The sequence below is a fragment of the Trinickia sp. genome, from assembly GCF_051953405.1.
Lineage (GTDB): Bacteria > Pseudomonadota > Gammaproteobacteria > Burkholderiales > Burkholderiaceae > Trinickia.
The window spans coordinates 1-45,177 of the sequence record NZ_JBQCIV010000004.1 but is presented as its reverse complement, the minus strand read 5'-3'; the positions used below and the strand labels follow the sequence as shown (position 1 = coordinate 45,177).

Sequence of the window (45,177 nt, the reverse complement as noted above, 5' to 3'; positions counted from 1 at the left end):
GACAAGATCGACAAGATCGACAAGATCGACAAGATCGACAAGATCGACAAGATCGACAAGCTAGATTCGATCGATACGATCGAGAGGACAGCGCCATGAAAACGGGCGAAATGAAAACGAGCGAATCGTCCACCGGGTTTTCCGTGCTGGAACTGGTCGTCGCGCTGGCGATAGCGGCCATACTTGCGGCCTATGCCGTACCGTCATACCAGGCATACGTCGCCCGCGGCCATCGCATCGATGCGGTCATCGCGCTGCACCGTGCGGCGCAAGCGATCGCGGCGGCCGGCGTCGCAGGCCCGGCCGCGCGCGGCGCGGCGTACACGTTACCGCCCGGCCTTGGCCGAGTGCCCGACCATGGCCGGATCGTTTATCGATTGGAATGGTCGCCGGCAGGCGACGCGCAGGGCGGCTACGAACTGCGCGCGATCCCCGCCGCCGATGGACCCATGCGTACCGACGCATGCGGAACGTTCGTCCTCGATGCGCTCGGCGTGCGCTCGAATCTAGGCCCGATAGCCGGCGAGGCGAGGATCGAACGATGCTGGTCGGGGCGCGCAACCTAGCCTGGCTGTAGGGGCCATCCGGCTACTCCTTGCTCGCTTCGTCCTGCTCGCTCGGCGTGGGTTCGTTGCGCTTGCGCGCGAGATGGCTCCACAGGCGCAGTCCGGCCCACGCGGCGCTCCCGAGGGCCCCCCACTTCAGGAGCGGTTTCGCGCCGGCGGCGATGGTTGCTCGCAGCGGCTTGCCCAAGGCGAGCGACGCCACCGAACTGGCGAGCGGATGATTGAGTACCCAGTCCATGATCGTCGCGTTCACGCCGCGTCCGCTCCCCTTGGGCCGGACGCTGCCGAGGCCCGGTACTAGCAGCTTGAGCCAGCCGAGGTTCGAGAACTTTTGGCGAAGCTCCGCGCGCGCTTGCACGAACTCCGCACGCTCGACTTCGGCGCGCAACAAGAGCAGTTCCTTGCGGACCGCGCGCATGTGCGGGGTACTCGAATCGCGCACCGGGGAGCTGCGGCGCGCCGAATGGGGCGAGGTGGTCGAGTTCATGGGGGCGAGGGTTCGGTCAAGCAAAGGGCCGGGAAGCCGCGGCGATGCGCACCGCGCCGCGCGCGGGCGCACTTGCGCTCACGGTTCGCGGAACATGTCGCGGTCCTTCTCGAATTCGTGCAGCGTGGCTTCGAAAACGATCGGCGCCGCTCGCAAACCGCTACGGGCACGCAGTGCGCAGATCACTGCACCGAGCCCATAAACGGCCGTAATCCCGGCGAGCACCTGCCAGCGGTAGGTGTCCCAGAAGGCGACGGCGATCAGTGCCGTCAAACTGATGAGCGCCATCATCGCGAACATCACGGCGACGAGCCCGAGGAAGATCACGGCGACGAGCCGCTCGCGCTCCTCGGCCAACTCGATGCCGATTAATTCGAGCCGCGCGTGAAGCAAGGCGACCACCGATGCGATCATGCGGCGCAGCGGCCCATGGCCGGCATGCTGCGAATGCGTATCGTTTGGCATGGATTGGCGAAAAAGCATGCAATGCGACGGCCGGCGATGGCGACGGCGCCGAGGCGAAGGTTCTCCGCTCGGCGCCGGCCATGCCCGGCAACAGCCCGCGATGAAGAAGGACGGGGGCCGCCCTTCGCGCGAGCGCGGGTTACTTGCGGTTGATGAGCAGACCGACGAGCACGCCGACGCCGGCCGCGATACCGATGGCCGTCCACGGACGTTCGTGCACGTAGTCGTCGGTGGCGCGCACCGCCTTCTTGCCTTTCTCGACGACGACGACTTGCACGTCCGCCGCCTTTTCCTTCGCTTGCTTCAAGCGGCCCAGCGCGGTTTCTCGCAGCTCGGAAGCGCGTTCGCCTGTCGCGCTCGCGGCTTGTTTCAACAGATCCTCGGCGTCCGCGAGAACGGTTCTGATATCGGACATCAGTCTCTCCTTGTTGACTTCTGACATTAGAGCCCCCTTATTTCGTTCATGCGTGCATCGTACCAAAGATAGGCTGACCGGCGGCGCACTGCAGCATGGTTTGCGTCTCGCACGAACCGTTCCCGATTGGCGCACTCGTAGTATGCGAGCGTGTCGGCACGCGAATTCGACTTGGGTCAAAGAATCGAAGCGCCGCGCGAGCGAGGCGAAATTACAACGCGGCGAGCAACGGGAAGTTCGGCGCAATCGGATGGACGCGCGCCGGCAAAAGTCTTGCGGCGTACGGGGTGGCGGGAGGAAGGGTTCGGCCGTATGCGGACCGGACGCAATGCGGGCCGCTGCCGAAACGGCGAGCGGCCCGCATGAAATCTTGTCGACTTCGATGCTTGGAAAATCAGAAGAATGCTTGGATGCCCGTTTGCGCGCGGCCAAGAATCAGCGCGTGGATATCGTGCGTGCCTTCGTACGTATTGACGACTTCTAGATTAACGAGATGACGGGCGACCCCGAACTCGTCCGAGATGCCGTTCCCGCCGAGCATGTCGCGGGCGAGCCGTGCGATCTCGAGGGCCTTGCCGCACGAATTGCGCTTCATGATCGACGTGATCTCGGTTGCGGCCGTGCCTTCGTCCTTCATCCGGCCCAGACGCAAGACGCCCTGCAACCCGAGCGTGATCTCGGTTTGCATGTCGGCCAGCTTCTTTTGGATCAATTGATTGGCGGCAAGAGGGCGCCCGAACTGCTTGCGGTCGAGCACGTATTGCCTTGCCGTGTGCCAGCACGACTCGGCCGCGCCCAGTGCGCCCCAGGCGATGCCGTAACGCGCCGAATTCAAACAGGTGAACGGACCGCGCAGGCCGCTCACATTCGGCAGCCGGTTTTCTTCGGGCACGAGCACCTCGTCCAGCACGATCTCGCCCGTGATCGACGCGCGCAGGCCGACCTTTCCATGAATCGCCGGGGCGCTGAGGCCTTTCCAGCCTTTTTCCAAAATGAAGCCGTGGATTGCGTCCTTGCCGTCTTCTTGGAGTTTCGCCCAGACGACGAAGACATCGGCGATCGGCGAATTCGTGATCCACATTTTCGCGCCCGAGAGCGAGTAGCCGCCGTCGACCTTGCGTGCCCGCGTCACCATGCTGCCCGGATCGGAACCGTGATTCGGCTCGGTCAAGCCGAAGCAGCCGATCCATTCGCCCGTCGCCAGTTTCGGCAGGTACTTCGCTTTCTGCGCATCGGAACCGAATTCGAAGATCGGCACCATGACGAGCGACGATTGCACCGACATCATCGACCGATATCCCGAATCCACGCGCTCCACCTCGCGCGCGATCAAGCCGTAGCCGACGTAGTTCAAGCCCGGCCCGCCGTATTGCTCGGGAATCGTCGGACCGAGCAGCCCGAGTTCGCCCATCTCCCGAAAAATCTCGATGTCGGTACGCTCGTGGCGGAACGCCTCCGTTACGCGCGGCAACAGCTTGTCTTGCGCGTAGGCATGCGCCGCGTCGCGCACCATCCGTTCGTCTTCGGTCAGCTGCAGATCGAGCAGCAGCGGGTCGTCCCATTGGAACCGGGCGGCGTCGGCCATCGTCATCTCCTTTCCATGCTTGACTAAAGTTCCGCTATGCGGAACACTGTTTTGCAAACCATGATCGAGTTTAACACCCGCCGATGCGCGTATCCACTTTTCGTTCCTCGCCCGTTCCGGGCGCCCGGCCGCAGGGCTTGCCCGAGGGCGTCGACGAGCGCAAGTTCGTCGTCGCGTTGGCCCGCGGGCTGGAGTTATTGCGCGCGTTCCGTCCCGGCGACACGCTGCTCGGCAACCGCGACTTCGTTGCGCGCACGGGTTTGCCCAAAGCCACGGTCAATCGGCTTGCGTACACGTTGACGGCGCTCGGTTACTTGCGGTTCGACGAAACGCTCGGCAAGTACGCGCTCGATGCGGGCGTGCTGTCGCTCGGCTTCGGTTTGTTGGCCGGGACCGATACGCTCGAACTTGCGCGCCCGCACATGCGGGCGCTCGCGCGCGAGGTGGGGGCAGCCGTCTCGCTCGGCTGCCGCGACGGGCAGGACATGATCTACTTGGAGACGATCCGCAGCGAGACCGCACTCACGCTCGGGCTCGCGTCCGGCTCGCGGCTGTCGATGCTGACGAGTTCGATGGGGCGCGCCTATCTGGCTGTCATCGGCGACGAGGAGCGCGAAGCGTTGCTCTCGGAACTGGGCGGGATCGGGAACGAGGGCGGCACGGAGGCGGTGGGCGAGGCGCCGGCCGCTGCGAATTCGGTCGCGGCGGCGCAGGCCGTGCAGGCGGCGCGACGCGAGATCGCCGCGTTTGCTCGCGACGGGTGCTGCTTTTCGTTTCGCGATTGGCACAAGGACGTGAACGCGGTGGCCGTGCCGTTTCGCGATCCGCGCGATGGCCGTTGGCTCGTGTTCAGTTGCAGCGGGCCGGCTTCCTCGATGGGCGAGGACGTATTTCGCGAGCGGATCGCGCCACGGCTATGTGCGCTTGCGCGGCGTCTGGGACAGGCTCGCTGATCTGCCGCTACGCCCCTTCCATCCCTTCCACCCTTTTCGCCCCAGGGTCACCAACCCCGGCGGCTAACGCTCGACGCAGGCCTTTTTGGGGGCGAACAACGGCCCCTGAACGAACCGAGCGCCGAACTGCGACAACGCGTCGAACTGAGCCTCGGTTGCGACGCGATCGAAGATCAGCGGAATGCCGAGGCGATTGGCATAGGCGATCAGCGGCTTGGCCATCGCGTCGCGCAGCACGGCGGCGCCGTCGATCTTGATGAAATCGAGCCGAGCCATGTCGGATACCGACAGGATATGGCCTGCATTGGGCAAATTGCCCGCCACTTTGAAGCCGTAGCGCTGGTAGCTGTTGGCGAGGTAGCCAAGAAAGGTGCGGTGCGCGACGGCCACGCTCGGCAGTTCGATGATCACGCGCGCCGGATTCAATCCGAAACCGATTAGCACCGACGAGAAATGCTGCCCGTGATCGTATTTCACGCTCTTGAGCAGCCGTTCGTGAACCCGTAGAAACAACATGCCGTGGCGCTGGGCGCCGAAGAAGTTGACCGCATGCAGCGTACGCGCGAGGCGGTCGAGCGTGACGAGGTCGCGATCGTCGGCGACGGTATCGAACGGATCGAACGCAACGCCGTCGGCTCGCTCGGTCAACCCCTGGAAGCCGAGTTCGTCGCCGAAGCGGTCGGCTTGCTCCGGCGAACTCCACAGGGTCTGCATGCCGCTCATGCTCACGTCGAAGATCGGCTGATAGGCGCTTTGCAAACGCACGTTCCGAAAGCACGCAAAGGCCGTCCCTTCGCGCTCGTCGAACGAGAGGTGTTCGCGCAAAGAGGGGTGATCGGCGGCTCGCGCAACGAGCTCGGGAATGGTTGGCGGGATCATCGGGGGAGAAAAGGGCACGCAGACGATGGTACCAGGCTGCGCGGTTTCGGCATCAGCTAGTTGCTTATATCGACATTCCCGAGCATCGTTCCATCGGGGTTTACGTTGATTTAACTATGCGTAATCCGTTTTACTATTCGTAAATCCGACTGCGCGACCAGAGGGAGGGCTTTGTCGATGAGTTCGCCGATCACACCCGGGCGCTTGCGGACCGATCCGCGGCTACCCGATCCCGATGCCTTTTACGAGGCGCTGATCGAGATGCATCGCGATCTGACCGAGCCGGCGAGCGCGCTCGTCAACGCGAAGCTGATTCTGCTGCTGGCCAACCACATCGGCGATCTCGACGTTCTGCGCGAGGCAATGGCGCTGGCGAGGCAAGACGTCCCTGCGAGCGCCGCTTCGAATGCGGCCGGCGTCTAAGCGCCGCGTACGCCGCCTATCGATTCAACGATTCATCGTTTCATCGGAGAACTACTCATGCAGGATGTTTCTCGCCGCGACGCGGAGCCTGGCTACCAGTCGGGCTTCGCGAACGAATTCGCCACCGAGGCGCTGCCCGGTGCGCTGCCGATCGGGCGCAACTCGCCGCAGCGCGCGCCGTACGGCTTGTACGCCGAGCAGCTATCGGGCACGGCCTTCACGGCGCCGCGCGCCCACAACCGCCGCACGTGGCTTTACCGCATTCGGCCCGCGGCCGTGCATCGGCCGTTCGAGCCGTTCGCGTCGTTCGTGCCAAGCGGCGGCGCGGCGGCCCCGCGCCGGCTCGTCGCGAACTTCGCCGATACGCCCCCGACGCCGCCCAATCAACTGCGCTGGGATCCGTTGCCCATGCCGGCCGCGCCGACCGATTTCGTCGAAGGCCTCGTCACGATGGCCGGCAACGGCTCGGCCGAGGCGATGTCGGGCTGCGCGATTCATTTGTACGCCGCCAACCGGTCGATGCAGGACCGCTTTTTCTACAACGCCGACGGCGAACTCCTGATCGTGCCGCAAGAAGGGCGGCTGCGAATCGCAACGGAAATGGGCGTGCTCGAGCTCGAGCCGTGCGAGATCGCCGTCGTGCCGCGCGGCGTGCGTTTCGCCGTGACGCTCGTCGATGGGCAGGCGCGCGGTTATGTCTGCGAAAACTTCGGCGCGTTGCTGCGACTGCCCGACCTCGGGCCGATCGGCTCGAACGGCCTCGCCAATCCGCGCGATTTTCTGACGCCGCACGCCGCCTATGAAGACCGCGAGGGGGCATTCGAACTCGTCGCCAAGCTGAACGGCAACCTGTGGCGCGCCGACATCGGGCATTCGCCGCTCGACGTGGTGGCCTGGCACGGCAATTACGCGCCCTACAAGTACGACCTGCGCCGCTTCAACACGATCGGCTCGATCAGCTACGACCATCCCGATCCATCGATCTTCCTCGTGCTGCAATCGCCGAGCGATACCCCGGGCGTCGATACCATCGACTTCGTCATCTTTCCTCCGCGCTGGCTCGCGGGCGAGGATACGTTCCGGCCGCCCTGGTTCCATCGCAACGTCGCCAGCGAGTTCATGGGGCTCGTGCATGGGGTCTACGACGCCAAGGCCGAAGGGTTCGTGCCGGGCGGGGCGAGCCTGCACAACTGCATGTCCGGGCACGGTCCCGACGCCGGCACCTTCGAGAAGGCAACGCAGGCCGATACGTCGACGCCGCAAAAGGTGGGCGACACGCTTGCCTTCATGTTCGAGACGCGCACGCTGCTCAAGCCCACGCAATTCGCGCTCGATAGCGCGCAGTTGCAGGCGAACTACTTCGAATGTTGGCAGGGGCTGAAGAAGCATTTCAACGCGGAGCGGCAATCGGCATGACGAACGATTTTTCCAAGGCCCTGGCGGCAACGCGCGATCCGGCCAAGCGTAGCTGGCTCGCATCGGCAAACGAGACGACCTGCGATTTCCCCATTCAGAATTTGCCGTTCGGCATCTTCAGCGACGGACGCCATGCGCGTCCGCGCGCAGGTGTCGCGTTAGGCGATGCGATCGTCGATCTAGCGGCGCTGCGCTCGGCTGGACACCTCGCGCTCGACGCGCAAGAGGACGTGTTCGCGCGGGCGTCGCTCAACGCGTTCATCGGGCTCGGGCGCGAGGCTTGGCGCAATGTGCGCATCCAATTGAGCACGCTGTTCGATGCCGGCTGTTCGACGGTGCGCGACGATGCGGCCCTGCGTGAGCGCGTGCTCGTGCCGATGCAAGACGCGACGATGCATTTGCCTGTCGAGATCCCCGGCTACACGGATTTCTACTCGTCGAAGGAGCATGCGACAAACGTCGGCTCGATGTTTCGCGACCCGAAGAATGCACTGCTGCCGAACTGGTCGGAGATGCCGATCGGCTATAACGGGCGCGCGTCGTCGGTGGTCGTCAGTGGGACGCCCGTGCGTCGCCCGATGGGTCAACTGAAGCTGCCTGATCAGGAGCGGCCGATCTACGGCCCGTGTCGCAAACTCGATATCGAGTTGGAAACGGGCTTCATCGTCGGGCGCGGCAACGCGCTCGGCGAGCCGATTGCCTGCGGCGAGGCCGAGGATCATATCTTCGGCATGGTGCTGCTCAACGATTGGAGTGCGCGCGATATTCAGCAATGGGAGTATGTGCCGCTCGGTCCGTTCAATGCGAAGTCGTTCGCGACGACGATTTCTCCGTGGGTCGTGACGCTCGACGCGCTGGAGCCGTTCCGCGTCGCCCAGCCCGAGCAGACGCCGGAGCCGCTGCCGTACCTGCGGCATGCGGGCTCGCATGCGTTCGACATCGCACTGGAAGTGCTGCTGCGGCCCGAAGGCTCGGCCACGGCGAGCACGATTGCGCGCACGAACTTCAAGTACATGTACTGGACGATGGCGCAACAGCTTGCCCATCACACCGTCTCGGGCTGCAACACGCGCGTGGGGGATCTGATGGGCTCGGGCACGATCAGCGGGCCGACGCCCGACTCGTGCGGCTCGCTGCTCGAATCGACCTGGAACGGCGCGCGGCCCGTGTCGCTCGACGGCGGCGAGACGCGCACGTTCATCGTCGATGGCGATGAATTGACGCTCGCGGGCTGGTGTCAAGGAGACGGGTATCGCGTCGGCTTCGGGACGTGCGTCGGGAAGATTCAGCCGGCTCGGGGCTGAGCGTTCGCGCCGCCTACCCCCTCGCCATGACGCCCGACTCCTTCGGCGAAGCGTGCCGCCCCCGCGATGCCTTCGTCGAACACCGCTCGATAACCGCCCGCCCCTTCGCGACGCAGGGCCTCGGCCAGATCGTCCATCGAGCTGTTTTCAAAGGCCGATCGACGATCGGCAAGCAAAGCCGCTTGCGGAAACGCGGCGAGTTGCGCCGCCAGTATTTCGGCGGTTTCCCTTGCCGCACCGCTCGCCACGACGCGATTCGCGAGCCCGATCGCCAGCGCTTCTCGAGCATCGACGGCCCGCCCCGTCAAAATCAAATCGAGCGCACGCGACAACCCGATCAAACGCGGCAGCCTAATGGTGCCGCCATCGATGAGCGGCACGCCGAACCGTCGACAAAACACGCCGAGCACGGCGTCTTCCTCGACCACGCGCAGGTCGCACATCGCCGCCAGTTCGAGCCCGCCGGCAACGGCATGACCGGCGATCGCCGCGATCACGGGCTTCGATAACGTCATCCTCGTCGGGCCCATCGGCCCCGGTCCGCTCCCATCGGGGCGCACCTCGTTGCGGCGATCTTCGTCGCCCATCGCCGTCAAATCGGCCCCCGCACAGAATGTCCCGCCCGCGCCGAAGAGCACGCCGGCCCGCCACGCCGGCTCGGCTTCGAAATGGGCGAACGCGGCGCCGAGGGCGACGGCGGTCGGCCCATCGATCGCATTTCTGCACCGCGGCCGATCGAGCACGATTGTTGCGACGCCTGCGGCGGACGTCTCGATCCGTACGTGCGCGCCAAAACCAAAGGTCTCTTGCATTGCTCGTCTCCGTTCTTGGGCGTAACGTTGGGACACGGCGAATCGTCAGACAGATCTGTCGCGCTTGTCACGCAGATGTCACGATCGAGCGATAGGCTGCGCGGTTTCGCTGCGAGATGAGCGCAGCGAAACCGGCGTCACCGCGCCGGGCACTCCAACAATCATACGTTCGTCATGTCTACGTCCGCATCGATCCATGCGGTTGCTCTCGCACCCTCGGCCGGTCCCGCCCCGACTTGGCTCGTCCCGCTTCTCGGTCATCCCCACTACGATCACGTGCGCTTGAAACGCGTGTTCGAAGACGATCAAAGCCGCCATCGCGTCGTGATCGTCGATGCGCACAAGCTGCTCGAATGCGCCGCGCGCGACGATACCGATTACGTGCTGCCGCCCGTCGGCGATTGGCACACCGGCAAAGTCAAGGGGATCCGCGACTTCCTCGACCCCGACAACGAGCGCATCCCCGCCATGCCGTACGTCACCATCGAGACGCGCCGCGTGCACGGGCTGCTCGGCTGGCTGCGGCTCAAGCACGAGGGCGTCGTTGGGTTTCGCAACGGCCAGCATCGGGCGCGCTATCTGGCTCACGCGGGCGCCGTCGCATTCCCCGTGGAGGTGCACGAGCGCGAGGCGGCCTTGCTGACGAGCTTGTGCGGATACGTGGCGCCGCCCGCGCCCGCGGTCGACGGCGCGTCGGCGCGTTCGCCGCAGGCCCCGTTGTCCGCGCGTTGAGATCCGGTTGAGCGCCGGTTCGAATCCGGCCTTCCGAGCCAGGCCGGGCGGACGGAGCCGTGCAAAGACGGACGGCTAGCCCTATCCGAGATCGCGTTCGGTCGAAAATGCTTGCGGACGGTCCGAAATGGGGCAATGATCGGTGTTCCCTTCGCCGCGTTGCACCATTTCGGCCGAGCCTCGCGCGCGGCGGAGCGGACCCGTCGTTTCCGCGAACCCCTATTGCGCCTAACCATGTCCAGCACCGAGCCCTCCATTGCTTGCCCCGACGTCGTGTCGCTCGACGCGATCCTCCCCGAAGAACCGTTGTTGATGATGGGCGCCGGCCCGGTGCCGATTCCCGCCGCCGTGGCCAAGGCCAATGCGATCGTCATCAACCACCTCGGGGCCACGATGTCGAAGGTCATCGGGCAAGTGAAGGACATGGCGCGCTACGTCTTCCAGACGCGTTCGAAATGGGTTTTGGGCGTGGCCGGCCCGGGCTCCGCTGCGATGGAGATGGCGATCGCGAACCTCGCCTGGTCCGGCACGCGCGTGCTCTCGATCAAGAACGGCTTTTTCAGCGCGCGGATGGCCGAAATGGCGAGACGCTGCGGCGCGCAGGTGGCCACCCTCGACGTGGCCGACGGCGCGGTGGCGAGTCTTGCCGAGGTGGCCGAGGCGCTTGCGCGCGAAACGCCCGAGGTCGTCACCATTGTTCAAGGCGAGACGTCCAATACGGTCTGGAATCATCAACTGAAAGAGATTGCCGCCTTGGCGAAGGCGGCCGGCGCGCTTGTCGTCGTCGACGCCGTCTGCACGTTGAGCACGATGCCGCTCGAGATGGACGCCTGGGGAATCGATGCCGTCATTACCGGCGGACAAAAGGGCTTGTCGTCGATCCCGGGCGTGTCGCTCATTGCTTTTTCCGACGCGGCCTGGCATCGGATGAAGTCGCGCAAGCAGCCGGGGGCTCATTGGTGCCTCGACGCTTCGCTCGCGGAGAATTTTTGGCATAACGCTGGCTATCACTACACGGCGCCCGTGTCGGGCGTGCTCGCCTTGCACGAAGCGTTGCGGCTCGTCTGCGCCGAAACGCTCGAAAAACGTTTCGCGCGCCACCTCAAATGCTCGCTCGCGCTGCAAGCCGGCGTTTCGGCGATGGGCCTCGCGTTGTTCGCGCCGGAGCCGTGCCGGCTGAATTCCGTCGTCGGCATTTCGACACCGGCGGGACTGAGCCCCGCCGACGTCTGCGGCCACATCTCGCGCCAGCACCAGGTGGAGATCTCGGGTTCGTTCGGATTGCCGATCGTGCGTATCGGGCAAATGGGCGAGCAGTGCCGCGAGCACAATCTGTTTCGGACGCTGCATGCCCTCGGCCGCACGATGCTCGAACTGGGCGCGCGCGTGGATTTGCCGGCCGGCGTCGCAGCGCTCGAGCATTCGTTGTCGGAAAACGCCCGCGGACGTTGAGCGAAAGAGGGCGCCCGGGGCGTGCCGCGCCCTGGGACAAGCTTCAGGCGAGCGCGAGCAGCGCGGCGCCCGTCAAGGCGAGTGCGCCCGACCAGATCCAATCGAAGTTGATCCAGCCGCGGCGCAACATGCGCAGGCCCAGATACTCGTAGGCCGCGAAGGCGATCGCCGCGCTCGTGGCGGACGCCACGAGCGTGTGAACGACCGTGACGAGCGCGGCCGGGCCGAGCGTGCCGGCCAAGCTCGCTGTGGCCGCGACGCCGCAGATCGGCATCAACGCGGGCACGAGCATGAGGCCCGCGCCGTGCACGGTGGCGGTTGCCGCCGACCATACCGCGAGCCCCGCGGCGCCCGCCGTCATGCCCACACGTACGCGATGCCGGTGGCCGTAAAGCCAGTGGTAGAGCGCCCATCCGAGCAGGACCGCCCCGGCCACGATCTTGAGCGAGCCCGCATGCAAGGCGAGCCCAAGGACGAGGGCCGACGAGGTGACGGCGAAGATCGACGCCGCGTGGCCGAGCGCGAGCGGCGGCAACGCCGCAACGAGCGCCGTACGGCTCCCGCGTTGCAAGCCGAGGGCGGTGGCGAACAGCCAGCCCATCGCCGGATTCACGCCATGAAAAATGCCGCTGCCGACGACGGCGAGCCAAGGCGCCACGACGCTCGCTTGCATCGTCCCGCTCATCGCCGCACCCCGGTAGCCAAGATGGCCAAGATGGCCAAGGCGGCCCGTCGGCGACGGGCGATGCGGGCGCTTCGCATCGGCGCGTTCACGGATAGCAGTACGAATCGGACGACGCATCGCCGCCTTCGAGCCGGATCTGGTGCGGCCGATGCGTTTTCGGCCATTCCAGATAGAACTCCCGGTCGAACGCTAGCCCGCTGCCCTCCGGCGCGTCGAGCTTGACCATCCAGCCGTCGATGCCGTCGGGGTAGAACTGCTCGTCGATGGCGCCGTACAGCGAATTCGTGAAATAGACACGGCGTCCGTCGCGGCTTACTTCCACCATTTGCGGTCCGCCGTTCAACGGGCGATTGCCGCTGTTCGGGTGGGGCGCGCGCCCGGCGATTCCGCCGATCCTGACCGAGCCGACCAGCTCGGGATGGTGGGGATCGGAGACGTCGTAGCGGCGCATTTCGCCCGTGCCCCAGCAGGCGACATAGAGGAATCGATCGTCGAGCGAGAGCGCGATGTCGGTGACGAGCGGCGGGACGGCGCTAAAGCGCTTGAGCATCGGCGGCAGCAGCGCCGGATCGGCGGGCTCGGCCGGAATCTCGATGACTTTGCGCGCCGCCCAGCGATCGCCTTCGCGGTACCACGTCCAGATCGACGCCGAGAGGTCCTTCAAGCTGATGACCGAGTTGACGAAGCCGTGCGCCTTCGTGGGATCGTGCGCGGGACGCAACTCGAAGACGAGCTGATTTTCCTCGCCGAAGTCGATCGTTTGCTTGTGCTTGCGCGTGTTCAAGTCCCAGAAGTGCAGCCGGTGGCCGTATTGGCCGCCGAGCAGGATCTCGGGCACGAGGCCGTTTTCGAACGTGGCCGGCAGGCCCCATTCGCTCGACACGAGCGTATCGAACCCCAAATGCCACCAGGCGTCGTAGGCGAGCCGTTGCGGGCCGCGATCGATCTCCCATTGGCCGCGGATGTCGAATGTATCGTGATCCATGAGGAAGATGCCGCCGGGCGCATCGCCTTCGGCATTCGCGAGCGAGACGACGAAGATGCCTTGCGGGCCGCAGTGCACGGTATGCGGCCGCGTGTAGCCGGATTGACTCGCGACTTCATCGGGTTCGAGGACGCGCACGATGCGCGGCCGGCGCGGATCGGGTTTCGTGTCGAGGACGTGGATGCGAGAGCTTCGCAGGCCCGGCACGATGAGATAGCGGCGTTCGGCATGCGCATGCGGCGCATTCGGACAAAGATGCGAACTGCACGCATTCCAGCCGAAATGATGCAACTCGTCGCCCGTATTGGGCATGGCGACGCGCTCTACGATTTTTCCGTAATCGGAGGAACCGGGATCGAGATCGACGACGGCAATTTCGTCTGGCACGCGACGGGTGGGATCGAAGCTCGCAACGTATGCCAGCGTTTCCTTCGGGGCCTCGGCGGCAAGACGCGCGGAAGGGTAGAAGGTCGGATCGGGTGTCCAGGACGACATGAGCTTCTTCCTCTTTTTCTGGGGCGAAGCAAATATCCTAGGGGGCTAACGAACGAAAAAGCAAGAAACGAAATGGAATAAGAATTAGAGAAACCTGGAACGAAGCTTTTGCGGCTTTTTGCCTATCAATTCTGGGGGTTGTTATTTAACGTTCGGTATGAATCGCCCTCTTATGCGCTAATTCGTATTTTGAATCGGGCAAGAATGCCGAGCGGGCGGCGGGCACCATGGGGCGGCAGTGGGGCACGCGATTGAGGCGCGTTAGGGGGCAATTCCCTTGACGGGGCGACGGCTACCGAACCGGCCGCCGCGCCCTAAACGGCCGGCGCCATCCCGCCGCCGCGCACGTGCCGCAAATACAGCGCGAGCGAGAGGCACGCTGCCGCGGCCGCGGCAATGGCGGCGACGAAGAAGACCGACGGGTAACCGAAGGCCCCGGCCACGTAGCCGGCGAGCGGTCCCATGATGCCCAACGACAGATCGAAAAAGACGGAGTAGGCGGCCAGGGCGGCACCGCGGCTGGCCGGCGGCACGAGTTCGACGGCTTCGACGCCGAGCGACGGAAACACGAGCGCGAAGCCGAAACCCGTCACGGCCGCGCCAACGAGCGCGGCGTGCGGAGCGCCGGCGAGCCAGAGGGTGACGAGGCCCGCGCATTCGAACGAAAACGAAACGAGCGCCACGCGAAATCCGCCATAGGTGCGGATGGCATTGGCGAACAGCAGACGGGCGCCGACAAAAAACGAGCCGAACAGCGTCAGGGCGAGCGCCGCATGGGACCAGCCGCGCGCCGCGTAATAGAGCGCGATGAAGGTTGCGATCGAGCCGAAACCTGCGGTACCGAGCGCAAGCCCGACGCCGTGCGGCAGTACGCGCATGAACACGCTCGCGTAGCCCATGCGCTCGCCATGCACGAGCGGCACCGCTTGCAGCCGGCGCGCCAGCACGTAGCCGATCGCCGCGAGCGCGATCGTCGCCGCGCCGAGCGCCCAAGGCCCGATCGAATGGTCGAGCGCCGCGCCGACGGGCGCGCCGATCGCCAGGGCGCCATAGGTCGCGATGCCGTTCCACGAGATCACGCGCGCATTGTGCGTGGCGCCGACGCGGCCGATACCCCAGAGAATCGCGCCCGTGCCCACGCAGCTTTCGCCGAAACCGAGCGCGAACCGGCTCGCGACCAAAATCGCGAGACTGACTGCCGGCCAAGGGTGACACGCCACGGCCAAAGCGAGCAGCGCGCCGCTCCCGCCGCACGCCGTGAGACCGATGGCAACCGTGCGCTTCGGACCGAGCGTGTCGGAAAACCGGCCGGCGTGCGCCCGCGAAAAAAGGGTCGCCGCATACTGCACGCTAACCGCCGCACCCGCCAGCACCGAGCCGAGGCCGAGCTGGCTTTGCACGAAGCCGGGCAGCACGGGCAGCGGCAAACCGATGATCAGATAGCAGATAAACGTAAAGAAGACGATCGGGACGATTTGAGCCGTGGCGGCGCGATCGGACAGAGCGGGGGAGGCGGCGGACATGAGCGAAAGCAATGACAGTGCGGCGGCGATGGTAAGGGAAAACCAGACTTGAAGCCAAGCCGCCCGTGTGGCGTAAGCCGATATTGTGACATGGGACCGGTTTCTTTGCAGTGCAGCAACGCTAAACCGGGCGAAAAACGGGGCCAAAAGCGCACAGCGACACACACCGACATATCGGCGCCGGAATATGAGCAGCATGCGACGCGCCCTATGGGTTGCGCATATTGGTGGTGTTAGTTTTCGATCAAACGACAAACAAACGTGCCTTCCGGTTTTTCGCTTTCCACGACCATGAGCCAATCGATCCGTTTCTACCATCGCCACGCCATCCGCGAAGTCAGCGACGCGCCCGTCATGCGTACTGTTTTGCAGTACTTGCGCGAGGACGTCCAGTGCACCGGCACCAAGGAAGGCTGCGCCGAGGGCGACTGCGGCGCCTGCACCGTTGTCGTCGCCGAGCCCGATGGCGTCGGCGGTCTGCGGTTTTCGGCCGTCAATGCCTGCATCCAATTTTTACCGACGCTCGACGGCAAGGCATTGTTCACGGTCGAGGATCTGCGCCAACCCGACGGCTCGCTGCATCCCGTGCAGCAGGCGATGGTCGACTGTCACGGCTCGCAATGCGGCTTTTGCACGCCGGGATTCGTCATGTCGATGTGGGCGCTGTACCGCAAGCACGGCGGCGAAGGCGCCGCGCCGGCGCAGGCGGCGTCCTGCGCCGGGGCCGGCGGCGCGGGTGGGGCCGCATGCGGCAGCGCCTGCGCGCCGTCGCGCACCGAGATCGCCGATGCATTGACGGGTAACCTGTGCCGTTGCACCGGCTATCGGCCGATCGTCGACGCCGGCGAACGGATGTTTGCGTTGCCGGGCCCGAAGGCGCCGATCGATGTGGCTGCGCTGTCGCGGACGCTCGCGACGATCCAACGCGACGACACGTTCCATTACGAGCACGGCGGCGACGCGTTCGACGCGCCTCGGACGATCGATGCGTTGGCCGCGCTCAAGGTCGGGCGGCCCGCTGCTCGGATGCTCGCCGGCAGCACCGACGTCGGCCTTTGGGTCACCAAACAGATGCGCGCGCTCGGCGATATCGTCTATATCGGTCGCGTGGCGGAACTGCAGCGCATCGAAACCTCGGCCGATTGGATCGAGATCGGCGCCGGCGTGACGGTGGAGCGCGCCTACGCAGAGCTGGCGCGCCACTACCCCGAACTCGACGAAATGTGGAAGCGCTTCGCTTCCTTGCCGATCCGAAACGCCGGCACGCTCGGCGGCAACGTCGCGAACGGATCGCCCATCGGCGATTCGATGCCGGGTTTGATCGCGTTGGGCGCACGCGTCGTGCTGCGAGGCGGCGATGTCGAGCGCGAACTGGCCCTGGAAGATCTTTATCTCGCGTACCAGAAGAAGGACATGGCCGAGCACGAGTTTGTCGCCGCGCTCAAGGTGCCCACGCGCACCGGGGCACGCGAGGCGCTGCGCTTCAGGACGTATAAATTGTCCAAGCGCTTCGACTCCGACATTTCCGCGGTGTGCGCCGCTTTCTCGTTTATCGCGGACGGCGGCACGATCCGCTCGCCGCGCATCGTCTTCGGCGGCATGGCCGCCACGCCCAAGCGCGCGGCGCAGGCGGAAGCCCTGCTGGCCGATGCGACATGGCACGAAGCGACGGCGCAAGCGGCGATGCAGGCGCTCGCCAAGGACTATGCCCCGCTCTCCGATATGCGTGCGACGAGCGAGTACCGGTTGCAGACCGCGCAAAACCTGCTTTACCGCTTCTGGCTCGAGACGCGCGAGCACGATCCGCTGCCGCCGCAAGCATTGAACGTGCGGCTCGTCGATCTCGAGACGCCCGCTTAACCGTTTAGGACTGTCCGCCGATACCGCCGATACCGCCATCCGTCAGCGCCAAGAAAAAGCCAGCAGAGAGACAGCAATGAACCAGCAAGCCGAACCGTTTTTGACCGATCTCGCGCGCGACGAACGCGAGCGCGGGGCGTTCCGCCAAGTCCACGTTTCCCGACCGCACGAATCGGCGCACCTGCACGTGAGCGGGCGCGCCACGTATACCGACGACATCCCGCTCGTCGCCGGCACGCTGCACGCGGCGCTCGGTATCTCGCCGAAGGCGCACGCCAAAATCGCGTCGATGAACTTCGACGACGTGCGTGCGACGCCCGGCGTCGTGGCCGTGTTTACCGCCGACGACATCCCCGGCGAGAACCAATGCGGCCCGATCGTCCATGACGATCCGATCCTGGCCGACGGCCTCGTGCAATACGTCGGGCAACCGATGTTCATCGTCGTCGCGACGTCGCACGACACGGCGCGCCTGGCGGCGCGGCGCGCGAAGGTGCAATTCGAGGAGCTCCCGGCCGTGCTGACGGCGCAAGCGGCGCGCGCGGCGAACCGATCGGTGCTGCCGCCGATGCGGCTCGCGCGCGGCGAACCGGCGGGCAAGATCGCCCATGCGCCGCATCGCGATGCCGGCGAGCTGCTGTTGGGCGGGCAAGAGCAGTTTTATCTCGAGGGGCAGATCGCCTATGCCGTGCCGAAGGACGACGACGGCATGCACGTCTGGTGCTCGACGCAGCATCCGACCGAAATGCAGCATCACGTCGCCCACGCGCTCGGCCTGCCTTCGCACAGCGTGCTGATCGAATGCCGCCGGATGGGCGGCGGCTTCGGCGGCAAGGAGTCGCAATCGGCGATATTCGCTTGCTGCGCGGCGGTCGCGGCTTGGAAGCTGCTGTGCCCCGTCAAGCTGCGCCCGGACCGCGACGACGACATGATGATCACGGGCAAGCGCCACGATTTTCATTATCGGTACGACGTGGGTTACGACGACGACGGCCTCATCGAAGGCGTATCGGTGGATATGACTTCGCGCTGCGGCTTCTCGGCCGATTTGTCCGGGCCCGTCATGACGCGTGCGGTTTGCCACTTCGACAACGCCTACTGGCTGCCGAACGTCGACATCGCCGGCTTTTGCGGTAAGACCAATACGCAGTCGAACACCGCCTTTCGCGGCTTCGGCGGCCCGCAAGGCGCGTTTGCGATCGAATACATCATGGATAGCATCGCGCGCTCGCTGAAGCTCGACCCGCTCGACGTGCGCCGCCGCAATTTTTACGGCAAGCATGAGCGCAACGTCACGACCTACGGGCAGACGATCGAGGACAACGTCATCCACGAACTGGTGGAAGAACTCGCGACGACGAGCGACTACGCGCGCCGCCGCGAACAAGTGCGTGCGTTCAATAGGACGAGCCCGATTCTCAAGAAGGGCATCGCGATCACGCCTGTCAAGTTCGGCATCGCGTTCAACGTCACCCACTTCAATCAAGCGGGCGCGCTCGTGCACATCTACACGGACGGCTCGGTGCTCGTGAATCACGGCGGAACGGAGATGGGGCAAGGGCTCAATACGAAGGTCGCGCAAGTGGTTGCGCACGAACTCGGCGTCGGCTTTGCGCGGGTGCGCGTGACGGCGACCGATACGAGCAAGGTGGCCAATACCTCGGCGACGGCCGCTTCGACAGGATCCGACTTGAACGGCAAGGCTGCTCAGGACGCCGCGCGCCAACTGCGCGAGCGCTTGGCCACGTTCGTCGCCGACCGGTTCGGCGAAGGCAAGGCCGGGCCGAGCGACGTCGTTTTCGAAGGCGATACCGTTTATGTCGGCGACCTCGCGCTTCGGTTCGAGGAGGTCGTCGCCAAGGCCTACTTGGCACGCGTGCAGTTGTGGTCGGACGGCTTTTACGCGACCCCCAAGCTCTACTGGGATCAACAAAAGCTGCAAGGCCGGCCGTTCTACTACTACTCTTACGGCGCGGCCGTCTCGGAAGTCGTGATCGACACGCTGACCGGCGAAATGCGCGTAGTGCGCGCCGACGCGTTGCACGACGTGGGCGCCTCGCTCAACCCGGCACTCGACATCGGGCAGGTCGAGGGCGGTTTCATCCAAGGAATGGGTTGGCTCACGACCGAGGAACTCTGGTGGAACGCCGGCGGCAAGCTCATGACGCATGCGCCGTCGACCTACAAGATTCCGACGGTCAACGATTGTCCGCCCGATCTGCGCGTGCGGCTGTTCGCGAACCGCAACGCCGAGGACAGCATTCACCGCTCGAAAGCGGTGGGCGAGCCGCCGCTGCTCCTGCCGTTCTCGGTCTTCTTCGCGATTCGCGACGCCGTGGCGAGCGTAGGCGACTATGAAGTCAATCCGCCGTTAAATGCGCCGGCCACCGCTGAGGAAATTCTCAAAGCGGTCGGCGCCGTACGGGCGGCACGGGCGCAGCGCGATCTCGGCGCGGCCAGCGTGGGAGCGCCGGTATGAACGAATGGTCGTTCGCGCCGGGGCCAAGCCCGAGCCCTCGCCCTGGCACGCCGCCGCTGCATATCGTGCTGTTCGGCGCCGGGCACGTCGGCCACGCGCTCGTGACGCTGTTCGGCACGTTGCCGTGCGTGGTCCAATGGGTCGACGCGCGCGACGAGTGTTTCCCCGACGAGGTACCTGCGAACGTCCAGATCGAAGCCACCGATACGCCCGAAGCCGTGATTGACGCGGCGCCGGTGGGCGCGTGCTTTCTTGTCATGACGCACAACCACGCGCTCGACTTCTCGCTGGCCGTGCGGATCATGCGTCGCAACGACTTCGCCTATTTCGGCATGATCGGCTCGAAGACGAAGCGCGTGAAGTTCGAGCGACGCTTGATCGAGCGCGGCGTCGAACCGGGGCGGCTGCACGAGATGGTGTGCCCGATCGGCGTGCCGGGGATCGTCGACAAGGCCCCGTCCTCGATCGCGGTGGCCGTCTGTGCGCAGTTGATGCAGGTGCGGTCGCGGTCGACGAGAACGGCGGTCCTGACATGCGAGTCCGGTTCGACAACAGCGTCGGCCCATAGGTAGCGGCCGGCAAGCACGACCGGCAGCCAGCCGCGGCGTCAGCGGGAAAGCCTGCGGCGGCCACGGTTCGGTTCGGAGTCCTTCCTGTTACGTAGGCTGGCGTTCGACCGGCGTTTCCCGATTGCCGCCGCCGCGCGTCGCCCGCCCCCCGGCGACAAGCCGCGTCGCGCTCGCGGCGATCCGCCCCCGATGGGTTCCGGCCCGTTTCCCATTGCCCGCTCCCTTCGTCGATTCCGCTTGAGCCCGGTAAGAGCATTTTCCGTCGGTATCCCTTATGCTGCTCGGCGATGCGTTGCGCAGCGGGCACCGCATGCGTGCCGCCTGCATGCTCCCTGGTCGCGTCGTGCTTGCGCAACCGGGTGCCCGTCCGCGCTCCGCTCGCTCGCATTTGCCGCGGGCGTCAACCGATCGAGGAACCTGTCATGAGCCGTTTGTTCGAGCCGATGACCATCGGCAAGCTTGCGTTATCCAATCGCATCGTCATCGCCCCGATGTGCCAGTACTCGGCCGAAGGCGGGTCGGCTACCGATTGGCACATGATCCATCTGGGCCAGCTTGCGCTGTCGGGCGCCGGCCTGTTGATCCTTGAGGCGACGGCCGTCTCGCCCGAAGGCCGTATCTCCGCGGGGGACCTCGGCTTATATTCCGACGACAACGAAACGGCGCTCGCCCATGTGCTCAAGGCCGTTCGCGCCTATTCGCCGATTGCCGTGGCCGTGCAGCTCGCCCACGCGGGACGCAAGGGCTCGAGCCGTTCGCCTTGGGACGGCGGGACGCAGATTCGCTCCGACGAACCGCTGGGTTGGAAGACGGTCGCGCCCTCGGCCGTGCCGCATGCCAAGGACGAGGAGCCGCCCACGATGCTCGATCGAGCCGGACTCGACAAAGTGCGCGACGATTTCGTGGCGGCGGCGAAGCGGGCGGCGCGCCTGGGCATCGACGGCATCGAAATCCATGCGGCCCACGGCTACTTGCTGCACCAGTTTCTGTCGCCGATCGCCAATCATCGAACCGACGAATACGGCGGCAGCCTCGAAAACCGCATGCGCTTTCCGATCGAAGTGTTCGAAGCGGTGCGCGCCGCGTTTCCTGCCGAGCGCCCGGTCTGGGCGCGTATTTCGGCAACCGATTGGGTGCCGGGCGGATGGGACATCGAGGGCACCGTCGCGCTCTCCCAGGCGTTGAAGGCGCGAGGCTGCGCCGCGATTCACGTGACGACGGGCGGGGTTTCGCCGGAGCAGGCGATCAAGCTCGGCCCGGGGTATCAAGTGCCGTATGCTCAGCGCGTGAAGGCCGAGGTGGGCTTGCCGACGATCGCGGTGGGGCTCATCACGGAACCGGAACAGGCCGAGGCGATCATTGCGAACGGCGAGGCCGACGCGGTTTCGCTCGCGCGGGCCATGCTGTACGATCCGCGCTGGCCGTGGCACGCGGCCGCGAAGCTCGGCGCGCAGGTTCACGCGCCGAAACAATACTGGCGCTCGCAACCGCGCGAATATAAGAACCTCTTTCTGGGCGCCGGATTCGGCCAGCGTTGACGATGCCGGATAACCGCCATACCCCGCGCAGGGCGCGGCTGCCTCGCATGCCGAAAATGTCGAGCATGTTGCGACCGCCGCGGCCGCCCCGGTTCGTGGCGCGCGTGATCGCCGTTTCCTGGCGCGATCTCGCCGTCTCGATGGGGCCGATCGTGCTTATTTCGGCCGCGGCGATCTGGCTCGCGATACGGCTGATTCAGCCCGCCCCGCCCGATACGCTGACGATTTCCGCGGGGCCGCCCGGCAGTTCGTTCTGGAACGCTGCGCAGCGCTATAAGACGATCCTCGCCCGCAACGGCATTACGTTGAATATTTTGCCGTCGGCGGGATCGCTGCAAAACCTCGAACGGTTGTCCGATCCGAAGGAATCGGTCGATGTCGGCTTCGTCCAGAGCGGCGTGTCGCTGGCGCTGGCGAGCGCCGCCGCGCCGGCTAGCGAGCCCGAGGCCGCGTCGGCCGGCGCGCAGGCGGCGACGCAGGCATCGGCGGCTTCTCGGCCGGCGAGCGCGACGCGTCTCGGCAGCGAGGCAAGCACGGCAAGCACGGCAAGCACGGCCGCGCCCGCCGAGCACCTGGTCTCGCTCGGCAGCGTGTCCTACGTGCCGCTCGTGATCTTCTACGAAGGGCGCGAACGCACGCGGCTGTCGGCCTTTGCCGGCCAACGCATCGCTATCGGCCCCGAGGGCAGCGGCACGCGCGCGTTGGCGCTGGCCTTGCTGAGCATGAACGGCATCGCTCCGGGCGGGAGCACGACGCTGCTGCCGCTGACGGGCGAGGCGGCGGCCCGCGCACTGACGGCGCACGAGATCGACGCCGCGTTCCTGACCGGCGATTCGGCGCAGCCGCCCGTCATGGCTAAGCTGCTGCGTACGCCCGGCGTGCGCTTGTTCTCGTTCTCGCAGGCGAAAGCCTATGCGCGCCGCTTTCCGTACCTCACCGACATCGAATTGCCGATGGGCGCCTTCGATCTAGGCAAGAACTTGCCGCCCGCGCCGGTGCACATGATCGCGCCGACGGCCGAACTCGTCGCGCGCGATTCGCTGCATCCGGCGTTGTCGGACCTGCTGATCGAAGCGGCCAAGCAAGTGCACGGCCGCGCAAACATGCTGCAAAACGCGGGCGAATTCCCCTCGCCGGTCATGCACGACTTTCCGATCAGCGACGATGCGGCGCGGTACTACAAATCGGGTAAGAGCTTTCTGTACCGGGTACTGCCGTTTTGGCTGGCGAGCCTGGTCGATCGCCTGATCGTGCTGCTCGTGCCGATCGTCGTCGTGCTGATTCCGGGCGCGAAGCTCATTCCGTCGTTGTACGCGTGGCGCGTCAAGTCCCGCATCTATCGCTGGTACGGCGCATTGATCGCCATCGAACGCTCGGCGCTCGACGAAACGGCGACGGATGAAGAACACGCCGCCTCGCTGGCGAAGCTCGTCGAGATCGAAGCGGCCGTGAATCGGCTGAAGATGCCGCTCGCATATGCCGACCAATTCTATGTGCTGCGCGAGCACATCGGATTCGTCCGCGCAAGGCTTGCGCAGGCATACGACGAGCGCACGCATACGGACACGGAGGCGGGCGGCGCGTAAGATGCGTCACATACGGGCGGCGACGGCATGCGCGCGTGTCCTGGGCCGTCGGCGACGAGCAGCAACCGGACCAACCGGAGATTTTCATGACTCAACCGATCGACGCGGCATCGCCGCTTTGGTTCTACGATTTCGTGTCGCCGTTTTCGTACCTGTTGCTCGAGCAGCACGACAAGTGGCCGAGCATGCCGTTCGCGCTCGTGCCCGTCTCCGTCTACGCGCTCTACCGGCATTGGGGCCAGCGCCCGGCGAACGAAGTGCCGCAAAAGCGCATGTTCGTGCATCGCCATGCGCTGTTTCGCGCCGAGCAACTCGGTATTCCCTTCAAGATGCCGCCTGCCCATCCGTTCGATTCGACGAAGGTATTGCTGCTCGCCGCCGCGATCGAGGCGGACGTGCCGACCGTCTGTTCGATTTTTCGGTTTATTTGGCGCGATGGGCGCGATCCTTCGACGCCGGACGGTTTCGCCGATTTGTGCCAATTGCTTAACTTGCCGCATGGCGAACGGCTGATCGAGCATCCCGATACGCACGCGCGCTTGCAGCGTAACTTGGACGATGCCCTGGCACTCGGCGTGTTCGGCGTGCCGACTTTTCGGCTTCATCGTCAGTTGTTTTGGGGCGAGGATGCGTTGCCGATGGTGCTTTATTGCGCGCGTTCGCCGGGGTGGCTCGAATCGCCCGAGGTCAAGCGCGTGAGTACGTTGCCGAGCGGGATCGCCTTGTGATGCAGCCCTCCCGCCGCGAAGCCGGCAAAGAGGTCGGGTTCGATGAAGCGCGCAGTGCCGACGGGCTCGATGTATGGCTGCTGCGTGTGCTGCGCACGTTGCTGACCGAGCGAAGCGTGACGCAGACAGCGTTGCGCTTGAATCAAACGCAGCCGGCGATCAGCACGGCGTTGCGCAAGCTGCGCGAGATGCTGAACGATCCGATCCTCGTGCGCGGCAAGACGGGGATGGTGCCGACCGAGTTCGGCGCTTCGCTGCTCGGGCCGACGCAACGCGCGCTGCGCGAGGTCGACTTCGTCGCCACGCCGCACGGCAATTTCGACCCGGCTACGACTCGGCGCGCCTTTCGCATTGCCGCGCCCGATTACTTGAATGACTTCTTCATGCCGACGCTGATTGCCCGCTTTCGCGAGGCGGCGCCGCAGGCACGGCTCGAAATCGAATCGCTGAGTCCCACGCTCGATCATGGGGCGGCGCTGGAGGCGGGCGAACTGGATCTTGTAGTCGGCAACTGGCCGAAGCCCGATGCGCGCTTTGCGCGCAGCGATTTGTTCAGCGACACGGTGGTGTGCATGATGCGCGCCGATCATCCGCTCGCGCAGGCACCGCTGACGCTCGATACGTATCTGGCCGCGGCGCATCTGGCGCCTACGCCGTATAGCGGTGCGCGGCGCAATGCGATCGAGATTGGACTCGCGCGCGCGGGCGCGACGCGGCGCGTCGTGACTACGCTGCCGTATTTCGGGTTGGTGCCGCAAGTGCTGCTGCACTCCGATTTGATCTTCACGACGACGCGCCGCTTCGCGACGCACTATGCGCGGATGCTGCCGCTGGCCGTGCGCGATGCGCCGATTCCGTTTCCGCGGATCAAGTGCTATCAGATGTGGCATCCGCAGCCCGACCGGCCGCATGACGTGGCTTGGCTGCGCGCGCTGATGGATGAAGTGTCGGCGCAGTTGACGGTGCGCGCGCGTCGGAACGACGAGGCGGCGTAGCGCGGCTGCGACCGGGGGGCGACCGCCGCTACACGCTTATGCACCCTCCGACGCCCCCCCCCGCTCACCGCTCCGCCGCCCGCCGACGCTCGGCGATCCGATATTCGGTCGGCGACATCGACAGCCTTTTGCGAAACATCTTCGCGAGTCCGTCGCCGCTGCCGACGCCGCAGCGGCGCGCGATTTTGTCGACGGGCAAATCGGTCGAGACGAGCAGCACGCAGCTCGCATCGAGCCGCGCCCGCAGCAAGAATTCCGACGGGGTAATGCCGATCTGCGATTTGAAGCGTCGCAAGAAGCTGCGCTCGCTCATAGCCGCCACTTCGGCCGCCTTCGCCACGGAAATCGGTTGCCCGTAGTTTTCGCGGATCCATCGCGCCGCATGGTCGATTTTTTCACGCGTCCCGCCGTCGTCCAGTTCGCCCAGTACCGCCCCGAGCCGGCGCCAGGCACCGGGCACCGACCGGTCCGCCACCGCGCGCGCAGCCTGCGCGCCGCGGTCGCGCTTGACGATGGAGAGCGCCGCGGCAACAGGCCCCAGCGGATCGTCTAACGCGACAGGCTGGTCGACATGCGCGGCTGCGTGGGTCGGCTGCGTCGCGCTAAGCCCGTACGATGCGCCCGACGCAGGCCCCGACGTGCCGTGCCCGTTCGCGGCCGCGGCCGCGGCGGCAAGGATCGCGGCGCCTTCGCCGATCGCCTTCACGGCATGCGTATGCTGCAGCAACGCGCGCAAGCGTCGCAGGAACGATTCGTCGGAGGCGAGGCGCGCGGCGCCGCGCCCGCCGGGGACGAACAGCGCATGCAATCCCGTGGCGGCATAGAGATCGAGATTGTCGGACCACACGCGCATCGTCGCACTGCTGGCGATGCTGCCGCCGGTGCTCGACACGACGACGAGCGTGTACGGTTCGGCCGCCGCCGGCGCGCCGACTGCGTACCGCACCGGTGTGAGCCCCGATGGGCCGGGCAGGCGTTCGCCGAGGCCGCTCGGCGCCGCGTGGAAAGGCGCGCTCGGCGATTCGCCGGTCGTGCGCGATTCGCCGGGGCGCGCCGGCATCGGCGCTGGCTCGGCGCGCACGCGTTCGCCTTCGACGTCGTCGGCGAGCCGGAACACCTCCGCGATGGAACTCGCTTCGACGAGCGAAAACCCGTCGAAGATCAGGATAGCGATGCGCTTGGCCATGAGTGGGCAGACGTGACGCGCAGCGCACTCGCGAAGCACGCGGCGTGAGTCCAATGCGTCGCATGGTATGCGCGTGCGCCGTCCGTACCCGACGCGAGTCGGAAAAACGCGAGATGTTGGCAGATGGCTTCGATACCGCAACGGTGCCGGCGGCCAACCGCCGCTCGCGTGCCTATTCGTCGACATAGCCCGCCGGTGCGACGACATTCGCTTTCATGACGGACACATTCGTCGAGACGACGTAGATCGGCGATTCTGTGAGCGCGAGGGCAACGCGCCCGTCGCGGTAAGGCAGCTCGGCGAGATTGCCCATCGCATCGAGCACGGCGACGCGTCCCGACGTTCCTACCGCGTCGACACGCAGCGAGTAGGCGACGCGGTAGGTGTCGCTGAAGCCGGACACCGCGTTCCAACGCGCGTTTTCGTGCGTCCATAGCGCCGTGACGATCTTGCCGCCGTTCAGCCGCCGGAATGCGTAACCGTAGACGCCCGCGGGCGTGTCCTTCAAATGGCCGAGCGTCCTCGTGCCGTCGATGAGCCGTGTCATCGCGCAGATAACCATCGCGGCCGGCTTCGGGCTGATCCGGCTCGCACCGTAGGCGCCGTTCGCATGCTCGAGGTCGAAGAACAGGCCGTATCCGGGCGGCGATTCCGGGATGTCGGACGAATAGAACACGTAGGTCATATCGGCCCCTTCGCCCAGCAAAATCAGGTGCGTGCGGGCCAGCACCGCGCCTTGCGCGAACAGCACGTTAGGCGTGGGAAAGTCGTCGCGGTACTTCGTGCCGAGGTCGTAGCTGATCCCCGTCTCGGTGACGAACAGCTTCGCGCCCGGTTTCAGCAGACGGGTCATCGTCGCGCGCAACGCACGCATCGCCGCCGGCAGCGCGTTCGCCGCCACCGCCGGATCGGGATCGGCGGCCAGTCGCTCGGGCGAATGCGACGGCGAGGTGCCGGCATCGTAGTAGCCGTGGATCGCGAGGCCGTCGAGATATCGGCCGATGCCCAGCGGCGCGAGCCGCGCGAGCCATCGCACGTTTTCTCGCACCGAGGCGTTGGTTGGCCCCATGACGACCGCGTGAGGATCGGCGGCGTGGATCGCTTCGTAGGTGGTGCGATACAGTTCGACGAAATGCGCATCGGTGTCGCGCCACGGCAGACCGCCGTCGTAGTCCGGTTCCCACGTGACTTGATAGTAATTGTTCGATTGATCGGGAAAATACTTGGCCCGAATACGCGCGGTGTCCTCGCCGACACGGCCGAGGTAATCGCGGTAGGCCGACTCCGAGACGGGCGCGTAGCTGTGCGTGGCCGCGCCGGTCGGGCTTGCCCATCCGGGGATGCCGTCGAGCTGGATGAGGCGCATGATGTCGCCCGGCTTGAAATACGAGGCGAGCGTCGAGGGGCCGGGCTTGAACGTACCGGGGCGCTGCGGCTCTTCGATGTACCAATTGCGGGTGTCGTTGGCCCAAGACAGGCCGAGCAACGGGTAGAGCGGACGGTAGCCGTCGCCGTCGCAACACGTTTGATCCGTGCGCAGATAGTTTGCGCCCTGCCCGCCGAAGCGATGTTGATCCTCATGGGCGTACGACACCGGCGGTAAGACGCTCGACACGTCGGGCAGCACGCCGAACGTTGCGATGCCGGCGGGACGCGTCCCGCGCCGCGGGAGGCGCTGTCCGCCATGGACGAGCGAGGCGATCAGCGCGAAGTAACCGGCGCGGGAAGACGTGCAATGCAAAGCGATTGCCCACGTGCCGGCCTTAACGGGCATGCGTCCCGCTGCGCGAACCACGCTCCAGGCATCGCGAATCTGCCAGTCGACGACATCGGCATGGGATGTCCGCGCCGAGAGTTCGATCGCGAACGGCGTGCCCAGCGCAAAGAGTCGCGAACCATCCTGGCTTGGGGTATCGGCGTCGATGCCGTCGCCTACCGTATGGACAGCCATAGCGGAATCCGATGAGGCGGCTGCGGAAGGTGCCGCGCAAGTCAGTGTGCCCGGCGTGGGCAATGCATCGGTGACGGCAGATGCGGGCGCGGCACTGGCGCGAGCGAAAGCGGAAGCGGTTGTTGCGGATGAAGAGGAAGACGAGGCGCCTGCGTCCGATTGCGGATCGGCGCGCCCGCACGCGGCGAGCGAGGCGCATAGGAGTGCAATCGCCGCAACTGCTCGCCAGACGCATGTGCGCCCCAGGCGCAAGCTAACCCAAGCGAAGGCGTGCGCGAGCGGAGCCTTCGCGGCCGGTATCGATCGATCGGAACCGTGTCCGCGCGTGGCGAGCGCGTTGAAGGTAGCGGGGGGCATCGGCAGAGTCGGACCAAGGGGCGACCCTAAAGTCGATCACGCCGTGCGCGTGGCGTCCGTGCTCGACCGAACGAAGCAAGACCGAACGAGGCCGACCACGAGGACGGCCTCGTCCCAAGCGACGCTTATTGGCCGACGTAGCCCGCCGGCACGGTCACGTTCGCTTTCATCGTCGCGGCGTTGGACGAGACGACGTAGATCGGCGACTCGGTTAGCGTGAGCGCGACTTGACCGTTGCTATACGGCAGCGTCGCGGCGTTGCCCATGGCGTCGAACACGGTTACGCGGCCGGACGTGCCCGCCGCATCGACGGCGAGCGTGTAGGGCACGCTATGCGTCTCGCTGAACCCCGACGTCGCATTCCAATACGCGTTGTCGTGCGTCCACAGGGCCGTCACGATCTTGCCGCCGTTCAGTTTCTGGAACGCGTAGCCGTACACGCCCGCGGGCACGCTATTCAAGGGCCCAAGCGTGGTCGTGCCGTCGACGATGCGCGTCATGGCGGCCACTTCCATCGCGGCCGGCTTCGGGCTGATATTGCTGGCGCCATAGGTGCCGTTCGCATCGTTCAGATCGAAGAACAGCCCATAGCCCGGCGGCGAATCGGGCGTGTCCGACGAATAGAAGACATAGCTCATATCGGCCCCTTCGCCGAGCAAGATCAACTGCGTACGCGCGACGACGGCGCCATGGGCGAACAGCACGTTCGGCGTCGGGTAGTTGGGACCGTACGAGGTGCCGGCGTCATAGCTGATTCCCGTTTCGGTGACGAACAGTTTCGCGCCCGGCTTGAGCAAGCTCGTCATCGTGCTGCGCAGCTCGCGCATCGAGGCGGGCAGTGCGTTGGCGGCGGTGGCCGGATCGGGGTCGGTGGCCAGGCGCTCGGGCGGATGCGAGGGCGACGTGCCGGCATCGTAGTAGCCGTGTATCGTCAGCCCGTCGAGATATCGGGCGATGCCGAGCGGCGCGAGCCGCTTGAGCCAAGCCGTATTCGAGCGGACCATCGATGCCGTCACGCCCATCACGACGGCGTTCGGATCGGTCGAATGAATCCCGTTATAGGCGGCCTGGTACATCGCGACCAAGTTCGCGTCCGTGTCGACCCATTGCGTCGGGCCGCCCCCGTCGGGTTCCCAAGTGATCTGATAGTAATTGCTCGCTTGCGTCGGGAAATAGGCCGCGCGAATCTGCGCCGAATCGCTCCCCACGCGGCTCGCATAGTTTTGAAAGGCCGATTCCGACGTCGGCGCGCGCCCCTCGGTTTGGGCGCCGGTGGGGCTGGCCCAGCCGGGAATGCCGTCGAGCTGGATCAGCCGCATGATGTCGCCTGGTTTGAAGTAAGGCGCGAGCGTATTCGTGCCGGGCACGAACGTATTAGGCCCATTCGGCTCTTCGACGTACCAGTTGCGCGTATCGTTCGCCCACGACAAACCGAGGTCGGTATCGAGCGGGCGATAGCCGTCGCCGCTGCAACAGGTTTGCCCCGGCTTCAAATAGTCGGTGCCCTGGCCGCCGAAGCGGTGTTGGTCCTCATGAGCGTAGGCAACGGCGGGCAGCACGTTCGATACGTCGGGGCGCACGCCGAAGGTCGCGATCCCGCTCGGGCGCGTGCCGAGCGAGGGGAGCGCGCCGCCCGACGAAGTCAGGGATGCCGACACCGAAAAGTAGCCGGCGAGCGTCGACGAGCAGCCGAGCGTCACGGTTTGCGCGCCGGCTTTTACGGGAAAGCGTCCGCTTGCGCGCACGACATTCCAATCGTCGAGCACCTGCCACGAAACCGTATCGCTGCTCGTGGCGCGCGAGGTAACAGTAAGGTTGAACGCGCTGCCGAGCGCGAACGTGCGCGTGCCGTCGCTACCCGGCGTATCGGCTTCGATCGGCGCGCCCGTGGCGGCGGCGCTCGTCGGCGCAGACGGTTGGCCGCATGTCAGCGCCTGGCCACCCGCTGCGACGATCGGGGTGGCCGTGCTCTGCGGATTGGTATTGCCGGCCGATGCCGGCACTGCGTTGCTGCTTGCACTGGACTGCGCGCTGGGGCTGCTGCCGCCCGAGCCGCCGCAGGCGGTCAGTATCGAGAGTGCCAGGGCGGCTGCGCAACGCAGGTAGGCACGGCGAACGGGGAAAGGGGAGTTGTGCGTCATCGATCGTGTCGAGTTTCGGTGCGTCGACGCTCGCGACAAACGAAGCGCCGCGCCGCGCATCGACAAACGCGATGCGCGTGGTGCCGCGAAGGGCGACGTCAAGGGACAGGCGCGAGCGCAAGCCTCGCTGCGTGGCACGCATCGGCGAGGGCGGTCGTGCCGCGGGACGTTCGCGCGGCGTGGGGCATGGGCCGCCGCAGCGAACGAATCGAAGGTCCGCGTGAAGAATAGGGCTCTGGTCAGGCTAGGGTGGTCTGACGAAACGCTGATTTCACACGAATCGCTGGCCGAGAGACTACAAGTTTTGCGGCGCTTTTTGGAGCGTTCGATCTAGTCGATTTGCGCACGCCACCATGGCGGATTTTTCCGCCTCGACGTGCGCGCCCGAGGCCGCGCGGGACGTTTCGCTCGATATCCACCGATCAATACGTCGAAGGCGGCGGAAAGCATTACCGCATCGCGATGCAGCTAAGCGACGAGGGCGATGCCCCGCGGCGCGAGAGACGGCCGCTGTCGATCCGCACGCATGTTGCGCCGTCGCGCGGGTGACGCACGGCGAACGCGACGCATTTATCGAATTCGAATGACCGTCGGATGAAAAATCGCAATCGACCGCATTTAAAAAAATAGAATGGCCGATTGAATTTCTCAATGAAAAGAAATGAATCACGAATGAAACATGCAGAGCGATGGCTTTGATAATTCGATGCCGTTCGAAAAGAGGAAAGATCGAATGAACTACCGCGCGATCCGCCAACTTTCCGTCATTGTCTGTCTGCCAATGTGGTCTCAACAACACAGCGACGGCGATTCAGCCTTTATCGTCGGCTTGTGCCCTCGCGTACCGGCGTCCCTCCCACGGACGTCATGCGCCTTGAGTCCGTCGCGTCCCAAGACCGGGCACCGGCGAGCGCGCAGCCGCGCGCTCGGCCCGATCGGCTCGACCGAAGCCGACTTCTCCAAGTATCGCCCTGCCATATCAGACCAATCGGGGAGTTCGAGTGCCGCGCTCCGGCATGCATTTTGCCGGCGCGCCTTGGCGCTTTTCGGCTAATTGCCGCGAGAAAGAGACGGTTTTCATGATGATTTGTCCGATTCGCCCAGACATGGACGACGGGTCGTCGACATCGGCTAAATGATTAGGCGATATCAGCCTGAATCGATCCGACAAGATGTCGCTGAATTACGTCACGGGATCCGCAACATGTACCCGCACTGCCTACGATGCACTGCACTGCGAGAGGATCCGCGCCATGCCGGCGATGATTCGTGAGGGAAATGTCATGCCTTACGCGAGTACCGAACCCGCACTCATGGGATGGTGGCACGCCAGTGCCCAAAACGCGCCGAGCGCGACGCGTCGGATCGCCTTCGTGCTGTTCGACGATTTTTCGTTGCTCGGTGCGGGCCTTGTCGCCGAGGTGTTCCATGTCGCGAACGAGCTGGCCGCCTCGCTCGTCCATCATTCGCAGGCCTATGACATCGCCTTTCTGTCGGCCGATGGCGGCAACGTCCGCTGCGCGTCGTCGGTTCGCGTATGGACCGATGGCCTCGATGCGCGCCATTACACCGGCTTCGACGCGCTGTTCATCGCGGGCGGCAAGGGCGCGCGCGTCGCGGCCGGCGACGAACGGCTGATCGGCTGGCTGCGTCGCGTGCAGACGAAAACCGCCAACATCCGTTCGATCGGGGAGGGGAGCTTGCTGCTCGATGCGGCCGGCATCGGCGGAATCGACAAGGTCTATCACTTCGGCTCCTATCTCCGGCAGGCCAATCGCGAGGACGAAGCGCTCGATTCCGACGAACGCCTCGAACCGATGAAGGGCGCGCTATCGATGGTCAAGCGCGACCTCGGCCTCGACGTCGCGCGCGGCGTGGCCGAGCGCCTGATGCCGGGATCGAGCGCGCGCTTCGTGCCGCTGCTCGGCGATAGCTGCACGGCGAGCGCAGGCGACAAGATCCGCGCCGCCGCACGCTGGATCCAAGACAACTGCGAACGGCCCATTTCGATCGCCGATGCGGCGCAGGTGGCGGCGATGAGCGAGCGCAATTTCCTGCGTCGCTTCAAGCTCGAACTGGGGATGACGCCGTCCGACTATCTGCTCCAGGCGCGGCTGGCCATTACGTGCACGCTGCTCATGGATTCCGAGCTGCCCGTCGATAAAATCGCGCGCCGCAGCGGCATGGGCAACGGCGATCGTCTGGCGAAGATCTTCCGCAAACGGATGATGATTTCGCCGACCGAGTTTCGGACGCAAAGCCGTCGCGGAACCGGTGGTTGAGCAAAGGGCCTGGCCATGAGATTCGACTTGCGACGTTACGAAAGCACCGGCTCGGCCCGTGCGATGCCGGTGCCTGGCGCCATGCGGCTGCCCGAGCATGGCGCGGCCGAGCAGGCCGACGACGAAGCGCGCGGCCCGAGCACGGCTACCGCGCCTGCGAGCCTCGCAGGCGAAGCGACGCCGTGCCGCCGCTTGATTCCCGTCGTGTTGGCCGGCGGCTCGGGCACGCGCCTATGGCCGATGTCGCGCGAGCACTATCCGAAACAGCTCATCGACGTCATCGGCGCCGATTCGCTGCTGCAAGCCACAGTGCGCCGCATGGACGGCTTCTCCAAAGAGTGGGAGATGGCGGATGCGCCGCTGGTCGTGTGCGGCGACGAACATGGATTCATCGTCGACGAACAGTTGAGGGCCAACGGCGTCACCGCGCAATTGATCGTCGAGCCGGCGCGCCGAGATACCGCCCCCGCGTTGACGCTGGCCGCGGCGCTTGCGTGCGAGCGCGACGGCGACGCGATCCTCGTCGTGATGCCGGCCGACCATGCGATCGCGGACGTCAAGGCGCTGCAGCGCGCGGTCGAACTTGCCGCGCGACACGCGCAGCGCGGCGCGATCACGACCTTGGGCGTGCCGCCAACGCGTCCCGATACCGGTTTCGGCTACGTGAGCATTGGCGAGCCGCTGGGCGACAGCGCGTACCGGATCGATCGCTTCGTCGAAAAGCCGCCCGCCGAGTTGGCCGCGCAGTACCTCGCGCACGGCGGCTACTGGTGGAACAGCGGCATCTTCGTGATGCGCGCTTCGGTATGGCTCGACGCGTTGCGTCGCATTCGGCCGGAGATGCATGCGGCCTGTGTGGCGGCGGTCGCCGAGGGCGCGACGCACGGCGCGCGTTTCGACCCGTGCGCTTGCGCGTTCGAGCGCGCGCCGGCCGATTCGATCGACTACGCCGTGATGGAGCGGCTAGGCGGCCCCGATGCGCCCTGCACGGGCGTCGTCGTGCCGCTCGATGCGGGCTGGTCCGATCTCGGTTCGTGGGACGCCGTATGGGACGCGTTGAACAAGGACGCGGACGGCAATGTCGTGCGTGGGCGGGTCGTGCTCGAAGGGGCGAGTGCCACGTTCGCGCACGCCGAGAGCCGCCTCGTCGCGTGTGTCGGCACGACCAACGTCGTAGTGGTCGAGACGCCCGATGCCGTGCTCGTGGCCGATCGCTCGCACGTGCAGCGCATCAAAGGGCTCGTCGCGCGCATCAAGGCTGAGCATGCACCCGAGGCCGAGACCCATCGCAAAGTACGCCGCCCATGGGGCTTTTACGATTCGATCGATCGCGGCGATCGCTTTCAGGTCAAGCGCATCGTCGTCGCCCCGGGCGCGCGGCTGTCGCTGCAAATGCACCACCACCGCGCGGAGCATTGGGTGGTCGTGCGCGGCACAGCGCTCGTCACGCGCGGCGAGGAAGAGTTTTTGTTGAGCGAGAACGAATCGGCATTCATTCCGCTTGGCGTGCGCCATCGGCTCGGCAATCCGGGCAAGGTGCCGCTCGAAATTATCGAAGTGCAGTCGGGCGCATATCTAGGCGAGGACGACATCGTCCGCTTCGAAGACAACTACGGCCGCTCGGCGAGCGATCGGTCCCACCCATGACGGCCGACTGCCGCCCGGTACGTTGCGGAGAGACCAGATGCGAGAGATACAGGGCTTTCTGACTCGGCTATCCGATGTCGCCATCGTGTTCGCGGCGGCGGCATTGGCGTCGCAGATCCGTTTTGCCGACGCGGGGCCGCACGACTTCATCGCGCCGTTCGTGCTGCTGACCGCCGCGTGCGTGCTCGTGTTGTTTCCGGCATTCGGCGTCTACGATTCGTGGCGCGGCCGGGCCAAACGCATGTTGGCGGGACAGGTCGCCCTGGCGTGGCTCGTCGTGCAAGCGTGCGCGCTGACGGCCATGTTCACGCTGCGCGAGATCGAATACGTGTCGCGCTTATGGTTCGTCTATTGGTGTGCGCTCGCAGGCGCGTCGCTGATCGGCTATCGGTTGGCGGCGCATGCGGTGCTCGCCCGCTTGCGTCATGCCGGCATCAATGTGCGTCGCGTGGCGATCGTCGGCGCAGGCGCGCATTGCGAGGCCATCTTGCGGCGCATCGAAGCTGCCCCGGCAATGGGCTTTCGGGCGGCGGCCGTCTACGCGCCGCACGCCCGGCCGCCGGTCGCCGCGAATGTGGGCGCAACCGCCGTGGCGAGCGAGCCGGTGCGTCGCTTCGACGATCTCGACGCGTTCGCACGTCACGTTCGAAGCGACGACTTGCACGAAGTCTGGCTCGCGCTGCCGCTTTCCGAGGAGCGGACGATCCTGCACGTTGTCGCCGAGTTTCGCGACGACCTCGTGAACATTCGGTTCATGCCCGACGTGCGCTCGCTGGCCTTGTTCGACAGCTCGGGCGTGATCGATCTGCTCGGTGTGCCCGCGATCAATCTCGTGGCTTCCCCGCTTTCGCCGAGCGCGCTGCTCGCCAAGGACGTCTTCGACCGCCTCTTCGCGGCTTGCGCGCTGATCGGCCTCGCGCCGCTGCTCGCCGCGATCGCCGTGGCCGTCAAGCTGTCCTCGCCCGGTCCCGTGCTCTTCAAGCAAAAGCGCAAGGGTGCGGATGGCCGCGTGTTCACCATGTACAAGTTTCGATCGATGCGCGTGCATACCGAAGCGCCGGGCGTCTTGCAGCAAGCGGTACGACACGACCCGCGCGTGACCAAGCTCGGCGCATTCCTGCGGCATACGAGCCTCGACGAATTGCCGCAGTTCATCAACGTACTGCGCGGGGACATGTCGGTGGTCGGCCCCCGTCCGCATGCGCTCGAGCACGACGATCTGTATCGCAAGGTGGTGGCCGGGTATATCCACCGCTACCGGATCAAGCCCGGTATCACCGGGTGGGCGCAAATCAACGGATATCGCGGCGAAACCGATCGCCTCGAAAAGATGGAGCGGCGCGTGGCGCACGACCTCTATTACCTCGGCAATTGGTCGTTCGGCCTCGATCTGCGCATCATCGCGACGACGATCGTCAAGGGCTTCGTCCACAGCAATGCTTACTGAGGACGAACGAGCCGTTCGTCTTCGACGTCATGCATAACCGGCACGGAGGACATCATGTCTGACATCGATCCGCGCATTGGCAGCATCGTATCGTTAGTTGTCCTGAGTTTTGCGTTCACGCTGCCCGCCTGCTCGATCGTGCCGGGGCAGCGCATGATTACGCCACCGACCATCGCCCAAGCCGGCGGCGAATACAGCGCCGAGCCGAGTCGAACCGTGCAAGTTCCCGTGACCGACATCAACCTGAATCTGATTCGGACGATGAACGAGCAGGCCGCGCGCCATCCGATCCCCGACCAGACAAAAGCCTTATTCGGTACGCCCACCCCGTATCGGGTCGGTCCGGGCGATGTGCTGCAGATTGTCGTCTGGGATCACCCCGAACTCGCGGCCGCGCTCGGCCAGCCCACACAAAGTACCCGCACCGACGACGCGGCGCCGGGCTTCGTCGTCGACGAAGCGGGCAACGTGCAGTTTCCGTACGCGGGCACCGTTCATGTGGCCGGGGACAGTGTTGGGCAGATTCAACGCAAGATCGTCTCGCGCGTCAGCAAGGTCTTCAAGAACCCCGAAGTGACCGTGCGCGTCGCCTCGTTCCGAGCGAAGGAAATCTATATCGACGGCGACGTCGGCAAGCCCGGCTCGGTGCAGATCAACGATATTCCGATGACGCTCACGGAGGCCATCGGTCGCGCCGGCGGCTTCACGGCCGGGGCCGATCAGAGTCGCGTCACGCTCGTGCGGGAAGGCAAGCGCTATCCGATCAGCTTCGCCGATCTCGTCCGAGGGGGGCATAGCCCAGGGGAAATCGTGCTGCGGCCCGGCGACATGGTGCACGTGGGCTCGCGCGACGAGAACGGCGTCTATGTCATGGGCGAGGTGAACAAGCCGGCCACGATCATGCCGATGCGCGACGGCCGGCTCACGTTGGCCGAAGCGCTGTCGCAGGCCGGCAGCCTCAATCCGGGGACGTCCAACGCGAAGCAGCTATTCGTGATTCGCGATTCGACGGGTAGCCATCCGCAGGTCTATCACCTCGATGCCACCTCTCCCGTTTCGATGGTGCTGGCCAACCAGTTCGAGTTGCAGCCCAAAGACGTCGTCTACGTCGATAACGGCGCGCTCGTGAAATTCAACCGCGTGCTGAGTTTGTTCTTGCCGGCGATCAACGCCGGCCTGACGGCGGCAATCGTGACGAAGTAAGCGACCGAGCAGCGGCAGCCCGCTAGTGCAGGCACGGACCTTTCGTGCCGGGCGCGTTCACGACAAGAGCGATTACCATGGCTATCGATTTCGAACGTCGTTATACGGATTTCGCCGCCGGCGACGAATTCCGGCTGTCCGACTATCTGCAGGCGATCGCCGCGAACTGGCGATTGATCGCGACGATGACGCTGGCCGTCACGCTGCTCGGCGCGGCGTATGCGTTTCTTGCGCGCCCCGTGTACAGGGCCGATGCGATCATCCAAGTCGAGGAAACGCCAAACGCCGGCAACGGCGCGGCCGAGGACCCGCGGCTGCAAATCGAGCCGCTCTCGCGCATGTTCGCCACCAAGGCGAGCACCGCTGCGCAAATCGAACTGCTCAAATCTCGGCTCGTCACCGAGGGCACCGTCCGCGATTTGCATCTCGACCTGGCCGCGCAGCCGCATACGTTGCCGGTCGTCGGCGACCTGCTCACGGCGCTCACCACAGGCAAGTTCGGCTTCACGTTGCCCGCGTTCATGGGTCTCGGCGGCTTCGCCTGGGGCAACGAGACCATCGACGTGTCGCGCATGGAGATGCCGAGTGCACTGTTCGGCAAGACATTCACGCTGACGGCGGGCGAGGGCGGCACCTTCGCCTTGAGCGACCCGGACGGAATCGCGATCGCGAGCGGCCGCGTGGGCGAAGACGTGACGGGCGCGACAGCGGCCGGCACCGTGACCGTGCACATCGATCGTTTGACGGGGCGGCCCGGTGCGCGCTTCGATCTCGTGCGCGCCTCGACGCTCGATACGGTCGAGCGTTTGCAAAAGCGGCTCAGTGTCAAAGAGACGGCGCTTCAATCGGGCGTCATCGCGCTGACGCTGCAAGGCGCCAATCCGCGGCTGACGGCCGACGTCGTCAACGGCATCGCCAGCCACTTCATCAAGCAAGACGTGGATCGGCGCTCCGCCGAGGCCGAGCACACGCTCGCCTTTCTCGATCGGCAACTACCGCAACTACGCGGCGAACTCGATGCCGCCGAACAGCGCTACAACACGTTCCGCAACCGTCATGGCACTGTCGATTTGAGCGAGGAAAGCCGGCTGCTGCTGCAACAGATCGTCGATAACAAGACCAAGCTCGCCGATTTGGAGCGCCAGCGGGCGGACCTGTCTCAACGCTTCACTGCGAACCATCCGGCCGTCGCCGCACTCGACGCGCAGATCGGGCAGCTCAGAAGCGCGCAAGCGGAGATGACGCGAAACGTGGCCGTGTTGCCCGAGACGGAGCAAACGGCGCTGCGCTTGTTGCGCGACGTGCGCGTCGATACGGAGCTTTACACGAACATGCTCAACAGCGCACAGCAATTGCGCGTGGCGAAGGCGGGGCAGATCGGCAACGTGCGCGTGGTCGATTTCGCCGAGACGCCTGACCGGCCCGTCTGGCCGAAGCGGCCGCTCGTAATCTTGATCGCGTTCGCCGGCGGGCTGTTCGCCGGCATCGTCGTCGCGTTCGTGCGCAAGTCTTTGTACGGCGGCGTGGAGCGCGCCGACGAAATCGAAAGCACGCTCGGGGTGCCCGTGTTCGCGGTCGTGCCGCGCAGCTCACTGCAATTGCGGCTTCAGCAAAACGTGATGATGCGCCGCCGCGGGCTGCATGTGCTGGCCGCTCAATCGCCGCAGGACATCGCCGTCGAAGGCGTGCGCAGTCTGCGCACGTCGTTGCAGCGCTCGCTCGATCAAGCGCCCAACAACATCGTGATGCTCACGGGATCGCGGCCCGATGCGGGCAAATCGTTCCTGTCGGTGAACTTGGCGGCGCTGGTGGCGTCGGCCGGCAAGCGCGTCCTCGTCATCGACGGGGACATGCGCCGCGGCGAAGTGCATTCGCATTTCGGCGTGCGGCATCAGCCAGGGCTTTCCGAGGTATTGCGCGGCGCCGATCTGCACGACGCGATTCGGCGCGAGGTGCTGCCGGGGCTCGACGTCTTGACGAAGGGCGCGCTGCCGGCGCACCCGTCCGAGCTGTTGATGAGCGATCGATTCGGCGACCTCCTGCAGACACTCGCGCGCGGCTACGACCTGGTGATTATCGATACGCCGCCCGTGCTCGCCGTCACCGATTCGACGCTGATCGGCAAGCATGCGGGTACCACGCTCGTGGTTGTGCGGTACGGACGGCACCCGATCGGCGAAATCGGCGAGACCGCGAAGCGGCTCGAGACGGGGGGCGTCAACCTGAAAGGCGTGCTGCTGACCGACGTGCCGCCGGCCATGCCGCTGCTCGGCGGCTCGTACAAAGGCGGCTATTACGGCTACGACAGCATCGCCGAATGATGCGCGAAGAACGACGAACGACGCAACGATTGACGAATCGAGGATCTCAGAGCATGAAACGCAAGGTCGCATTGATCACGGGCGTAACGGGCCAGGACGGGGCGTACCTCGCCGAGCTGCTGCTCGACAAAGGGTACGAAGTGCACGGGCTGAAGCGCCGCACGTCGCTCTTCAATACGGATCGCATCGATCACCTCTATCATGATCCGCACGAGGTGGGCGATGCCGGTCGGCAATTGCATTTGCATTACGGCGATCTGACCGACTCGACCAGCCTTGTGCGTGTGATTCAGGCTGTCGAGCCGGACGAAATCTACAACCTGGCGGCGCAAAGCCACGTGGCGGTGTCGTTCGACGAGCCCGAGTACACCGCCAATGCCGATGGGCTCGGCGCGCTGCGCATTCTCGAGGCGATCCGCATGCTGGGCCGGCATGCGCATACGCGGTTCTATCAGGCTTCGACTTCGGAACTGTACGGCTTGGTGCAGGAAACGCCGCAGCGCGAAAGTACGCCGTTTTACCCACGTAGCCCGTATGCAGTGGCCAAGCTGTTTGCGTATTGGACCACCGTCAACTATCGCGAGGCATACGGCATCTACGCGTGCAACGGCATCTTGTTCAACCACGAGTCTCCGGTACGCGGCGAGACCTTCGTCACACGCAAGATCACGCGCGCGCTCGCGCGCATCGCCGTGGGCTTGCAACGCGAGTTGTATCTCGGCAACTTGTCCGCCCGACGCGACTGGGGCCACGCGCGCGATTATGTCGAGATGCAGTGGCTGATGTTGCAACAAGACGCGCCCGAGGATTTCGTCATTGCGACAGGCGAGCAATACAGCGTGCGCGAGTTCATCCAGTGCGCGGCCGCCGAACTCGGGATTGTGGTGCGCTTCGAAGGCAGCGGGCTCGATGAAGTCGGTATCGTCGAACGCGTGAGCAGCCGCGAGACGCGGGTATCGCCCGGCGACGCGATCGTGCGCGTCGACCCGCGCTATTTCCGGCCGACCGAAGTCGAAACGTTGCTCGGCGACTGTTCGAAGGCGCGCGACAAACTCGGATGGCAGCCGCGCACGCCGTTTTCGGCGCTTGTGCGCGAGATGGCGTTGGCCGACTACCAGATCGCGCGGCGCGATGCGCTCGTGACGATGGCCGGCTTCAAAGCGCTCGAACACCACGAGTGAGCGCGACGATGAACGCTCAGCCGCGTATCTTCATCGCCGGACATCGCGGAATGGTAGGTTCCGCGCTGGTGCGCGAGTTGGCATCGAACGGTTATGGCGAACTCGTCACACGCGGACACGATGCGCTCGACCTCACCGATCAACAGGCCGTGCGCGCATTCTTCGCCGCGGAGCGTATCGATGTGGTGCTGCTGGCCGCGGCACGTGTCGGCGGCATTCTCACGAACGCGACGAGCCCTGCGACCTTCGCCTACGAAAACCTGGCAATCGAGACGAACGTGATCGATGCGGCGTATCGATCGGGCGTCGAACGGCTCGTGTTTTTCGGATCGTCGTGCATCTATCCGAAGCATTGTCGGCAACCGATGCGCGAATCGGATCTGTTGAGCGGCGCGTTGGAGCCGACCAATGCGCCGTACGCCGTCGCGAAGATTGCGGGGCTGATGCTGTGCGAGGCCTATAACCGGCAGTACGGGACGCGCTACGTGGCATTGATGCCGACGAATCTATACGGCCCGAACGACAACTACGACCTCTCGAGCGGCCACGTGCTGCCCGCGCTGATTCGCAAGGCGCACGAGGCGAAGCAGGCTGGCGCGCCGACGTTGATCGTATGGGGCACGGGCGAGCCGCGACGCGAATTTCTGCATGTCGACGACCTGGCGAACGCGACCCGCTTCGTACTCGAGCACGACGTGAGCGATGGTATCTACAACGTTGGCGTCGGCAGCGATCTGACGATTCGCGAATTGGCCGAGCGGGTGGCGAACGTAGTGGGTTTTCGGGGCGAGTTGATCTTCGACCGATCGAAGCCCGACGGCACGCCGCGCAAGTTGCTCGACGTGTCGAAGCTCGCGCGGATGGGCTGGCGCGCGAAGCGCGATCTGACCGAAGGCATTCGCGCGACCTATGCGCAGTACCCACTGTGCGCCGCACGGCATCGCACCCTCGGTGCGGCCTCGAACGGATGAGCGAGCATGACAGCCACAGTGACGATCTTTCACAACGTCGTCTGGTCGCGTCACAAAGGCGCCGTGTTTTCGGCGCTGCACAACTTGTCGGCAGCGGGCACGATCCGCTATGCGGTGGTGCAGATTGCCGAGACGGAGACCGACCGCGTCGGCTTTTCCGATGTCGACTATTCGTTTCATCGCTATCCGATGCGCAAGCTATTCGACGGTTGCTACGAAGATGTGCCGACGTGGCGGATGATCGTACGGTTGACCTCGGAAGTGTTGAAGACGAAGTCTCAACTCGTCGTGCTGCCCGGCTACCATCGGCCCGAATATTGGGCGATGCTCGCGGCGTGCATTATGACGCGCAAGCGCCGAGCGGTATTTTGCGATTCGACGGCGTTCGATCGTCCCCGTCGGCTGCTCACGTCGATTCCGAAGCGGCTCTTCTTCTCGCTGTGCGACGGCTACTTCGGCTTCGGCGAACGTAGCCGCGAATACTTGATGTCGCTCGGGGCGAAGCGCGAACGGATCTTCGTGCCGTGCCAGGCCGCGGCGCTGCCGCGCTCGTTCTCGCGCGGGCAGGCGCTCGGCGAGCGTTTGGCGGCACGGCGCGACGCCCGGCCGGTGCTGCTCTATGTGGGACGGTTATCGGAAGAGAAGGCGATCGATACGCTGCTCGATGCATTCGTGCACGTACTCGGAACCGTGCCGCAGGCGCTATTGCGCATCGTCGGTACCGGGGGCCTACGCGATGCGCTGGCGGATCGGGTGGCGGCGCTGGCACTCGAGGACGCCGTGCAGTTCGTCGGCAGCCTGCAGGACGAGCCGCTCTCGCGCGAATACTTTGGCGCGACGTGTCTCGTGCTGCCGAGCCATAGCGAGCCGTGGGGGCTCGTCGTCAACGAAGCATTGAGCCATGGGTGTCCCGCTGTCGTGAGCGATCGCTGCGGGTGCGTGCCCGAGCTGATCGTCGAAGGGCAGACCGGGCTGTCGTTTCCGGCCGGCGATGTGGACGCCCTCGCGCGGACGCTGGTGGGCGCGGTGCGCGTGTTCGACGATGTCGAGCACACGGCGCGAACGTGCATGGAGCGCATCGCGCGCTTCGACCCGCTATCGGCAGCGGCGAACATCGAGCGCGGCTGCGCGGCGATGCTGCGAGCGCCCGACGATCGTCGTCGGCGGCGCACGCCATCGCGTGCCGGGAGCCGAGGCATCGGCCCATGAAACTGTTGATCTACGGCTTGAATTACGCCCCGGAGTTGACGGGGGCCGGCAAATACACGGCTGAAATGGCCGAGGCGTTGGCCGCGCGCGGGCATGCGGTGCGTGTCGTGTGCGCGCCGCCGTATTACCCCGCGTGGCGGGTGGCGGCCGGATGGTCGGCATGGCGGTACAGGCGGGAGATGCGTGGTGGAATCGTGGTGCGGCGTGCGCCATTATGGGTGCCCGCGCATCCGCGCGGCGCGGCGCGCGTGGCGCATCTTGCGTCGTTTGCGTTCAGTTCGGTGTTGCCGATGGTCGCGCAATGGCGCTGGCGGCCCGATGTCGTCATGGCGATCGCGCCGACGCTGCTGTGTGCGCCCGTCGCGTTGATGCTGGCCCGGGCGAGCGGTGCGAGCGCGTGGCTGCATGTTCAAGACTTCGAGGTGGATGCTGCGTGTGGGCTGGGCTTGCTTGCGCCGGGCCCCCTCGCGTGTGCGGCCCACGCGTTCGAGGGGGCGATGCTGCGGCGGTTCGACGTCGTTTCGTCGATTTCCGAGAGGATGGTCGAGCGGCTGGCGACGCTCGGCGTGCTGGCGACGCGCACGCTTTGCGTGCCCAATTGGGTGGATGTGCGGGCGATTCGGCCGCTGCGTCGGCCTAGCCTGTATCGGCAAGCGTTGGGCATCGGCGAGGGCGAAGTGGTGGTGCTCTATGCGGGAAACATGGGGGCGAAGCAAGGGCTCGACTATTTGATCGATGCGGCGGCGCGGCTCGTCGCGCGCCCCGACGTTCGATTCGTGTTTTGCGGCGATGGTTTGTTACGCGATGCCCTCGCGCGGCAGTGCGCACAGCTTTCGAATTGCACACTGATCGGGCTGCAAAGCGCGGACCGGTTGCGCGAGTTGTTGGGTTTGGCGGATATCCATGTGTTGCCGCAGCGCGCCGGTGCGGCCGATCTCGTGATGCCCTCGAAGCTGACGGGCATGATGGCGAGCGGGCGAGCAATTGTGGCGATGGCGCATGCGGGAACGCAGTTATTCGAGGTACTGGCGGGGCGCGGCGTTGTTGTGGAGCCGGAAGACGCGGTCGCGCTGGCGCGGGCAATCGATAGGTTGGCGGACGATGCGTCCTTGCGTGCGCGGCTCGGGGCGGCGGCACGACGGTATGCTGTGCACGGGTTGTCGCTCGACAGCGTGATGGAGCGGATCGAGCAGCGGTTGTACGCATGCCGTGGCGACGGGTGCGAGGTGGGGGTGCGCATCGACGAGAGGGCGTTCGTTGGGGAAACGGTAGGGCATCGGGCGCGTCCGCCCACGTGAGGCGACCTGGGCATGCGGTATCCGGTGGTTGTAGTGCAGGCCAGATTCTTCATCAACCTGCTGCCCCTGGAACAGTAATGGCTGAGGGCCGCCCTAGCGGCCCCCTCAGCCATTCAAATGCGTCCAACGACCTCCAACTCGTCCCATAGCTGGGAGCGTCCCATCTCCTTCATGTATGTGCCATAGTCTAAGAAGCCTTGAACGCTTATCTCCTCCTTAGACAGCCATGTTGCATCACACTCGGGGCAGATATAAATCAGCTTTCGGAGGCCCTTAATTTTTGCCTCGACGATTTCGTCTTGTTCGCATCTTGGGCAGATCATCTTCCTCTCGCTAATGTACCGGGTATACCGGAATGATTTCGTTCGTGCCGGGGCGCGTAATTATCTTGACGTTCGTTTCCCCTGCTGACCCGACAGACCGCCCCATTGGAACGACATAGGCGCCTGGGTCATTCGCCAGTGGCTGGCCACGTTTCGCCCATGCCTCGTCTACAACGTCAAGAGATCCGCCTCTCTTGCATGTGCAGAAGACAGAGTGAGTTTTCTTGTTGGGATTCGGCGACTCATGCTCAAGTACGTGCTTGATTCGATTTCCCTGAGCCGAGCCTTGACCATAGTTCAATCCACCCAAAGTGCTCCAGGTCTGTGTGCTCTTGTCGTATCCGAGCTTGATTAAGCCGAGCGGGTCAATCCACTGAATCGGGTTGGGGGCGTACTGCCATGCATTTAAACCGCCGTGCAAGCCGATAGGATCAGTGGAGGCGAACCTGCCACTGCTCGGATCGTAATAGCGGTGCCGCGTGTAATGCAGCCCAGTTTCCTCATCGAACTGCCGCCCCTGAAACCCTCCACATCTCTGGGAGGTGATCTTTTCGTAGGTGCGACTTTTGTGCCGCCAGACGCCGATTCGTGAACCGCCCCGGATTTTGTGGAGGCTCCAACTCTTGAGAGAATGGAGCCATGAACAAGTCGAACAAATTTTCTGCCGAGGTCCGCGAGCGTGCAGTCCGCATGGTGCGAGAGCATCGGGACGAGTATCCGTCGCAGTG

The 45,177-nt window shown here is 65.3% G+C and carries 35 protein-coding genes and 1 pseudogene; 23 read left to right on the top strand and 13 right to left on the bottom strand.

The genetic code is table 11. The annotated features are described in order from the left end of the window. Window positions 1–95: 95 nt before the first annotated feature. Window positions 96–566: a type IV pilin protein gene (locus tag ACTHN9_RS00395; RefSeq protein ID WP_440534766.1), complete on the top strand. Its 471-nt coding sequence runs from the start codon at window positions 96–98 to the stop codon at window positions 564–566. Window positions 567–588: 22 nt separating this feature from the next. On the opposite strand, the gene ACTHN9_RS00390 is transcribed toward ACTHN9_RS00395, so the two are convergent. The 4 genes from ACTHN9_RS00390 to ACTHN9_RS00375 all read right to left on the bottom strand — a co-directional run bounded on the left by ACTHN9_RS00390 (window position 589) and on the right by ACTHN9_RS00375 (window position 3,518). Further along, window positions 589–1,053, bottom strand: a complete 465-nt coding sequence (locus tag ACTHN9_RS00390) for a DUF3318 domain-containing protein (protein WP_440534765.1) — start codon at window positions 1,051–1,053, stop codon at window positions 589–591. Between the two features lie 78 nt (window positions 1,054–1,131). Beyond that, window positions 1,132–1,518, bottom strand: a complete 387-nt coding sequence (locus tag ACTHN9_RS00385; protein WP_440534764.1) for a phage holin family protein — start codon at window positions 1,516–1,518, stop codon at window positions 1,132–1,134. Window positions 1,519–1,657: 139 nt separating this feature from the next. Beyond that, on the bottom strand, window positions 1,658–1,960 hold the full coding sequence (locus tag ACTHN9_RS00380) for a DUF883 family protein (protein WP_440534763.1): 303 nt from the start codon (window positions 1,958–1,960) through the stop codon (window positions 1,658–1,660). Window positions 1,961–2,327: 367 nt separating this feature from the next. Beyond that, window positions 2,328–3,518 carry an acyl-CoA dehydrogenase gene (locus tag ACTHN9_RS00375; protein ID WP_440534762.1) on the bottom strand — a complete coding sequence of 397 codons (1,191 nt, stop codon included), beginning with the start codon at window positions 3,516–3,518 and terminating at the stop codon, window positions 2,328–2,330. An 83-nt stretch (window positions 3,519–3,601) separates the two neighbouring features. Here ACTHN9_RS00375 and ACTHN9_RS00370 point away from each other — a divergent pair, with 83 nt between their 5' ends. Further along, a complete protein-coding gene (locus ACTHN9_RS00370) occupies window positions 3,602–4,471 on the top strand; it encodes an IclR family transcriptional regulator (protein WP_440534761.1) in 870 nt (289 codons plus the stop codon). A gap of 63 nt (window positions 4,472–4,534) precedes the next feature. Here the strand turns inward: ACTHN9_RS00370 and ACTHN9_RS00365 are convergent, their stop codons facing one another. Continuing rightward, on the bottom strand, window positions 4,535–5,350 hold the full coding sequence (locus ACTHN9_RS00365) for an EAL domain-containing protein (RefSeq protein ID WP_440534768.1): 816 nt from the start codon (window positions 5,348–5,350) through the stop codon (window positions 4,535–4,537). 177 nt (window positions 5,351–5,527) lie between these two features. On the opposite strand from ACTHN9_RS00365, the gene ACTHN9_RS00360 reads away from it, so the two are divergent. From ACTHN9_RS00360 to fahA, 3 genes are read left to right on the top strand one after another with little or no spacing between them, the layout of a single operon-like run. After that, on the top strand, window positions 5,528–5,773 hold the full coding sequence (locus tag ACTHN9_RS00360; protein WP_440534760.1) for a DUF2783 domain-containing protein: 246 nt from the start codon (window positions 5,528–5,530) through the stop codon (window positions 5,771–5,773). Between the two features lie 57 nt (window positions 5,774–5,830). Further along, on the top strand, window positions 5,831–7,189 hold the full coding sequence (hmgA, locus tag ACTHN9_RS00355; RefSeq protein ID WP_440534759.1) for a homogentisate 1,2-dioxygenase: 1,359 nt from the start codon (window positions 5,831–5,833) through the stop codon (window positions 7,187–7,189). After that, the gene (gene fahA, locus ACTHN9_RS00350; protein ID WP_440534758.1) at window positions 7,186–8,493 is read left to right on the top strand and encodes a fumarylacetoacetase; all 1,308 of its coding nucleotides are present in this window, start codon (window positions 7,186–7,188) and stop codon (window positions 8,491–8,493) included. The genes hmgA and fahA overlap by 4 nt, the downstream gene beginning before the upstream one ends. On the opposite strand, the gene ACTHN9_RS00345 is transcribed toward fahA, so the two are convergent. Next, on the bottom strand, window positions 8,475–9,305 hold the full coding sequence (locus ACTHN9_RS00345) for a crotonase/enoyl-CoA hydratase family protein (protein WP_440534757.1): 831 nt from the start codon (window positions 9,303–9,305) through the stop codon (window positions 8,475–8,477). The genes fahA and ACTHN9_RS00345 overlap by 19 nt on opposite strands. 174 nt (window positions 9,306–9,479) lie before the next feature. On the opposite strand from ACTHN9_RS00345, the gene ACTHN9_RS00340 reads away from it, so the two are divergent. Next, entirely contained in the window at window positions 9,480–10,037 is a 558-nt protein-coding gene (locus tag ACTHN9_RS00340) for a plasmid fertility inhibition factor family protein (RefSeq protein ID WP_440534756.1), read from the top strand. Window positions 10,038–10,271: 234 nt separating this feature from the next. Beyond that, complete coding sequence (locus ACTHN9_RS00335) at window positions 10,272–11,489, top strand: pyridoxal-phosphate-dependent aminotransferase family protein (protein WP_440534755.1); 1,218 nt, start codon at window positions 10,272–10,274, stop codon at window positions 11,487–11,489. Between the two features lie 43 nt (window positions 11,490–11,532). Here ACTHN9_RS00335 and ACTHN9_RS00330 read toward each other — a convergent pair whose 3' ends face one another. From ACTHN9_RS00330 to ACTHN9_RS00320, 3 genes are all read right to left on the bottom strand, one after another. Beyond that, window positions 11,533–12,162: a hypothetical protein gene (locus ACTHN9_RS00330; protein WP_440534754.1), complete on the bottom strand. Its 630-nt coding sequence runs from the start codon at window positions 12,160–12,162 to the stop codon at window positions 11,533–11,535. Between the two features lie 97 nt (window positions 12,163–12,259). Beyond that, entirely contained in the window at window positions 12,260–13,654 is a 1,395-nt protein-coding gene (locus ACTHN9_RS00325; RefSeq protein ID WP_440534753.1) for a selenium-binding family protein, read from the bottom strand. A gap of 314 nt (window positions 13,655–13,968) precedes the next feature. Continuing rightward, window positions 13,969–15,177, bottom strand: a complete 1,209-nt coding sequence (locus ACTHN9_RS00320) for an MFS transporter (protein WP_440534752.1) — start codon at window positions 15,175–15,177, stop codon at window positions 13,969–13,971. Window positions 15,178–15,468: 291 nt separating this feature from the next. On the opposite strand from ACTHN9_RS00320, the gene xdhA reads away from it, so the two are divergent. From xdhA to ACTHN9_RS00285, 7 genes are all read left to right on the top strand, one after another. Beyond that, the gene (xdhA, locus tag ACTHN9_RS00315; RefSeq protein WP_440534751.1) at window positions 15,469–17,037 is read left to right on the top strand and encodes a xanthine dehydrogenase small subunit; all 1,569 of its coding nucleotides are present in this window, start codon (window positions 15,469–15,471) and stop codon (window positions 17,035–17,037) included. 76 nt (window positions 17,038–17,113) lie between these two features. Then, on the top strand, window positions 17,114–19,516 hold the full coding sequence (gene xdhB / locus ACTHN9_RS00310) for a xanthine dehydrogenase molybdopterin binding subunit (protein ID WP_440534750.1): 2,403 nt from the start codon (window positions 17,114–17,116) through the stop codon (window positions 19,514–19,516). Further along, window positions 19,513–20,088, top strand: a complete 576-nt coding sequence (gene xdhC, locus ACTHN9_RS00305) for a xanthine dehydrogenase accessory protein XdhC (protein ID WP_440534749.1) — start codon at window positions 19,513–19,515, stop codon at window positions 20,086–20,088. Before xdhB ends, xdhC begins: the two co-directional genes overlap by 4 nt. 419 nt (window positions 20,089–20,507) lie before the next feature. Further along, entirely contained in the window at window positions 20,508–21,623 is a 1,116-nt protein-coding gene (locus ACTHN9_RS00300) for an NADH:flavin oxidoreductase/NADH oxidase (protein ID WP_440534748.1), read from the top strand. 65 nt (window positions 21,624–21,688) lie between these two features. After that, window positions 21,689–23,209 carry a TAXI family TRAP transporter solute-binding subunit gene (locus ACTHN9_RS00295; RefSeq protein ID WP_440534747.1) on the top strand — a complete coding sequence of 507 codons (1,521 nt, stop codon included), beginning with the start codon at window positions 21,689–21,691 and terminating at the stop codon, window positions 23,207–23,209. An 86-nt stretch (window positions 23,210–23,295) separates the two neighbouring features. Further along, complete coding sequence (locus tag ACTHN9_RS00290; protein ID WP_440534746.1) at window positions 23,296–23,937, top strand: DsbA family protein; 642 nt, start codon at window positions 23,296–23,298, stop codon at window positions 23,935–23,937. Further along, a complete protein-coding gene (locus ACTHN9_RS00285) occupies window positions 23,937–24,932 on the top strand; it encodes a LysR substrate-binding domain-containing protein (protein WP_440534745.1) in 996 nt (331 codons plus the stop codon). The genes ACTHN9_RS00290 and ACTHN9_RS00285 overlap by 1 nt, the downstream gene beginning before the upstream one ends. 64 nt (window positions 24,933–24,996) lie before the next feature. Here the strand turns inward: ACTHN9_RS00285 and ACTHN9_RS00280 are convergent, their stop codons facing one another. The 3 genes from ACTHN9_RS00280 to ACTHN9_RS00270 all read right to left on the bottom strand — a co-directional run bounded on the left by ACTHN9_RS00280 (window position 24,997) and on the right by ACTHN9_RS00270 (window position 30,567). Then, window positions 24,997–26,118: a helix-turn-helix domain-containing protein gene (locus ACTHN9_RS00280; RefSeq protein WP_440534744.1), complete on the bottom strand. Its 1,122-nt coding sequence runs from the start codon at window positions 26,116–26,118 to the stop codon at window positions 24,997–24,999. Window positions 26,119–26,290: 172 nt separating this feature from the next. Further along, window positions 26,291–28,069 carry a hypothetical protein gene (locus tag ACTHN9_RS00275; RefSeq protein ID WP_440534743.1) on the bottom strand — a complete coding sequence of 593 codons (1,779 nt, stop codon included), beginning with the start codon at window positions 28,067–28,069 and terminating at the stop codon, window positions 26,291–26,293. A gap of 482 nt (window positions 28,070–28,551) precedes the next feature. Then, the gene (locus ACTHN9_RS00270) at window positions 28,552–30,567 is read right to left on the bottom strand and encodes a hypothetical protein (RefSeq protein ID WP_440534742.1); all 2,016 of its coding nucleotides are present in this window, start codon (window positions 30,565–30,567) and stop codon (window positions 28,552–28,554) included. A 1,283-nt stretch (window positions 30,568–31,850) separates the two neighbouring features. Between ACTHN9_RS00270 and ACTHN9_RS00265 the strand changes: the two genes are divergently transcribed. The 9 genes from ACTHN9_RS00265 to ACTHN9_RS00225 all read left to right on the top strand — a co-directional run bounded on the left by ACTHN9_RS00265 (window position 31,851) and on the right by ACTHN9_RS00225 (window position 44,126). Continuing rightward, window positions 31,851–32,849, top strand: a complete 999-nt coding sequence (locus tag ACTHN9_RS00265; protein WP_440534741.1) for a GlxA family transcriptional regulator — start codon at window positions 31,851–31,853, stop codon at window positions 32,847–32,849. Window positions 32,850–32,930: 81 nt separating this feature from the next. After that, window positions 32,931–34,496, top strand: coding sequence for a mannose-1-phosphate guanylyltransferase/mannose-6-phosphate isomerase (locus ACTHN9_RS00260; RefSeq protein ID WP_440534767.1), 1,566 nt, complete (start codon window positions 32,931–32,933; stop codon window positions 34,494–34,496). 37 nt (window positions 34,497–34,533) lie between these two features. Continuing rightward, window positions 34,534–35,943, top strand: a complete 1,410-nt coding sequence (locus ACTHN9_RS00255; protein ID WP_440534740.1) for an undecaprenyl-phosphate glucose phosphotransferase — start codon at window positions 34,534–34,536, stop codon at window positions 35,941–35,943. A 54-nt stretch (window positions 35,944–35,997) separates the two neighbouring features. After that, entirely contained in the window at window positions 35,998–37,146 is a 1,149-nt protein-coding gene (locus tag ACTHN9_RS00250; protein WP_440534739.1) for a polysaccharide biosynthesis/export family protein, read from the top strand. 77 nt (window positions 37,147–37,223) lie between these two features. Beyond that, window positions 37,224–39,467: a polysaccharide biosynthesis tyrosine autokinase gene (locus tag ACTHN9_RS00245; RefSeq protein WP_440534738.1), complete on the top strand. Its 2,244-nt coding sequence runs from the start codon at window positions 37,224–37,226 to the stop codon at window positions 39,465–39,467. A gap of 53 nt (window positions 39,468–39,520) precedes the next feature. After that, complete coding sequence (gene gmd / locus ACTHN9_RS00240) at window positions 39,521–40,648, top strand: GDP-mannose 4,6-dehydratase (RefSeq protein ID WP_440534737.1); 1,128 nt, start codon at window positions 39,521–39,523, stop codon at window positions 40,646–40,648. Between the two features lie 8 nt (window positions 40,649–40,656). Next, window positions 40,657–41,619 carry a GDP-L-fucose synthase family protein gene (locus ACTHN9_RS00235; protein ID WP_440534736.1) on the top strand — a complete coding sequence of 321 codons (963 nt, stop codon included), beginning with the start codon at window positions 40,657–40,659 and terminating at the stop codon, window positions 41,617–41,619. A 6-nt stretch (window positions 41,620–41,625) separates the two neighbouring features. After that, window positions 41,626–42,828, top strand: a complete 1,203-nt coding sequence (locus tag ACTHN9_RS00230) for a glycosyltransferase family 4 protein (protein WP_440534735.1) — start codon at window positions 41,626–41,628, stop codon at window positions 42,826–42,828. Continuing rightward, complete coding sequence (locus ACTHN9_RS00225) at window positions 42,825–44,126, top strand: glycosyltransferase WbuB (RefSeq protein ID WP_440534734.1); 1,302 nt, start codon at window positions 42,825–42,827, stop codon at window positions 44,124–44,126. Before ACTHN9_RS00230 ends, ACTHN9_RS00225 begins: the two co-directional genes overlap by 4 nt. Before the next feature lie 333 nt (window positions 44,127–44,459). Here the strand turns inward: ACTHN9_RS00225 and ACTHN9_RS00220 are convergent. Further along, window positions 44,460–44,972, bottom strand: a pseudogene (locus tag ACTHN9_RS00220) (RHS repeat-associated core domain-containing protein); the annotation flags it as partial. Window positions 44,973–45,177: the final 205 nt, after the last annotated feature.

Excerpts from the sequence above, each read along its gene's own strand:
- ACTHN9_RS00395 (WP_440534766.1), top strand. The coding sequence starts at position 96 with ATGAAAACGGGCGAAATGAAAACGAGCGAATCGTCCACCGGGTTTTCC.
- ACTHN9_RS00390 (WP_440534765.1), bottom strand. The coding sequence starts at position 1,053 with ATGAACTCGACCACCTCGCCCCATTCGGCGCGCCGCAGCTCCCCGGTG.
- ACTHN9_RS00385 (WP_440534764.1), bottom strand. The coding sequence starts at position 1,518 with ATGCCAAACGATACGCATTCGCAGCATGCCGGCCATGGGCCGCTGCGC.
- ACTHN9_RS00380 (WP_440534763.1), bottom strand. The coding sequence starts at position 1,960 with ATGTCAGAAGTCAACAAGGAGAGACTGATGTCCGATATCAGAACCGTT.
- ACTHN9_RS00375 (WP_440534762.1), bottom strand. The coding sequence starts at position 3,518 with ATGGCCGACGCCGCCCGGTTCCAATGGGACGACCCGCTGCTGCTCGAT.
- ACTHN9_RS00370 (WP_440534761.1), top strand. The coding sequence starts at position 3,602 with ATGCGCGTATCCACTTTTCGTTCCTCGCCCGTTCCGGGCGCCCGGCCG.
- ACTHN9_RS00365 (WP_440534768.1), bottom strand. The coding sequence starts at position 5,350 with ATGATCCCGCCAACCATTCCCGAGCTCGTTGCGCGAGCCGCCGATCAC.
- ACTHN9_RS00360 (WP_440534760.1), top strand. The coding sequence starts at position 5,528 with ATGAGTTCGCCGATCACACCCGGGCGCTTGCGGACCGATCCGCGGCTA.
- hmgA (WP_440534759.1), top strand. The coding sequence starts at position 5,831 with ATGCAGGATGTTTCTCGCCGCGACGCGGAGCCTGGCTACCAGTCGGGC.
- fahA (WP_440534758.1), top strand. The coding sequence starts at position 7,186 with ATGACGAACGATTTTTCCAAGGCCCTGGCGGCAACGCGCGATCCGGCC.
- ACTHN9_RS00345 (WP_440534757.1), bottom strand. The coding sequence starts at position 9,305 with ATGCAAGAGACCTTTGGTTTTGGCGCGCACGTACGGATCGAGACGTCC.
- ACTHN9_RS00340 (WP_440534756.1), top strand. The coding sequence starts at position 9,480 with ATGTCTACGTCCGCATCGATCCATGCGGTTGCTCTCGCACCCTCGGCC.
- ACTHN9_RS00335 (WP_440534755.1), top strand. The coding sequence starts at position 10,272 with ATGTCCAGCACCGAGCCCTCCATTGCTTGCCCCGACGTCGTGTCGCTC.
- ACTHN9_RS00330 (WP_440534754.1), bottom strand. The coding sequence starts at position 12,162 with ATGCAAGCGAGCGTCGTGGCGCCTTGGCTCGCCGTCGTCGGCAGCGGC.
- ACTHN9_RS00325 (WP_440534753.1), bottom strand. The coding sequence starts at position 13,654 with ATGTCGTCCTGGACACCCGATCCGACCTTCTACCCTTCCGCGCGTCTT.
- ACTHN9_RS00320 (WP_440534752.1), bottom strand. The coding sequence starts at position 15,177 with ATGTCCGCCGCCTCCCCCGCTCTGTCCGATCGCGCCGCCACGGCTCAA.
- xdhA (WP_440534751.1), top strand. The coding sequence starts at position 15,469 with ATGAGCCAATCGATCCGTTTCTACCATCGCCACGCCATCCGCGAAGTC.
- xdhB (WP_440534750.1), top strand. The coding sequence starts at position 17,114 with ATGAACCAGCAAGCCGAACCGTTTTTGACCGATCTCGCGCGCGACGAA.
- xdhC (WP_440534749.1), top strand. The coding sequence starts at position 19,513 with ATGAACGAATGGTCGTTCGCGCCGGGGCCAAGCCCGAGCCCTCGCCCT.
- ACTHN9_RS00300 (WP_440534748.1), top strand. The coding sequence starts at position 20,508 with ATGAGCCGTTTGTTCGAGCCGATGACCATCGGCAAGCTTGCGTTATCC.
- ACTHN9_RS00295 (WP_440534747.1), top strand. The coding sequence starts at position 21,689 with ATGTTGCGACCGCCGCGGCCGCCCCGGTTCGTGGCGCGCGTGATCGCC.
- ACTHN9_RS00290 (WP_440534746.1), top strand. The coding sequence starts at position 23,296 with ATGACTCAACCGATCGACGCGGCATCGCCGCTTTGGTTCTACGATTTC.
- ACTHN9_RS00285 (WP_440534745.1), top strand. The coding sequence starts at position 23,937 with ATGCAGCCCTCCCGCCGCGAAGCCGGCAAAGAGGTCGGGTTCGATGAA.
- ACTHN9_RS00280 (WP_440534744.1), bottom strand. The coding sequence starts at position 26,118 with ATGGCCAAGCGCATCGCTATCCTGATCTTCGACGGGTTTTCGCTCGTC.
- ACTHN9_RS00275 (WP_440534743.1), bottom strand. The coding sequence starts at position 28,069 with ATGGCTGTCCATACGGTAGGCGACGGCATCGACGCCGATACCCCAAGC.
- ACTHN9_RS00270 (WP_440534742.1), bottom strand. The coding sequence starts at position 30,567 with ATGACGCACAACTCCCCTTTCCCCGTTCGCCGTGCCTACCTGCGTTGC.
- ACTHN9_RS00265 (WP_440534741.1), top strand. The coding sequence starts at position 31,851 with ATGCCTTACGCGAGTACCGAACCCGCACTCATGGGATGGTGGCACGCC.
- ACTHN9_RS00260 (WP_440534767.1), top strand. The coding sequence starts at position 32,931 with ATGCGGCTGCCCGAGCATGGCGCGGCCGAGCAGGCCGACGACGAAGCG.
- ACTHN9_RS00255 (WP_440534740.1), top strand. The coding sequence starts at position 34,534 with ATGCGAGAGATACAGGGCTTTCTGACTCGGCTATCCGATGTCGCCATC.
- ACTHN9_RS00250 (WP_440534739.1), top strand. The coding sequence starts at position 35,998 with ATGTCTGACATCGATCCGCGCATTGGCAGCATCGTATCGTTAGTTGTC.
- ACTHN9_RS00245 (WP_440534738.1), top strand. The coding sequence starts at position 37,224 with ATGGCTATCGATTTCGAACGTCGTTATACGGATTTCGCCGCCGGCGAC.
- gmd (WP_440534737.1), top strand. The coding sequence starts at position 39,521 with ATGAAACGCAAGGTCGCATTGATCACGGGCGTAACGGGCCAGGACGGG.
- ACTHN9_RS00235 (WP_440534736.1), top strand. The coding sequence starts at position 40,657 with ATGAACGCTCAGCCGCGTATCTTCATCGCCGGACATCGCGGAATGGTA.
- ACTHN9_RS00230 (WP_440534735.1), top strand. The coding sequence starts at position 41,626 with ATGACAGCCACAGTGACGATCTTTCACAACGTCGTCTGGTCGCGTCAC.
- ACTHN9_RS00225 (WP_440534734.1), top strand. The coding sequence starts at position 42,825 with ATGAAACTGTTGATCTACGGCTTGAATTACGCCCCGGAGTTGACGGGG.